General features: G+C 72.0%; 34 protein-coding genes, 1 tRNA gene and 1 rRNA gene. 22 read left to right on the plus strand and 14 right to left on the minus strand.

Going from position 1 to position 40,633, the window contains the following annotated elements; all coding sequences use genetic code 11:
* The 8 genes from ACXJMZ_RS25315 to ACXJMZ_RS25350 all read left to right on the plus strand — a co-directional run.
* Positions 1-1,732: hypothetical protein (locus ACXJMZ_RS25315; protein ID WP_457032354.1), on the plus strand; the 1,732-nt coding region annotated here is incomplete at its 5' end.
* A gap of 20 nt (positions 1,733-1,752) precedes the next feature.
* Complete coding sequence (locus ACXJMZ_RS25320) at positions 1,753-2,682, plus strand: glutamate ABC transporter substrate-binding protein (protein ID WP_457032355.1); 930 nt, start codon at positions 1,753-1,755, stop codon at positions 2,680-2,682.
* An 81-nt stretch (positions 2,683-2,763) separates the two neighbouring features.
* Complete coding sequence (locus tag ACXJMZ_RS25325; RefSeq protein WP_457032385.1) at positions 2,764-4,119, plus strand: hypothetical protein; 1,356 nt, start codon at positions 2,764-2,766, stop codon at positions 4,117-4,119.
* Positions 4,112-6,568: a tetratricopeptide repeat protein gene (locus tag ACXJMZ_RS25330; protein ID WP_457032356.1), complete on the plus strand. Its 2,457-nt coding sequence runs from the start codon at positions 4,112-4,114 to the stop codon at positions 6,566-6,568. Before ACXJMZ_RS25325 ends, ACXJMZ_RS25330 begins: the two co-directional genes overlap by 8 nt.
* A 4-nt stretch (positions 6,569-6,572) precedes the next feature.
* Positions 6,573-7,706 carry a protein phosphatase 2C domain-containing protein gene (locus tag ACXJMZ_RS25335; RefSeq protein ID WP_457032357.1) on the plus strand — a complete coding sequence of 378 codons (1,134 nt, stop codon included), beginning with the start codon at positions 6,573-6,575 and terminating at the stop codon, positions 7,704-7,706.
* A gap of 79 nt (positions 7,707-7,785) precedes the next feature.
* Positions 7,786-9,114: a vWA domain-containing protein gene (locus ACXJMZ_RS25340; RefSeq protein ID WP_457032358.1), complete on the plus strand. Its 1,329-nt coding sequence runs from the start codon at positions 7,786-7,788 to the stop codon at positions 9,112-9,114.
* Positions 9,115-9,226: 112 nt separating this feature from the next.
* Positions 9,227-10,354: an FHA domain-containing protein gene (locus ACXJMZ_RS25345; RefSeq protein WP_457032359.1), complete on the plus strand. Its 1,128-nt coding sequence runs from the start codon at positions 9,227-9,229 to the stop codon at positions 10,352-10,354.
* Positions 10,351-10,755, plus strand: a complete 405-nt coding sequence (locus tag ACXJMZ_RS25350) for a globin (RefSeq protein ID WP_457032386.1) — start codon at positions 10,351-10,353, stop codon at positions 10,753-10,755. Before ACXJMZ_RS25345 ends, ACXJMZ_RS25350 begins: the two co-directional genes overlap by 4 nt.
* 24 nt (positions 10,756-10,779) lie before the next feature.
* Here the strand turns inward: ACXJMZ_RS25350 and ACXJMZ_RS25355 are convergent, their stop codons facing one another.
* From ACXJMZ_RS25355 to ACXJMZ_RS25375, 5 genes are all read right to left on the minus strand, one after another.
* Positions 10,780-11,466, minus strand: a complete 687-nt coding sequence (locus ACXJMZ_RS25355; RefSeq protein WP_457032360.1) for a hypothetical protein — start codon at positions 11,464-11,466, stop codon at positions 10,780-10,782.
* A gap of 56 nt (positions 11,467-11,522) precedes the next feature.
* A complete protein-coding gene (locus tag ACXJMZ_RS25360) occupies positions 11,523-11,975 on the minus strand; it encodes an acyl-CoA thioesterase (protein WP_057229948.1) in 453 nt (150 codons plus the stop codon).
* 117 nt (positions 11,976-12,092) lie between these two features.
* Positions 12,093-13,757 carry an energy-dependent translational throttle protein EttA gene (gene ettA / locus ACXJMZ_RS25365; RefSeq protein ID WP_457032361.1) on the minus strand — a complete coding sequence of 555 codons (1,665 nt, stop codon included), beginning with the start codon at positions 13,755-13,757 and terminating at the stop codon, positions 12,093-12,095.
* 178 nt (positions 13,758-13,935) lie between these two features.
* Positions 13,936-15,282, minus strand: a complete 1,347-nt coding sequence (locus ACXJMZ_RS25370; RefSeq protein WP_457032362.1) for a Cys-Gln thioester bond-forming surface protein — start codon at positions 15,280-15,282, stop codon at positions 13,936-13,938.
* A gap of 327 nt (positions 15,283-15,609) precedes the next feature.
* Entirely contained in the window at positions 15,610-16,296 is a 687-nt protein-coding gene (locus ACXJMZ_RS25375; RefSeq protein WP_457032363.1) for a single-stranded DNA-binding protein, read from the minus strand.
* A 556-nt stretch (positions 16,297-16,852) separates the two neighbouring features.
* Between ACXJMZ_RS25375 and ACXJMZ_RS25380 the strand changes: the two genes are divergently transcribed.
* Positions 16,853-16,928, plus strand: a tRNA-Arg gene (locus ACXJMZ_RS25380).
* 70 nt (positions 16,929-16,998) lie between these two features.
* Here ACXJMZ_RS25380 and ACXJMZ_RS25385 read toward each other — a convergent pair.
* Positions 16,999-17,598, minus strand: coding sequence for a TetR/AcrR family transcriptional regulator (locus ACXJMZ_RS25385; protein ID WP_457032364.1), 600 nt, complete (start codon positions 17,596-17,598; stop codon positions 16,999-17,001).
* Between the two features lie 85 nt (positions 17,599-17,683).
* Here ACXJMZ_RS25385 and ACXJMZ_RS25390 point away from each other — a divergent pair, with 85 nt between their 5' ends.
* The 3 genes from ACXJMZ_RS25390 to ACXJMZ_RS25400 all read left to right on the plus strand — a co-directional run bounded on the left by ACXJMZ_RS25390 (position 17,684) and on the right by ACXJMZ_RS25400 (position 19,521).
* The gene (locus tag ACXJMZ_RS25390; RefSeq protein ID WP_457032365.1) at positions 17,684-18,232 is read left to right on the plus strand and encodes a GNAT family N-acetyltransferase; all 549 of its coding nucleotides are present in this window, start codon (positions 17,684-17,686) and stop codon (positions 18,230-18,232) included.
* A gap of 62 nt (positions 18,233-18,294) precedes the next feature.
* Entirely contained in the window at positions 18,295-18,714 is a 420-nt protein-coding gene (locus ACXJMZ_RS25395) for a RidA family protein (protein ID WP_457032366.1), read from the plus strand.
* Positions 18,715-18,738: 24 nt separating this feature from the next.
* Positions 18,739-19,521, plus strand: a complete 783-nt coding sequence (locus ACXJMZ_RS25400; RefSeq protein ID WP_457032367.1) for an enoyl-CoA hydratase/isomerase family protein — start codon at positions 18,739-18,741, stop codon at positions 19,519-19,521.
* On the opposite strand, the gene ACXJMZ_RS25405 is transcribed toward ACXJMZ_RS25400, so the two are convergent.
* Positions 19,518-20,738: an acyl-CoA dehydrogenase family protein gene (locus ACXJMZ_RS25405; protein ID WP_457032368.1), complete on the minus strand. Its 1,221-nt coding sequence runs from the start codon at positions 20,736-20,738 to the stop codon at positions 19,518-19,520. The two genes, ACXJMZ_RS25400 and ACXJMZ_RS25405, sit on opposite strands and share 4 nt — an antisense overlap.
* Positions 20,739-20,865: 127 nt before the next feature.
* On the opposite strand from ACXJMZ_RS25405, the gene ACXJMZ_RS25410 reads away from it, so the two are divergent.
* Both ACXJMZ_RS25410 and ACXJMZ_RS25415 read left to right on the plus strand, forming a co-directional pair.
* On the plus strand, positions 20,866-21,495 hold the full coding sequence (locus tag ACXJMZ_RS25410) for a TetR family transcriptional regulator (protein WP_457032369.1): 630 nt from the start codon (positions 20,866-20,868) through the stop codon (positions 21,493-21,495).
* 99 nt (positions 21,496-21,594) lie between these two features.
* On the plus strand, positions 21,595-23,100 hold the full coding sequence (locus ACXJMZ_RS25415) for a cellulase family glycosylhydrolase (protein WP_457032370.1): 1,506 nt from the start codon (positions 21,595-21,597) through the stop codon (positions 23,098-23,100).
* A gap of 49 nt (positions 23,101-23,149) precedes the next feature.
* Here the strand turns inward: ACXJMZ_RS25415 and ACXJMZ_RS25420 are convergent, their stop codons facing one another.
* Positions 23,150-25,180 (minus strand): M3 family metallopeptidase, encoded by a 2,031-nt coding sequence (locus ACXJMZ_RS25420; protein WP_457032371.1) that lies wholly within the window; start codon positions 25,178-25,180, stop codon positions 23,150-23,152.
* A gap of 305 nt (positions 25,181-25,485) precedes the next feature.
* Between ACXJMZ_RS25420 and ACXJMZ_RS25425 the strand changes: the two genes are divergently transcribed.
* Positions 25,486-27,168: a bifunctional 3'-5' exonuclease/DNA polymerase gene (locus ACXJMZ_RS25425; protein ID WP_457032372.1), complete on the plus strand. Its 1,683-nt coding sequence runs from the start codon at positions 25,486-25,488 to the stop codon at positions 27,166-27,168.
* Between the two features lie 42 nt (positions 27,169-27,210).
* Here the strand turns inward: ACXJMZ_RS25425 and dhaM are convergent, their stop codons facing one another.
* Positions 27,211-27,603, minus strand: coding sequence for a dihydroxyacetone kinase phosphoryl donor subunit DhaM (dhaM, locus tag ACXJMZ_RS25430; protein WP_457032373.1), 393 nt, complete (start codon positions 27,601-27,603; stop codon positions 27,211-27,213).
* A 135-nt stretch (positions 27,604-27,738) separates the two neighbouring features.
* Here dhaM and dhaK point away from each other — a divergent pair, with 135 nt between their 5' ends.
* The gene (gene dhaK, locus ACXJMZ_RS25435) at positions 27,739-28,734 is read left to right on the plus strand and encodes a dihydroxyacetone kinase subunit DhaK (protein WP_457032374.1); all 996 of its coding nucleotides are present in this window, start codon (positions 27,739-27,741) and stop codon (positions 28,732-28,734) included.
* A 12-nt stretch (positions 28,735-28,746) separates the two neighbouring features.
* Complete coding sequence (gene dhaL / locus ACXJMZ_RS25440) at positions 28,747-29,328, plus strand: dihydroxyacetone kinase subunit DhaL (protein ID WP_457032375.1); 582 nt, start codon at positions 28,747-28,749, stop codon at positions 29,326-29,328.
* Here the strand turns inward: dhaL and ACXJMZ_RS25445 are convergent.
* Positions 29,319-30,512 (minus strand): PP2C family protein-serine/threonine phosphatase, encoded by a 1,194-nt coding sequence (locus ACXJMZ_RS25445; protein WP_457032376.1) that lies wholly within the window; start codon positions 30,510-30,512, stop codon positions 29,319-29,321. The genes dhaL and ACXJMZ_RS25445 overlap by 10 nt on opposite strands.
* A 130-nt stretch (positions 30,513-30,642) precedes the next feature.
* Here ACXJMZ_RS25445 and ACXJMZ_RS25450 point away from each other — a divergent pair, with 130 nt between their 5' ends.
* From ACXJMZ_RS25450 to ACXJMZ_RS25460, 3 genes are all read left to right on the plus strand, one after another.
* A complete protein-coding gene (locus ACXJMZ_RS25450; RefSeq protein WP_457032377.1) occupies positions 30,643-31,593 on the plus strand; it encodes a PrsW family intramembrane metalloprotease in 951 nt (316 codons plus the stop codon).
* 240 nt (positions 31,594-31,833) lie between these two features.
* Positions 31,834-32,052, plus strand: a complete 219-nt coding sequence (locus ACXJMZ_RS25455; protein WP_457032378.1) for a heavy-metal-associated domain-containing protein — start codon at positions 31,834-31,836, stop codon at positions 32,050-32,052.
* A gap of 68 nt (positions 32,053-32,120) precedes the next feature.
* Positions 32,121-34,379, plus strand: a complete 2,259-nt coding sequence (locus tag ACXJMZ_RS25460) for a heavy metal translocating P-type ATPase (RefSeq protein ID WP_457032379.1) — start codon at positions 32,121-32,123, stop codon at positions 34,377-34,379.
* Between the two features lie 150 nt (positions 34,380-34,529).
* Here ACXJMZ_RS25460 and ACXJMZ_RS25465 read toward each other — a convergent pair whose 3' ends face one another.
* From ACXJMZ_RS25465 to recD2, 3 genes are all read right to left on the minus strand, one after another.
* Positions 34,530-35,249: an SDR family NAD(P)-dependent oxidoreductase gene (locus ACXJMZ_RS25465; protein WP_457032380.1), complete on the minus strand. Its 720-nt coding sequence runs from the start codon at positions 35,247-35,249 to the stop codon at positions 34,530-34,532.
* A gap of 438 nt (positions 35,250-35,687) precedes the next feature.
* Positions 35,688-36,977, minus strand: a complete 1,290-nt coding sequence (locus ACXJMZ_RS25470) for a citrate synthase (protein ID WP_457032381.1) — start codon at positions 36,975-36,977, stop codon at positions 35,688-35,690.
* Positions 36,978-37,202: 225 nt separating this feature from the next.
* Positions 37,203-39,440: an SF1B family DNA helicase RecD2 gene (gene recD2, locus ACXJMZ_RS25475; protein WP_457032382.1), complete on the minus strand. Its 2,238-nt coding sequence runs from the start codon at positions 39,438-39,440 to the stop codon at positions 37,203-37,205.
* Between the two features lie 91 nt (positions 39,441-39,531).
* On the opposite strand from recD2, the gene ACXJMZ_RS25480 reads away from it, so the two are divergent.
* Both ACXJMZ_RS25480 and ACXJMZ_RS25485 read left to right on the plus strand, forming a co-directional pair.
* Positions 39,532-39,987, plus strand: coding sequence for an N-acetyltransferase family protein (locus ACXJMZ_RS25480; RefSeq protein WP_457032383.1), 456 nt, complete (start codon positions 39,532-39,534; stop codon positions 39,985-39,987).
* A complete protein-coding gene (locus ACXJMZ_RS25485) occupies positions 39,984-40,484 on the plus strand; it encodes a DinB family protein (protein WP_457032384.1) in 501 nt (166 codons plus the stop codon). The genes ACXJMZ_RS25480 and ACXJMZ_RS25485 overlap by 4 nt, the downstream gene beginning before the upstream one ends.
* 56 nt (positions 40,485-40,540) lie before the next feature.
* On the opposite strand, the gene rrf is transcribed toward ACXJMZ_RS25485, so the two are convergent.
* Positions 40,541-40,633 (minus strand): 5S ribosomal RNA (gene rrf / locus ACXJMZ_RS25490); the annotation flags it as partial.

Below are 40,633 nucleotides of genomic sequence, written 5' to 3' on the forward strand. Positions count from 1 at the left end.
CCTCGACACCCCGGGGCTGCAGGCGCTCACCGGCCACAGGTACGGCGACCCGATCGAGCTCGACGTGGCCGGTGGCCCGGTGCTGGCCACCGGTGACCTGTTCGTCTCCGACCCGGCCGCCCGGGACCGGCTGGCCGAGAAGGCCGACCGCTCTGGTCCTGATCGCCGGGAACCGCATAGGGTGCGTCCCGCGTCGCCCGTGACGGAGAACACCTCCGACGGCGACCGGCCGAGCTCCTGGGAGCCGCCGGAACCTCAAGATCGGCGCAACTCGAGTGTGGCGGTCGGACCCGGCGGCCATACTGCTCGCAACGGACCGCACTCCGAACGCGGAGGGTCCACGGGGAGGGTGGGGCAGGTGGCGACACCGGTGGTGACAGGCGGGCGCACGCCGGCAGCGACAGCGACGGCGGCAACAGAGCCGGCGCCGGCAACCGCGCTGCAGCAACGGCTGCGACAGCTGACCGGCACCGCGCCGGCCCGGCTGCGCGCGGCCGGAGTGGTGCTGACCGTGCTGGTGCTGCTCTTCGGCGCCCTGACGGCCTGGCAGGTGAGCACCCGGGCCCGGGCCGCCGACCGGATGGTGACCACCAGTCAGCCGCTCAGCCAGGACGCCGCGGAGATCTACCGCTCACTGGCGGACGCCGACACCACGGCCGCCTCCGTCTTCCTGCTCGCCGGAGACGCCCCTCCGGCGCTCCGCGAGCGGTACGAACGTGACCTGGCCACCGCCGCCGAGCTGCTCGCCCGGGCCGCCGCCCGGACCGACGCCAGCTCGGAGGCCCAGCGCTGGGTCGCCGCGCTGAACCGGCAACTCCCGCAGTACGCGGGGCTGGTGGAGAGTGCCCGGGCGAACGACCGGCAGGGGCTGCCGCTCGGCGGCGCCTACCAGCGGTACGCCTCGAAGCAGATGCAGGGCACCATGCTGCCCGACGCGCAGAAGCTGGTGGAGGCGGAGAACCGGCGGCTGGACCAGGACTACTCGGTCGCCCACGACTTCCCCTGGACGGCACTCGGCTTCGGGCTGCTGGCACTCGGGGTGCTGGTGTGGTGCCAGGTGCTGCTGCTGCGCCGGACCAACCGGGTGTTCAACCCCGGCCTGCTGGCCGCCTCGGCGGCGGTGCTGGCCGGAGTGCTCTGGCTGAGCGGCGGCACGCTGTCGGCCGTCCTGGACCTCGAGGACGCCCACGGTCACGGCGCTGCCCCGCTGCGGGTGCTGAACAAGGCCCGGATCGAGGCACTGCAGTCCCGGACGGCGGAGAACCTGGACCTGGTGTCCCGGGGCGGCTCGGACTCGTACGACAAGGACTGGCAGAAGTACAGCACCGCCCTGGCCGGCGATCAGTCCGTCGACGGGAGCCGGGTGAACGGCGGCACTCTCGCGGCGGCCGGCTGGAACGCGCCCAAGGATGCACAGGCGGCACTGGAGCAGGCCACGAAGCTGTACCCGGCCTGGAGCGCCCGGCACCGGAAGGCCGAGGAGAGCGACTACTCGGCCGCCCTGCAGACCGTGGTCGGCCCGGCCGGGACGGAGACCAGCGAGGCCGCGTTCAACGCGCTGGACGAGCAGTTGGGCAAGGCGGCCGCAGCCGAGCTGGCGGTCTTCGAGGGGTCGGCGCACGGCGTCGACGGCGGGCTGACCGGGCTGGCGGTGGGCGCCGGAGTGCTGGCGCTGCTGGCGGCGGCGGGTGTGGCGGTCGGCCTCGGCCGCCGTCTGGCGGAGTACCGGTAGTGGTGAAGGGGGAGTCGACTGTGCGTACGGTTCGGACCAGGGCACTGGTCGTCGCTGCGGCACTGGCCGCCGGTCTGGTGGGGGCCGGAACCTCCCACGGCGTGCCGGGAGTTGTCGCCGCCGCTCCGGCCGCGGCTCCGCAGGTGCCGGCCGCCGAGCCGACCGGGGACTGCTCCGAGCAGACCCCGGCGCCCAGCTCGTCGCTGTCGGGGCGGAAGGTGCAGGAGATCCAGAGCAAGGGCACCCTCATCGTCGGCGTGGACCAGAACAGCTACAACTGGGGCTTCCGGAACCCGCAGAGCGGCCAGCTGGAGGGCTTCGACATCGAGCTGTCCCGGGCGATCGCCAAGGCCGTACTGGGCGACCCGGGCAAGGTCACCTTCCGGACGGTGACCACGGCCAAGCGGATCGAGGCGATCCGCAACGGGACGGTGGACATGGTGGTCCGCACCATGACCATCAACTGCGATCGCCGCAAGGAGATCGCGTTCTCCGCCCCGTACTTCTCCACCGGGCAGCGCATGGTGGTGCCGAGGTCGGACAAGTCGACCACGGTGGCCCAGGGGTTGAAGGGCAAGCGCGCCTGTGCGGCCCAGCAGTCCTCCTCCGAGACGGAGTTGAAGAAGCCCGGGTACGGCACCAGCTCGGTCACCATCGTGGAGAACCAGCTCGACTGCCTGGTGCTGATGCAGCTCGGCAAGGTCGACGCGACCCTGACCGACTCCTCCCTGGCCGCGGCCCAGTCCGCCCAGGACCCCACCGTCCGGCTGGTCGATGAGAACATCATCCCGGCGAAGCTCGGGATCGGCCTCAAGCAGGAGGACACCGACCTGACCGCGTTGGTGAACCAGATCCTGCTGGACTACCGGGCGAACGGCGGCTGGCGGGCCGCCTACGACCGCTGGCTGGCCCCGAGCATGGGCACCAACTCGGCGCCCTACCTGCCCTAGGTGACACCGTGAGACCGCGCACCGAGATACCGCGAGACTGGAAGGAATGACGTGGCGTTCGCAGGAGCTGCCGGCCCGGTGATGAGCCGGGAGGAGGTGGACCGCGCGCTGGCGCGGCTGGCGGCGGAGCGCGACGCGGTGGAGGCCGCGCTGCTGGCTCTGCAGGAGCACTCGGGCCGCCGGTTGCTGGAGGGTGCCCCGCTGAGCGGGCGGACCCTGGAGCGCTGGTCGGTGGCCGAGCCCGGCCTGACGCTGCTCTGGACCCTGTTCGACCGCTACGCGGAGGCGCTGGCCTCGGCGGTGGCCGTCCGGGCCCGCCGCAGCCGGCCCGGCGGGGCCGAGCTGGCCGAGCTGAGCGAGCTGCTCAGCGGGCCGGCCGTCACCGTCTCGGGCGGTCAACTCCCGGACAGCGGCGGCCCGGTGCCGGTCCGGCTGGTCGAGCGGCTCAGCCTGGCCGAGCTGCTGGACCGGATGAACGCCTGGTACGCGACGGTGTACGAGGTGGTGGCCGCCACCGACGCGGTCTGGTCGGCGCTGCCCGCCCGGATCGACCTGCTGCTGGCCGAGCTGGGCCGGGTCCGGATGCTCTCCGGCTCGGTCGGGGTGCGCTCGGGGGCCCACCCGCTGGCCGACGATCTGGACGGCCTGGAGCAGGAGTTGACCGAGCTGCGGGCCGAGGTGCGGACCGATCCGCTGGCGCTCTGGCGGCCCGGCCGGGTGCCCGCGCAGCGCGGCACCGGCGGCGGTGCCATCGGGCCCGGGTCGGTGGCCGGGGCGGTGGACACCGAGCGGTTCGACCGGGCCGGGCGCGCGCTGGACGGCGTCCGGATGGAGCTCGACGGGCTGCTCCGGCTGCGCGACGAGGCCCACGACCGGCTCCAGCAGGTCGGCGACCTGTTGCAACGGGCCGACGCCACGCTGGCCGAGGCCCGCCGGGCCCGCGGCGAGGTGCTCGCGAAGATCGCCGCGACCGAGGTGCCCGCCGTGCCGGGCCCGGCCTCGGCGCTGCGCGAACGGATCGGCCTCGCGGTCGAGTTGCAGCAGACCGGGCAGTGGCACCGGCTGGCCCCGCTGCTGGACACGCTGGAGGACGTGGCCGCCAAGGAACTCGGCCGGGCCCGCCAGTCGCTCACCGAGGTGGCCCAGCCGCTGGCGATCCGGGCCGAGCTGCGCGGGCGGCTGGAGGCGTACAAGGCGATGGCCGCCCGGCTCGGGGTGGCCGAGGACCCAGTGGTGATCGAACGCTTCGAGAAGGCCCGTTGGCTGCTCTGGAGCGCGCCGTGCGACCTGCGGGCGGCGGCCGAGGCGGTGGCCCGGTTCCAGCAGGCGCTGCGGCCGGCGGCTCCGGCCGCCCAGGCCGCTCCGATGGACCGGGCGGAGCGGGTCGGGCAGATGGACCAGTACCAGGACGGACAGGGGGATCAGGGCAATGGGTGAGACCTGCACCCGGCCGGAGTGCTCCGGCTCGGGGACGATCGACGGCGACGGCTACTGCGACGAGTGCGGGCTGGCTCCGCTGGCCTCGGCCTCGATCTCGGCCAAGGCTTCGGCTTCGGCTTCGAGTGCGGTTGTGGTGGCCGGGGCGACCTGCACCCGGGACTGCACCGGCACGATCGACACCGACGGCTACTGCGACGAGTGCGGGCTGGCCGCCGAGGCTGGCGCACTGCCGTTCGTCCCCTCGGCCCGGACCGAGCCGTACTCGGGCTCGGTCTCCTCCCGGACCATGTCCGGACGTTCCCGCTCGCACCGGTCCACCAGGACCGGCAGCGGCCGTTCGGTCTCGGTCCGCAGCAGCACCGGCAGCTCCGGCAGCGGCACCGGACGGCGCGGCAACCTGGGCGCCGGGCTGGTGACCGTCCCGAGCATCCCGTCGGCGGACCCGGGCGCGGCGGTGCTGACCGACCCTCAGGTGCCCGAGCGCAAGCGGTACTGCAGCAAGTGCGACGCCCCGGTCGGCCGGGAGAAGAACGGCGTCCCGGGCCGTCCGGACGGCTTCTGCACCAAGTGCGGTACGCCGTACTCGTTCACACCCAAGCTGACCAGGGGCGACCTGGTGGGCGGTCAGTACGAGGTGCTGGGCTGCCTGGCGCACGGCGGGCTCGGCTGGATCTACCTCGCGGTGGACCGCCGGGTGAACGACCGCTGGGTGGTGCTCAAGGGTCTGCTGGACACCGGGGACCAGGACGCCCTGGCGGTCGCCATCGCCGAACGCCGCTTCCTGGCCGAGGTGGACCACCCGAACATCGTCCGCATCATCAACTTCGTCGAGCACCCCGACCTGCGCTCCGGCTCCATCGACGGCTACATCGTGATGGAGTACATCGGCGGCAAGTCGCTCAAGGACATCGCCAACGAGCGCCGCACCCCGGACGGACGGCGCGAGCCGCTGCCGGTGGAGCAGGCGATCGCGTACGCGCTGGAGGCACTGCCCGCGCTCGGCTACCTGCACGCGCGGGGGCTGGTGTACTGCGACTTCAAGATCGACAACGTGATCCAGAGCGAGGACTCGCTCAAGATCATCGACCTCGGCGCGGTCTCCCGCTCCGGCGACGACGGCCCGGTCTACGGCACCGTCGGCTACCAGGCCCCGGAGATCGCCACCGACGGACCGTCGGTCGCCTCCGACATCTACACGGTGGCCCGCACGCTGGCCGTGCTGACCTTCGACTTCCAGGGCTACAACACCACCTTCAAGTTCGAGCTGCCCGGCCCCGAGCGGGTGCCGCTGTTCGCCCGGTACGAGTCGTACTACCGCCTGCTGGTCCGGGCCACCGACCCGGACCCGGCCCGCCGGTTCGGCTCCGCCGAGGAGATGGCCGACCAGCTCACCGGCGTGCTGCGGGAGCTGCTGGCGCTCCAGGACGGGCGGCCGCGCCCGGCGCAGTCCACCCTGTTCGGCCCGGAACTTCGGGTGGTGGACACCGAGCTGACGCCCGATCCGCTCGACCCGGCCGCCGCCGCCCTGGCCCTGCCGGTCCCCCGGGTCGACCCCGCCGACCCCGGGGCCGGCTTCCTGGCCACCCTGGTCGCCAGCGCGCCCGCCGAGGCGTTGGCCGCACTGGCCACCGCCCCGGCCGGCTCGGTCGAGCTCCGGCTGCGGGCACTCCGGGCCCACCTGGAGCTCGGCGCCCGGGTGGATGCCGAGACCGAGCTGCTGGCCCTGGAACAGGACCACGGCGACGACTGGCGGGTGGTCTGGTACCGCGGGCTGACCGAGCTGTCGGCCGGCCGGGCCGAGCAGGCCGCCGGGGCCTTCGACGCGGTCTACGACGCCTTCCCGGGTGAGGCCGCGCCCAAGCTGGCGCTGGCCGTCTGCGCCGAACTGCTCGGCAACGGCCAGGACGCCGCCGTGTTCTACCGCCTGGTCGGCAGCACCGACCGGGCCTACGTCAGCGCCGCCTTCGGCCTGGCCCGGGTGCTGCTCGCGGCCGGTGACCGGGCCGGTGCGGTGACGGCCCTGGAGGCGGTGCCCGAGGCGTCCACGCACTACACGGCCGCCCGGATCGCCACCCTGCGGGCCCGGCTGCGCGGGCGGGCCCCCGAGGAGCCGCTCGGGCCCGAACTGGCCCGCTGCTCGGCGCAGTTGACGGCGCTCTCGCTGGACGCCCGGCGGACCGAGGAGCTCTCGGTCGAGGTGCTGAACGCCTCGCTGGGCTGGGTACTGGCCGGTTCGGCGGGCGGCGTGGGTGGTTCGGGCAGCACGAACGACTCCGCCGGGGCCGGCGGCACGCTCGACGTGCTGGGACATCGGGCTGCTGAACGGGAACTGCGCTTCGCCCTGGAACACTCCTATCGAGTACTGGCGCGGTTGACCGACCGGGCCGAGATCAGGATCGAGATGGTGGAGCGGGCGAACCGTGCCCGCCCCCGGACGTGGGTGTGAACCGATGCCGCAGCAGCAGACCAGGTGCCCGAGCTGTGCCGAGCCGCTGGACCCCGAGGACGACTACTGCGGGGCCTGCGGCCTGAACGTGACCGGCGAGACGCCGCCGGCCGCCGTGCTGCCCGAACCGGCTGCCGCCACGGCGCCGGGCTGCGTGCACTGCGGCTCGGCGGAGCTGGCGGCGGACGGGTACTGCGAGAGCTGCGGCGGCGCCCAGCCCCGCCCGCGCGACCACCAGGAGCTGACCGCGGACGGCGTGGCCGGGGTCACCGACCGGGGCCTGCGACACCACCGCAACGAGGACGCCTTCACGGTGGCCGCCACCCACCTGCCCGGCGGCGAACCGGCCGTGCTCGCGGTGGTCTGCGACGGCGTCTCCTCCTCGGCCCGTCCTGACGAGGCGTCGGCCACCGCGGTCGAGGCGGCCTCCGCCCACCTGCTGACCGCCCTGCGGCGCGGGCGGCGTCCCGACCAGGCGATGCGGGAGGCGATCGGCGAGGCGGCCCGCGCGGTGGCCGAGCTGGCCAAGGACGGCGTCCGGACGCCGGGCGGCAGCCAGAACGCGCCCGCCTGCACCTACGTCAGCGCGATCTCCGCCGCCGGTCTGGTCACCATCGGCTGGGTCGGCGACACCAGGGCGTACTGGATCCCGGACGACCGGGAGTCCGCCGTGGCGTACCGGCTGACCGAGGACGACTCCTGGGCGGCCCGGGTGGTGGCGATCGGTCTGATGACCGAGGCCGAGGCGTACGCCGACCCGCGTGCGCACGCGATCACCGGCTGGCTGGGCGCGGACGCCGAGGAGATCGAGCCGCACACCGTGAGCTTCACCCCGCACGTGCCCGGCGTACTGCTGGTCTGCACCGACGGTCTGTGGAACTACGCCGAGGCCGCCGCCGACCTGGCCGAACGGGTCCGCCCCGACGCCCGGTCCGAACCGCTGGCCGCCGCGCGCGAACTGGTCGACTTCGCGGTGACGGCGGGCGGCCACGACAACATCACGGTGGCGGTGCTGCCGATCAGCCCGCCGGCCGAGACCACCCTGCGGACCGTTCCGCTGCAGGCCGCCGCTGCCGGGGCGGCGCCGCTCCACTCGTCCCCGACCCTGCAGCTCCACCGGCCCGGCAGCGGAAGCTGACGGCCGCTCAGCCGCCTGCCCCACACCTCGCACTTGTCCGCCCGTCCGCCGAACCACTGATTGCTCGACAGGAGCAGCGATGGCCGTTCTGTCCCGGTCCCACCCGAGTTTCAGCGTCGACATCTACCAGAACGAGTACCTGGCCGAAGGCGCCCGCGAGGTGAACGCGATCGTCACCGTCACCGCGACCGGTGGCGGCACCTCGGGCGGGCAGCCGCTGGCCCGGGACACCGGTGCGGCGGCGGCCGTGGTGATCATGGTCGACTGCTCGGGTTCGATGGACTACCCCGCGGCCAAGCTGCGCAACGCCCGGGAGGCCACCGGCGTCGCCATCGACACCATCCGCGACGGCGTCGCCTTCGCCGTGGTGGCCGGCACCCACGAGGCCAAGGACGTCTACCCGGGCGGCGGCAAGCTGGCGATCGCCGACCAGGCCACCCGGGCCCAGGCCAAGGAGGCGCTGCGCAAGCTGACCGCCAACGGCGGCACCGCGATCGGCACCTGGCTGACCAAGGCCAAGCAGCTCTTCGACAGCCGGGCCGACATAGCGATCCGGCACGGCATCCTGCTCACCGACGGCCGCAACGAGCACGAGAAGCCGGCCGACCTGGAGCGGGTGCTCGGCCAGGCCGCGGGCGCCTTCACGGTGGACTGCCGGGGCGTCGGCACCGACTGGGAGGTGACCGAGCTGCGCAAGATCGCCTCGGCGCTGCTGGGCACCGTGGACATCGTCGCCGAACCGTCCGGGCTGGCCGACGACTTCCAGCAGATGATGGTACAGGCGATGGGCAAGCAGGTCGCCGATGTGGCGCTGCGGGTCTGGACCCCGGCCAACGCGGTGATCAAGTTCGTCAAGCAGGTCACCCCGAACCTGGAGGACCTGACGGACCGTCGGGCCGATGCCGGGCCGCGGGCCGGGGACTACCCGACCGGCTCCTGGGGTGACGAGAGCCGCGACTACCACGTCTGCATCGAGGTGCCCTCCGCCGAGGTCGGCAACGAGATGCTGGCCGCCCGGATCAGCCTGCTGATCCCGCAGCCCGACGGGACGGCCGAGGTGCTCTCCCAGGGTCTGGTGCGCGCGGTCTGGACCGACGACCTGGCCTCCTCGACCCGGATCAGCCCGCAGGTCGCCCACTTCACCGGCCAGGCCGAGCTGGCCTCCTCCATCCAGGAGGGGCTGGAGGCGCACCGCGCGGGCGACGTCGACCTGGCAACGGCCAAGCTCGGCGCGGCCGTTCGGATCGCGCACCGGACCGGCAACGAGAGCACCTTCAAGCTGCTGCAGAAGGTGGTCGACGTGGTCGATCCGAAGGAGGGTACCGTTCGGTTCCGTAAGAACGTGAGCGAGGCCGACTCGATGACGCTGGACACCCGGTCGACCAAGACCGTCCGGGTGAAGAAGTGACCGGCTCGGGGGGCCGAACCGGAACGCTGGAGATGTGGGGGACCTGATGCCGATCTGCCCTAGGGGCCACGAGTCGCAGGCCGAGGACTGGTGCGACTTCTGCGGCTTTCCGATGACCCCTCCGCCGGGACTGGCGGTGCCGGGCTCGTCGCCGTTCGCCAGCGGGCACACCCAGCCGCAGGGCGTACCGACCGGCCAGCCGAACACCCCGCCCGCGCCGCAGTACACCCAGCCCGGGCAGCCGGGGCAGGGAGCCGCGCCGCAGCAGTACACCCAGCCGGGCCAGGCCGGGCAGCTGGGTCAGGCCGGGCAGCCGGGCCAGTCGGCGCCGTACGCACAGGCCGGGCAGTTCACCCAGGCCGACCTCACGGCAGGCATGCTCACCTGCCCGATCTGCCGGACCCCGCAGACCGGCCGGTACTGCGAGGAGTGCGGCTTCGACTACGAGCTCTCCTCGCCCGCGAGCCAGCAACAGCAGCGGCCGACCTCGGGGTACGGCTTCCCGCCGCCCGCCCCCGTGCCGGTGCCCACACCCAGCCCTTACCAGCCGCCGGTGCCGCCGCCCCCGCCGATGCCCAGCCCGTACCAGCCGCCGCAGCCACCGCCCGCGCCGACCCCGGAGCCCTCGCCGTTCCCGCCGGTCGGTACGCAGGCCGGCCACGGGCAGTTCGAACCGCAGGCCGATCCGTTCGGGAAGGGCCCGGCATTCCAGGGCTCGGAGGGTCTGGAGAGCTTCGACTCGGGCCCGACCTACGCGCAGCCGGGCAGCGCCCCGGGTGACGAGTTCGGCACCTCCTTCCACCTGCAGCCGCCGGGCACTCCCCCGGCCAGGTCGACCTGGATCGCGGTGGTCACGGCCGACCGCGACTACTTCACCGACATGATGGCGCGCAGTGGTCCGGAGGCGGCCGGACTGTTCTTCCCGCCGTACTGCCCCGAGCGCCGGATCCCGCTCACCGGCCGTGGCCAGCTCCGGATCGGCCGCCGCAGCCAGCACCGGGGCACCGTGCCGGAGATCGACCTCTCCGTCCCGCCGGAGGACCCGGGCGCCTCGCACCAGCACGCGCTGCTGGCCGAACAGGCCGACGGCAGCTGGGTGCTGGTCGACCAGGACTCCACCAACGGCACCACGGTGAACGGCGGCCCGGAGGCGGTGACCCCGCACACCGCGATCCCGCTGAACGACGGCGACCGGGTGCACATCGGCGCCTGGACCACGATCACCCTGCACCGCGCCTGACAGTCCGTCGGTGGGGGSKCCGGCCCCCCCCCCCCGGGGGAGGGGGGCCGGGCGGCGAGCCGACCTTCCGACGGCTGGTGCACGTCTTCTACCAGGGTGTCGCCGAGGACGAGCTGCTGCGCCCGATGTACCCGGAGGGGGACCTCGGCCCGGCCGAGGAGCGGCTGACCCTGTTCCTGATGCAGTACTGGGGCGGCCCCCGCACGTACAGCGAGGAGCGCGGCCACCCCCGGCTGCGGATGCGCCACGTCCCGTTCAAGGTCGACCAGGCCGCTCACGACGCCTGGCTGCGCCACATGCGCACGGCTGTGGACACCCTTGAGCTCCCCGCCGACGCCGAGCGCCAGCTCTGGGACTACCTCACCTACGCCGCCGCCTCGATGGTCAACACGGCGGGCTGACCCGGGGCGGGCAAGCGGTGACCGTCAGCGCAGCGGGCTGAGCCCGAGGCCGCTGCCCGGGGCGGCGGTACGCAGCGCGACCGAGCCGGCCGGGGCGCTCAGCCGCAGCCAGCTGCCGGAGCGGTGCGCGGTGAGCGTGGCGTCCGGGGTGAGGAAGCCGATCACGTACGCGGCGTGCGCGGCCCGGAGCGGGAGTTCGGGTACCGCGCCGAGCGGGCGGGACCAGATCTCGTCGGCGAGCGCGTCGAGCGCCGCGCGGGTCCGGTGGTGCTCCGGGATCTCGGCGGTGCGTTGCTTGAACTCCCGTACGGCGGACATCAGTTCCGGCATCACCGCGGGTGCGGTGGTGGCGTCGATCCGCTCCCAGCGCGAGCGCGGCGGCAGCAGCCCGGCCCAGGCCGGGCCGGTGACGGGAGTGGGCAGGCCGAGCACAGCGGCCGACTCGTCGATGCTCTCCAGCAACTGTCCGGCGGAGACGGTCAGATCGGCCTCCGCGACATCCTCGCCGAGCAGCCGGGCGCTGCGCACGGCCAGCACCCCTGAGCCACCCAGCGGCAACCGTCCGAAGACCGCCAGCACCGGCCCCTGCTCGGCCCGGACGGCCTGCAGACGTACGGCGGCGGCCCGGTCGAAGCGCAGCAGCCGCTCCAGGAACGCCGCCAGGTCGGCGGCCTCCGTGGCGTCGGCGAGCGGAAGGCGGGAGGCGGTCAACGGATCAGCTCACTCGGGTACGGGGGCGGTGACGAGTTCGGGCAGCCACAGCGGGATCAGGCGGCGGCAGCGGCCGGGGTCTGCTCGGCCCCGTCCACGAACCGGCCGAGGAACTCCCGCTCCACCGGGCTGATCCGACGCGGGCGGCCGGCCGCCAGGTCGTAGGGGACCACCACGGTGGAGGCCCGGACGTAGACCGTCTCGGTGCCGTCCTCGGCGGTGTCCTTGATCTCGTAGGAGACGGTCAGCGAGGCGCCGCCGATCTTGGTCACCCAGGTCTCGATGGTCACCGGCTCCGGCCGGTGCACCAGCGGGCGCTTGTAGTCGATCTCGTGCCGGGCCACCACCGAGCCACCCGCGAACTCCCCGGCGCCGGCGGCGGCGGCCTGGGTGAACATGAAGTCGATCCGGGCCTCCTCCAGGTAGCGCAGGAAGACCACGTTGTTCACGTGTCCGAAGGCGTCCATGTCGGACCACCGCAGGGGGCAGGCGTAGATGTGGCGTGCCACGGTCGATCTCCTCAATCCGATTGCCCGTCAGGACCGGTTACCCGCCGGTAGCTCACGGGCGGCGGCCCGGCAGGCCACCCCAGGGGCAGCCTGCCGGGCCGGTATTGCACCAACGTGTCAGTCCCGGGTCAGCTTCCGGTAGGTGGCCCGGTGCGGGCGGGCGGCGTCGGAGCCGAGCCGCTCGATCTTGTTCTTCTCGTACGACTCGAAGTTGCCCTCGAACCAGAACCACTTGCTGTCACCCTCGTACGCGAGGATGTGGGTGGTCACCCGGTCCAGGAACCACCGGTCGTGGGAGATGACCACGGCGCAGCCGGGGAACTCCAGCAGCGCGTTCTCCAGCGAGGACAGGGTCTCGACGTCGAGGTCGTTGGTGGGCTCGTCGAGGAGCAGCAGGTTGCCGCCCTGCTTGAGGGTCAGCGCCAGGTTGAGGCGGTTGCGCTCACCACCGGAGAGCACCCCGGCCGGCTTCTGCTGGTCCGGCCCCTTGAAGCCGAACGCCGAGACGTAAGCGCGGGACGGCATCTCGACGTTGCCGACGTTGATCCAGTCCAGGCCGTCGGAGACGACCTCCCAGAGCGTCTTCTTCGGGTCGATGTTGGCGCGCGACTGGTCGACGTAGCTGATCTTGACCGTCTCGCCGACCTTGACACTGCCGGAGTCCGGCTTCTCCATGTCGAGCAGCATCTTGAACAGCGTGGTCTTGCCGGCGCCGTTCGGGCCGATCACGCCGACGATGCCGTTGCGCGGCAGGGTGAAGCTCAGGTTGTCGATCAGCAGCTTCTCGCCGAAGGACTTCGAGAGGCGCTCGGTCTCGATCACGATGGCGCCCAGGCGCGGGCCCGGCGGGATCTGGATCTCCTCGAAGTCCAGCTTCCGCATCTTGTCGGCCTCGGCCGCCATCTCCTCGTAACGGGCGAGGCGGGCCTTGGACTTGACCTGACGGCCCTTGGCGTTGGAGCGGACCCACTCCAGCTCCTCCTTGAGCCGCTTGGCGCGCTTGGCGTCCTTCTGGCCCTCGACCTTGAGACGGGTCTGCTTCGTCTCCAGGTAGGTGGAGTAGTTGCCTTCGTAGGGGTAGGCGCGACCGCGGTCGAGCTCCAGGATCCACTGGGCGACGTTGTCCAGGAAGTACCGGTCGTGGGTGACCGCGACCACGGTGCCCTTGTACTTCTCGAGGTGCTGCTCCAGCCAGTTCACCGACTCGGCGTCGAGGTGGTTGGTGGGCTCGTCGAGCAGCAGCAGGTCGGGCGCCTCGAGCAGCAGCTTGCAGAGCGCGACGCGGCGGCGCTCACCACCGGAGAGCTTGGTGACCGGCCAGTCGCCGGGCGGGCAGCCCAGCGCGTCCATGGCCTGCTCCAGCTGGGCGTCCAGGTCCCACGCCTCGGCGTGGTCCAGGTCCTCCTGGAGCTTGCCCATCTCGTCGAGGAGCGCGTCGGAGTAGTCCGTCGCCATCAGCTCGGCGATCTCGTTGAAGCGGTTGAGCTTGCCCTTGATCTCCTTGACGCCGTCCTCGACGTTCTCCAGGACGCTCTTGGACTCGTCGAGCGGGGGCTCCTGAAGGAGCATGCCGACGGTGAAGCCCGGCGAGAGGAAGGCATCGCCGTTCGAGGGCTGCTGCAGGCCGGCCATCATCTTCAGCACCGTGGACTTACCAGCACCGTTCGGGCCGACGACACCGATCTTCGCCCCGGGGAGGAAGCTCAGCGTCACGTCGTCAAGGATGACCTTGTCGCCAATGGCCTTGCGCACCTTGCGCATGGTGTAGATGTATTCCGCCACGTGAGATCGCTCCGGCGTCGTCGGTGAGTATTCGGGTTACAGCCTTCCATTGTGCCGCACGCGGCGGACGCCCCCGAACGTGATCTCCGGGAACGGGACCGGCCCCGCCCCCTCGCTGCGGAGGGAACGGGGCCGGATCAGCTCCGGGCTGCGGATCCGCCGGTCAGGCCTCAGCCGGTCAGGCGCGGCTGTGGCGGCCGCGGCGGCGCAGGGTGAAGACCGCGGCGGCACCGGCGAGCACCAGGGCACCGGCGATACCGGCGAGCAGCGGAGTCTGGCCGCCACCACCGGTGTTGGCCAGCACCGGGCCGGTCGGGCTGGCCGACGGGGCCTTCGGGGTCGGCGAGCTCGCGGTGTCGGTCTTGCAGTTCAGGACGCCCTTGAACTGCTGCTTGAAGCCGTTCGGACCCGTGACGGTGATGTCGTAGGCGGTGTCCTCGGCGACCTTGACCGGGACACTCTTGGTGCCACCCGGCGGAACGGTGACGGTCTGGCCGGACAGGGTGAAGGTGAAGTCCTGGTCACCGTTGTTGGCGGCGGTCACCACCACGGCGCCCTGCGCGCAGTCGACCTTGGCGGAGACGGCCGGGATCGGGCCGGTGGGGGCCCAGTTGACCGGCGCCGAGGCGCTCGCGGGGACCGGCTTGGTGCCGGCCAGGATCAGCGTCTGGCTGTGCTTGCCGTCCTTCTCGCCGAGGAAGGCTCGACCGACCGAGACCTCGGTGGTGGCCTCTGCGATGATCTTCGCCTGCCCGGCCGGGGCACCCGCCGGGGTCTTCGCGAAGATCTGCTGACCGGACGCGGCCTCGGTGATGACCTTCCCGTCCTTGTCGGTGATGGTGACGCCCGCCTGCTTGCCGGCGTCGTCCAGCCGGAGCTTCACCTTGGCGGCGGTCGACTTCACCGTGATCGGGCCCAGCAGCGCGCCGCTCTTGCCGGCGGCGGTGCCATCGAGGCTGATCGTCCAGCTGGGCTCGGAGCCCGGGTTGATCCCCGCGACGCTGTCCATCAGGTACTTGGTGAGCTTCTTGGCCTCCTCGTCCAGCGGAGTCGCCGTGACGCCGTCGGAGAAGTGCCAGATGGCCGCCTGGGTGCCTGCTGCGGCGTCGTCGTCGGTCAGCCCCGTCAGGTCGGCGGCGGTCGGGGCCGCCTTGGCCTCGGCCTGCAGCTGCGGGACCGTCAGGTTGGGGAAGGAGTGCAGCAGGATCCACTTGATCTGCGCGGCCTCCTTCGCCTTGTTGTGCAGCGAGGTCGCAGACCAGTCGGCCTCGCGGTAGGTGGCGTCCTTCAGCGTGTCGTTCCGCAGGTCGATGCAGTACGCCAGCAGGTGCTTGTTCTCGTCCGTCTCCGTGCTCGGCAGGAGCCGGAACACACCACCCGAGATGGGCTGCTTGTCGTTGTTGACCTGGATCGGGCCGCGGAACTTCAGCCCGCCCAACAGCTTGGCCGTGGTGCCCGAGCTGGACGGCTCGGCCGACGCACCAGTGGCCAGCGCACCCCCGACCATCAGGCTCGACGCGAGCATGACACCAGCTATGCGGAACAACGCCCGCCCCTGCTTGTGGAACATCTAGTGACCCCTCCGGGCTGGGCCGTGCCGATGGCAGCCCGCCTTGCATAGCGACGCACTCTGTGACACCGCCGCACTTGTGTGAACCAGACGCATCCTATTGACCGCGGGCCGCTGGCAAACCTTCGTGCCAAACGCGGACGATTCCGTATCTATATTGTTATCAAGCAGCTCATCGCAGCGGTGTACTGACGACCCGCCAGTTTCTCACTCCCAATCAGGAGTCTTTCGGGCCAGGCACTCCGGCGGGCCCGAAGTGCCGAACAGTGAGCAGCTCCGGTCTCAGCCGACAGCTACTCGATCACTACTTGCAATTTCGTCACCTGCCGACTTCACCTCCCGCACACCATCGGCCACTTGGGCCTCAGTCGCCTCCCCCGCACCGACCGCCAGGGGCCGCGCCCCGTCGGCCGCCCGGGTCGCCGCCCCCGCCACCGCCACCTGTCGGGACTCGACCGCGGCGACGATCCACTCCGGCACCGCCTGCCCGGCCGACGCCTGGCCGGGCAGGGCGCCGGCGAGCGCGCCGGGACCGGCACCGGACGGGGCCGCGGGCAGGGCGACGGACTCCTCTCGACCCGAACGACCCAACACCAGTTCGGGTTTGGCCTGGACCGCCCAGCGGAACGCGGTCGTCCCGCGGCCGAGATCGTGACCGACCACCCGGGCGTCGATCTCCACCACGCAGCGCCGCTTCTCCGCCTCGCCCCACTCCCGGACCCGCAGCCGCCCGCTGACCACCACCGGGTCGCCCTTGCTGAGCGAGCTCACCACATTGGCCGCCAGCCAGCGCCAGGCGGTGACGGTCACCCAACTCGTCTCGCCGTCCACCCAGTCACCCTTCTCACGGTCGTAGCGGCGCTCGGTGGCGGCCATCCGGAAGTTCGCCACCGGGACTCCGGCGGCGGTTTGCGAGTAGCTCACCACCGTGGCGACATTGCCGATCATGGTCACCATGGTCTCGTTCATCGGAACACCCTCCGTCCATCGGGAATCACCGTGTGAAATCACCCGCCGAGGAGAGGATGCCGGTCCGGGGAAAACGATCCTGGCCGTTTCGAAATCCTGGGGAAAACTCCCACATGTGGATAACCGGCCTCACTCTCCGGAGTGAATCGACCCCGATTTCCAGCTGACCCGCCGTCAGCTTTTCGGGGCCATGACAAGTGCTGGCCGGGCCTGCCGCCGGGCGGTGCTCCCCGAAGGGGTGGCCGGTCGGCGCATCCGCGCACGTCATCCGACCGAAGGAAGCCAAAACCTTCCCCCACCCGTCCCTCCGGCCGACCCATTCTCCGCACCGAATCCATAACAGGTGGGGCGACAGCCCCGTAACGACTGCACAACGTCCGGCGCCAGAAGCCTCCAGGGCGCTGCATGCCAGGCCGCCACCTGCGATTATCGGACCGCTCAACCGGTGCCGACACACCACGCGGGGTGCTCGAAGACCCGGCTGAGTATCTGGGCTCCCTTATCCTGTCCCGGACCCCGCAGGCCGACCGAAGCCCACCCGGGCCGATGTCGTCACGCCCCCATAGCTCAGCGGATAGAGCACCCGCCTTCTAAGCGGTAGGTCGCAGGTTCGAATCCTGCTGGGGGCACCAGCACCGACCCGCCCCGGCACCACCACGGCCCCACGGCCCGGGTGCCGCTCGGTCGCTCGGTCGCTCGGCCTCAGAGCCCGTCCAGGTAGCGGTCCAGCAGCTCGACCTGCCGCTCCGGCGGGAACTCGTCCGGAGCGAACAGCGCCTGCACCACCAGCCCCAGCACAAAGCTCTGGGCCCCCGCCGCCACCTCCTCAACGCTCGCCTCCCCCGCCAGCTCGCCCTGCTCCCTGGCCTGCGCGACCAGCTCGGTGAGCCGCTCCCGGGCCCGGCGGTAGCGGGCGGCGTGATCGGCCGCCAGCTCCGGGTCGGTCAGCGCCGCGTCCCAAGAGCCGACCCAGATCCGGTTGCCGGCCACCCCGTCCGGCGTCAGCGGCAGGATGTCCAGCAGAACGGCCCGCAGCAGCGCCCGCCCGCCCTCGGCCGACGAGGTGCGCTCGGCCGCCGGGCGCGGCCGCTCCAGGTTGTGCCGGTCGAGCAGGTCCAGTGCGTACGCCAGCAGAGCCCGCTTGTTCGGGAAGTAGTGGGTGAGCAGCCCGGTGCTGGCGTTCAGTTCGGCCGCCACCGCGCGGAGCGTCAGGCCGCCGAAGCCGCGGTCGGCCAGCACCCGCCAGACCGCCGCCGAGACGTCGGACCGGCGGGCGTCATGGTCTCCACGGGCTGGCGTCATGGCGCTAGGGTACCTACCAAACGTTTGTTATGTACGTCCGACCATCCGCACGCACCCGTCCGACCATCCGCCCGGGGAGGGCCCCATGTACGCCGTACCGCTCACCGACGACGCCGAGCTGCGCCCCCTCCAGCCTTGGCAGGCCACCGAGTTCCTGGCCCACATGGACCGGGCCAGGGCCAACGTCGACCCGTGGATCCCGTGGGCCACCCGCACCACGGACCTCGAGTCCGCCGGCAGGACGCTGCAGGGCTACGCCGACCGGCAGGCCACCGACACCGGCGAGCTGTTCGGCATCTGGCTGGACGGGACGCTGGTGGGCGGCGTGATGTTCGTGTCCTTCGACGCCAAGGGCGGCAGGTGCGAGATCGGCGCCTGGTGCGAGCCGGCCGGTCAGGGCCGGGGTCTGATCACGGCCGCCGTCCGGCGACTGCTCGACCACGCCTTCACGGTGCGCGGCCTGCACCGGGCGGAGTGGTGGAACAGCACGGTCAACACCCGCAGCCGGGCGGTCGCTCAGAAGCTCGGCATGCACCTGGACGGGACGCTGCGTGAGCACGTCGAGTTCCAGGGCGTCCGGCAGGACTACGAGATCTGGTCGATGCTCGCCTCCGAGTGGCAGAAAACCAAGTGACAGCCGGGCCGGGCCGGTTGAGGATGAGCGACTGACGACCCACCAGCCCCAGGAGCGCGACCATGGCCGAGCACTTCACCGTCCCCGCCCTGTTCCCGCCGCCGGGCTACGCGCACACCGTCGTGGTCGAGGCCGGTGAGCGGCTCGCCTTCCTGGCCGGCGGGGTCCCGCTGGACGCCGACGGCAAGCTGGTCGGCCCGGGCGACTTCCTGGCCCAGACCCGGCAGGTGCTCGGCAATCTGGAGACCGCGCTGGCCTCGGTCGGCAGCAGCCTGGACCAGGTGGTCGCCAGCACCGTCTACGTGGTGGCCGACCGCCCCGAGCCGCTCTCCGAGGTCTGGGAGGTCGTCAAGGCCTCGGCACTGAGCGCCGGTCCGCACAGCTCGACCCTGCTCGGCGTCACCACCCTCGGCTACACCGGCCAGTTGGTGGAGATCACAGTCACCGCCGTGGTCCCGGACCGGCCCGCTGTGGAAGGGTGAACGGACAGACCCTAGGAGGCGGCCGTGCCCCAGCAGTTCGACACCGGTGTGACCGGCCTGCGGGCCTCGGTCGACGGCGCCGTCGCCACCCTCGTCCTGGACCGTCCGGAGCGCCGGAACGCGGTCACCGGCGCGATCTGGCGGGCACTGCCCGGCGTACTGGACCGGCTGGCGGCCGCCCCCGGGGTCAGGGTCCTGCTGCTGACCGGCGCGAACGGCACGTTCAGCGCCGGGGCGGACATCAGCGAGCTGACCCGGATCTACGCCGACCCGGACCCTGACGTGGCCGACGCCTACCACGCCGAGAACGTCGCGGCCGAGGAGGCGCTGGCCGCCTTCCCGCATCCGACCATCGCCGTGGTGCACGGCCACTGCGTGGGCGGCGGCTGCCAGTTGGCGGTGGCCTGCGACCTGCGGTTCGTCGCCGAGGACGCTCTGCTGGGCATCACCCCGGCCAAGCTCGGGGTGGTCTACCCGGCCGTGCCGACCGTCCGGCTGGACCGGCTGGTCGGCCCGGCCCGGGCCAAGTACCTATTGTTCTCCGGCGAGTTGGTGGACGCCCGGCGGGCCGAGCTGTTCGGCCTGGCGGACGAGGTGCTGCCGGCCGACCGACTGGACGCCCGCGCGCAGGAGTTCGCCGAACTGCTGGCGCTGCGCTCACCGCAGACCATCGGCGCCGCCAAGGCCGCGCTGGCCGCGGACGACCCGGCGGCGGCGCTGGCCCCGTGGGAGCGCAAGTCCCGCCACACACCGGACGTCCGCGAAGGGTTGGCGGCCTTCCTGGAGCGCCGCCGACCCAACTTCTAGCGGATCGGCAGCCCCGAGATGGCCCGGGCGATCACCAGCCGCTGGATCTCGCTGGTGCCCTCGAAGATGGTGTAGATCGCGCTGTCCCGGTGCATCCGCTCCACCGGGTACTCCCGGGTGAAGCCGTTGCCGCCGAGGATCTGCATCGCCTGCGCCGTCACGTACTTGGCCGTCTCACCCGCGTACAGCTTGGACATCGAGCCCTCGGCCGAGGTGAACGGCTGGTTGTTGGCCGCCATCCAGGAGGCCCGCCAGACCAGCAGCCGGGCCGCGTCGATCCTGGTCTTCATGTCGGCCAGCTGGAACGCCACGCCCTGGTTGTCGATGATCGGGCGGCCGAACTGCACCCGGGTCTTCGCGTAGTCCAGCGCCACCTCGTACGCGGCCCTGGCGATACCGATCGCCTGCGCGCCGACGGCGGGGCGGGAGGCCTCGAAGGTGGCCATCGCGGCGTTCTTGCCGCCGGCCCGCTTGGTCCCCTCGCGGGCCCTGGCCAGCCGCTCGTCCAGCTTCTGCTTTCCGCCGAGCAGGCAGCTGCCGGGGATCCGGACGCCGTCCAGCACCACCTCCGCGGTGTGCGAGGCGCGGATGCCGTGCTTCTTGAACTTCTGACCCTGGCTCAGCCCGGCCGTGCCCGGCGGCACCACGAAGGAGGCCTGCCCGCGCGCGCCGAGCGCCGGGTCGACGGTGGCCACCACCACGTGGACGGCGGCGATCCCGCCGTTGGTGGCCCAGGTCTTGGTGCCGTTCAGCACCCACTCGTCCTTCGCCTCGTCGTAGACCGCGCGGGTGCGCAGCGCCGAGACGTCCGATCCTGCGTCCGGCTCGGAGGAGCAGAACGCGGCCACCTTGACGTCGTCCGGCGTGCCGAACATCTGCGGCGCCCAGGTGCCGATCTGCTCGTCGGTACCGTTGGCCAGCACCGCGACGGCGGCCAGCGTGGTGCCGACGATGGCCAGGCCGAGGCCCGCGTCACCCCAGAACAGCTCCTCCATCGCGATCGGGATGCCGACGCCGGAGGGGTCGAAGTACTGCTGGGCGTAGAAGTCCAGCGAGTAGATGCCGATCTTGGCGGCCTCCTGGATGACCGGCCAGGGGGTCTCCTCGCGCTCGTCCCACTCGGCGGCGGCCGGGCGCATCACGTCGGCGGCGAAGCCGTGCAACCAGTCCCGGACGGCGAGCTGGTCCGGGCCTGGGTCGAGGGAGAAGGTGCTCATGCGGAAGCCTCCGGGACGGGAGTGCGGGCGGAAAAGCCCACGCCATCGGGGTGTTACCCCGGGTAACATGCCGCGAGTCTGCTACTGATTGGTAATCCGTGTCAACGGCCGAGCGAGGAGCCGCACCGTGTCCACAGAGCCCCGCCGCCAGCAGCCGCCGAACGCCGCGGAGCCGCGCCGCGAGCAGCTGCTGAACGCTGCCGACCGGGTCGTCCAGCGCGAGGGCCCCGGCGCGAGCATGAACGCGATCGCCGCCGAGGCGGGCATCACCAAGCCGATCCTGTACCGGCACTTCGGCGACCGGACGGGCCTGATCCGGGCCCTGACGGAGCGTCACACCAGCGGCCTGCTGGCCGCCGTCCGGGCCGCACTGAACGAACCGCTGGAGCGCCGCGACCGGGTCGAGCACGTGCTGGACGTCTACCTGGCGGGCATCGAGTCCCGCCCGCAGGTCTACCGGCTGCTGACCCACCCGGAGTCCGGCGACCCGGCCGGGGCGGGCCAGGCGCTGGCACCCGCACTCCGGCAGATCGCCGAGGAGATCACCAAGGCGGTCCGGGAGCAGGTCGACCTCGGTCCCGACGCGCCGCTGCTGGCCGAGACCTGGGGCCGGTCGATCACCGGCATGGTGCTGGCGGCCGGCGACTGGTGGCTGGACCAGCGGCCCTGCCCCCGGGCCCGGATGGTGCAGGCGCTGGCCGACCTGCTCTGGGGCCGGCTCGCGGCGGCGGCGCCACTGCCGGGGGCACCCACCTAGACTCTGTGCAGAACATGAGTCATGCTCACCTCTTGTGCGCGGCCCCGGGGTGCGGCAGGATCGGCGCACCCCACCCCCATGCCCCTCCGCGAGGTGCCCGTGCGTGTCCGTCGTACCGCCGCCGCCCTGTCCCTGACCACCGCCGCCGTACTGTCCGGCGCCGCGCTGCCGGCCGAGGCCGCCACGCACCAGGACTCCTACCAGCAGGGTGACCGCCACCAGCGGGCCGACTTCCCGACCGGCACGGTGACCACCGCCGACGGCCGGACCCACCTGACCGACTCCGCCGGGCGGGTGCTCCAGTTGCGCGGCTTCAATGTCGACAAGTATGCCGAGGCGACCGAGGCCGACCTGCGGTCCGCCGCCGAGCACGGCTTCACCCTGGTGCGGGTGGCGATCTCCTGGAACCGGCTGGAGCCGACCCGGGGCCAACTGGACCGGACCGAGCTGGACCGGCTGCACCGGGTACTCGACTGGGCCGAGAAGTACGGCCTGTTGGCCCTGGTCGACTTCCACCAGGACGTCTACGGGCCGAAGTTCGGCGGCGGCGACCGGGGCATCCCGGTCTGGGCCACCCGGGACGACGGCCTGCCGTTCGAGGAGGACCCCGACGACTGGTTCGCCGGGTACTTCCAGCCCGCCGTGCAGGCCGCCTTCACCCACCTCTACGACGACCCGGACCTGCGCCGCTGGCAGGCCGACTTCTACACCCGGCTGGCCCGCGAACTCCGGGACCACCGCTCGCTGTTGGGCTACGACCTGTTCAACGAGCCGTCCGGACCGATCCCCGGCGACCCGACCGACCCGGCCGTGCTGGTCGCCGCCTCGGCCGAGCTGGAGCAGGGCCGGCTGGCCGAGATGTACCGCCGCCTGATCAAGGCCGTCCGGCAGGCCGACAGCCGCTCCTGGCTGTTCGTCGAACCGACCGTGCTGGTCGGCCAGGGCGTCCCGACCCGGCTCCCGTCGTTCGGTGACCCGCGCTCCGGCGCCGACCGGCTCGGCTACGCCCCGCACTTCTACGACACCGCCGTCGAGGCGGGCCGGGACTGGGATCCGTCCGGCGGCTTCGTGGAGAACTACCTCGCCGCGATCACCGCCTACCCGCAGACCGGCCACCTGCCGGTGCTGGTCGGCGAGTGGGGCCCGCCCAACTCCCGTACGCCCGGCAACGCCGAGCTGGTGAAGCGTCAGGTCGCCGCGATGAACGGCTTCGCCTCGGGCTGGGCCATGTGGTACTGGTGCAAGGGCGGCGGCGGCTACTGCGCGCTCGGCCCGGACGGTCGCCCGGCGCCCGGCAACGAACCGGTCTTCGGCCCGTACGCCCGGGCCCTGGCGGGCACCCCCGGCACCGAGAGCTACCGGGACGGCAGCTACACCCTGACCTTCGTCACCGGCGGCCGCACCGCCGGGGGCAGCGGCGGCTGGACCGAGATCAGCCTGCCGGGCACCGCCTACCCGAACGGCGCCGAGGTCACCGTCAGCGGCGCCCGGGCCTCGGTGCTGGACGTCGACCAGCCCCGGGGCGACCGGGCCGGGTTGGCCCGGGTCCTGCTGCCGCTGGCCCGCCCCGGCACCACAGTGACGGTACGGATCAGCGCCCGCTGAACCCGGGCCCGGGGCCGGTCCGACAACTCGCGCCGGACCGGCCCTGCGGTCAGCCGTTCAGGCCGCGCCGGGCCAGCAGCGGGGTGATCTCCGGGTCCCGGCCGACCACGGCGCGGAAGCAGTCCAGCGCGTCCACGCTGCCGCCCCTGGAGAGCAGTTCGGCCCGGAAGGTCTCACCGCTGTCCCGGACGCCCCGGCCGTTGGTCTCGAACCAACGCACCGTGTCGGCGTCCAGCACCTCGGACCAGATGTACGCGTAGTACCCGGCGCTGTAGTCGTTGGAGAACACGTGGTTGAAGTAGGTGCTCCGGTAGCGCGGCGGCACCAGCGGGTCGGCCAGCCCGGCCTTGGCCAGCGCGGCCGCCTCGAACTCCTGGGCGTCCTCGATCACTTCACCCGCCGGCACGGTGTGCCAGGCCCAGTCCAGCAGCGCGGCGGCCAGGTACTCCACGGTCCGGAAGCCCTGCCCGAACCGCTCGGCCGCAGCCATCCGCTCGACCAGCTCGGCGGGCAGCGGCTCACCCGTCAGGTGGTGCCTGGCGTAGTTGGCCAGCACCTCGGGCCTGGTCATCCACATCTCGTTCACCTGGGACGGGAACTCGACGAAGTCGCGCGGCACTTCGGTGCCCGAGAAGAGCGGGTAGCGCACCGCCGAGAACAGCCCGTGCAGGGCGTGGCCGAACTCGTGGAACAGCGTCCGGACCTCGTCCCAGGTGAGCAGCGCGGGCTCCCCGGCCGCCGGATGGGCGATGTTGAGGTTGTTCACCACCACCGGCCGCTTCCCCAACAGCTCGGACTGCTGGACCAGTTCGTTCATCCAGGCGCCGCCGCTCTTCGACTCCCGGGCGTGGAAGTCGCCGACGAACAGACCCAGCGAGGAACCGTCCGCCTCGAACACCTCGAAGACCCGGGCATCCGGGTGATACCCCGTCAGGTCGGCCCGCTCGGTGAAGGTCAGCCCGTAGGCCAGACCGGCGGCGAAGAACACCCCGTCGTGCAGCACCCGCTCCAACTCGAAGTACGGGCGCAGCTCGGCCGCATCGAGGCGGTACTCGGTCTGCCGGACCCGCTCCGAGTAGTACAGCCAGTCGTGCGCGGCGAAGTCCTCGACCCCGTCGGCCTGTTCGGCCAGACCGGCGAGCCGGCCGGCCTCCCGGGCGGCGTTCGCCATGGCCGGCGGGATCAGCCGCGCGAACAGCTCCTCCACCGCCTCGACCGTCCCGGCCGTCTCGTCGGCCACCACGTACGCGGCGTGGCTCGGGAAGCCGAGCAGCTCGGCCCGCTCGGCCCGCAGCCCGGCCAGCTCTATCGCCAGCGGCCCGTTGCTCTCCACCGCCCGGTCCACCGAGGCGGCCAGCAGCCTGGCCCGCAGCTCCCGGTCGGTGAGCGCGGCCAGTTCGGACTGGTTGGTGAAGTTCTTCAGGCTCAGCACGTACGAGCCGTCCTGGCCCAGCGCCCGGCCGTTCGCGGCAGCCGCCGCCACCGCGTCGGCCGACAGGCCGTCCAGCTGCTCGGCGCGCTCCACCACCACGGCCCGGGCCCGGGTGTCGGTGAACACGTTCTGCCGGAACGCCGCCTGGGCCGAGGCCAGCCGGCCGTTGATCTCCCGCAGCCGCAACTGCCCCTCGGCCGGCAGCCGGACCCCGGCCCGGACGAAGCGGGTGTGGTGCCGCTCCAGCAGCCGCAGGCTCTCGGCGTCCAGGCCGAGGTCGGCCCGCACCTGATGCAGCGTCTCGAACCGGGCGAACAGCGCCGGGTCGAGCAGGACGGTGTCCAGGTGCGCGGCCAGCCGAGGGCTCAGCTCGGCGTCCAACGCCTGCACGCCCGGGGTGGTGTCGGAGGAGCTCTGGTTCTCGAAGACCAGGCGGACCCGGCGCAGCAGCGCACCCGAACGTTCCAGCGCCACCACGGTGTTGTCGAAGCTCGGCGGCTCCGGGTCCGCGGTGATGGCGGCGATCTCGGCGAGGTGGTCGGCCATGCCTCGGTCGAAGGCGGGCAGGTAGTGCTCTTCCCGGATGGCGGTGAAGGGCGGGAGTTCGAACACCAGGGTGCTGGGCGCGAAGAAAGGGTTGTCGCTCATAGGTCAGACCCTAGAACCGAGACTGCCTCTCCGGAAGACAGGGGCTCTGCTGTTGGCAGGTCCCAAGGTTGCACTGTCCAAGGGCTCGGGGCCCTGCTGATGGGCGGCTCCGCCGCGGGGCGACGCCGACCTCGTGCAAGGTGATCCGTGCGTAGGTGGTCAGGCACTTTCGTAGGTGACCCCGGCGCCAGATCTCCTCGCGGTTCCGAGCCCCTGGATAGTGCCTGGCTGAGCGCCTCCGAGAATGTGTCGGCGGGGCCCGGTACGGTCGGGGCGAACCTGTGTCCGATGTGTGAGGAGACCCCGTGGCGCCACGGATCGCCGTTGTGCCCGCTCCGCACGGGCCTGGCGGGCGGCTGCAACCGCTCGGCGAGGACGGGGTGCCGCTCGGGCCGCCCGAGCAGGTGGCCGACCTGGCCGCCGCGATGGTGCAGTGGGAGGCGGCCGGCCAACCCCGCTGGGTCTGGGCGGCGGCCGACAGCGCGTACGCGCCACTGCTGCCGCTGCGGGTGGCCCGCTGCCACGACCTACGGCTGGTGGAGGCGCTGCTGCTCGGGCACGAGGGGGCCTGGGGCGCACCCCGTTCGCTCGGCGCCGCGTGGGCGCGGCTGCGTGGCCTGCCGGTGCCCGCCGACCTGCCGGAGACCGGCGGCGGTGAGGACCAGGACAGCCTGTTCGCGCCGGACCGGCTGCAACTGCCGCCCGGCACCGACCAGCTCGCGGCAGTGGTGGCGGTGCACGCCGAGCAGCTGCGCCGGATCGCGCTGGTCGAGCAGCCGGGGCTGTTCCGGCTGCTGGTGGCCGCCGAGTCGGCCGGTGCGCTGCTGGCCTCCGAGATCACGTACGACGGCCTGCCGTGGCGGGCCGACCGGCACGACCGGCTGCTGACCGACCTGCTCGGCCCCCGTCCGCACATCCCCGGCACCCAGCCCAAGCTGCTCGCCGAGCTGTCCGTCGAGCTGCAACAGGCGCTCGGCGCCCGCCCGTTCAACCCCGACTCGCACGCCCAGGTGCTGAAGGCGTTCGCCGACCAGGGCATCCGGCTGAGCTCCACCCGGATCTGGGAGCTGCGCGAGATCGACCACCCGGCGGCCCGGCTGATGATCCGTTACAAGGAGATGTCCCGGATCCACGCCGCGCACGGCTGGGCCTGGCAGGACGCCTGGGCGCGCGGGGGCCGGTTCCGCCCCGAGTACGTGGTCGGCGGGGTGGTCTCAGGACGGTGGGCCAGCCGGGGCGGCGGGGCGCTGCAGATCCCGCGCATCCTGCGCGGCGCCGTGGTGGCCGACCCGGGCTGGGCCCTGGTGGTGGCGGACGCGGCGCAGCTGGAGCCCCGGGTGCTGGCCGCGCTCTCCGGCGACGCCGGGTTGGCCCGGTCGGCGGCCGAGGGCGACCTGTACGCGGCGCTGGCCGCCCAGGCGTTCCAGGGCGACCGGGACAAGGCCAAGCTCGGCCTGCTCGGCGCGATGTACGGCCAGACCAGTGGGGACATCGGCCCGCTGCTGGCCACCCTGCGCCGCCAGTACCCGACCGCGATGGGCTACGTCGAGGCGGCGGCCCGCACCGGCGAGGAGGGCGGCATCGTCCGCTCCCGGCTGGGCCGGACCTGCCCGCCGCCGTCCGCCGACTGGCTGGATCTGACGGAGGCTCCGGAGACCGCCGGGGAGGCGGGCGGGCGTTCGGCCCGGGCCCGCGGCCGGTTCACCCGCAACTTCGTGATCCAGGCCAGCGGGGCGGACTGGGCGCTCGCCCTGCTGGCCTCGCTGCGCCGCCGGCTGACGGCGCTGAGCACCGACGCGGACCGACCGCACCTGGTCTTCTTCCAGCACGACGAGGTGATGGTGCACACCCCGGTCAACCTGGCCGACCAGGTGGTCGAGGCGGTCACCGCCGCCGGCGAGGAGGCCAGGCGGCTGGTCTTCGGCGACACCCCGGTGCGGTTCCCGCTCAGCACCGCCGTGGTGGACTGCTACGCGGACGCCAAGTGAGCTGACATCAAGTGAGCCGGCACCGAGCGAGCTGACGGTGGCTCAGAACTTCCGGTAGCCCCGGGCGTCCTCCGCCGCCGCCACCACCTCGGCCAGCGCCGCCCCGGCCGAGGCGGTGACCACGGCCGCCACCGCGCCCTCCACGAACGGCGCGTCCACCAGCCTGGCCTGCTCCGCCGGGTGGTCCTCCAGCGCCGCCAGCGTGGTCAGCACCGAGCTGCCCAGATCCGCCAGCACCACCACCCCGCCCCCGGCATCCGCTGCCGCGACGGCCGACACGATCAGGTCGTAACTGGTGCCGAGCGAGCCGTCCTCGGTACCCGCCGCGAGCAGCACCGGGACGTCTCCGGAGCCGAGTTCGGCGAGGAGTTGACGGAGCCCGGCCGCCAGGCCGGGGCTGTGCGAGACCAGAACGATGCCCACGTACGCGCCCATGCCCCGACCATACCCAGCCTCATCGTCCGTGCACTCCCGACCAGTTCGATCCTGGCGTGTCGTACCGCAGGCCGGGCGGCGCCGGTTGACGTAACGTCGGCCGCAGGATCCGTCGCCGTCGGAGGAGAGCCGGTCTTGAAGAAGCTGATCAACGCCCCGGAGACGGTGCTCGCCGACGCACTGGCCGGATTCGCGGCCGCCCACCCCGAGTTGACCGTGGACCAGGAGAACCGGGTGATCACCCGGTCCGGCCGCCCGGCCACCCCGAAGGTCGCGCTGGTCTCCGGCGGCGGCTCCGGGCACGAGCCGCTGCACGGCGGCTTCGTCGGCCCCGGCATGCTCGACGCGGCCTGCCCCGGCGAGGTGTTCACCTCCCCCGTGCCCGACCAGCTGCTGGCCGCCGCCCAGGCGGTGCACAGCGGCGCGGGCGTGGTCTTCGTGGTGAAGAACTACACGGGTGACGTGATGAACTTCGAACTCGCCGCCGAGCTGGCCGCCGACGAGGGCATCGAGGTCCGCACCGTCCTGGTGAACGACGACGTCGCGGTGGAGGACTCCACCTGGACGGCCGGCCGCCGGGGCACCGGCGCCACCGTCCTGGTCGAGAAGATCGCCGGTGCACTGGCCGAACGCGGCGCCGATCTCGACCGGGTGGCCGCCCTCGGCGACCGGGTCAACGCCGCCTCCCGCTCCTTCGCCATCGCGCTCACCGCCGCCACCGTCCCGGCCGCCGGGAAACCGGGCTTCGACCTGCCGGAGGACGAGATCGAGGTGGGCGTCGGCATCCACGGCGAACCGGGCCGCCGCCGCGAGCCGCTGCGCCCGGCCGCCGAACTGGCCGCCGAGGTGGTCGACACCATCCTGGCCGACCACCACCTCACCGCCGGGGACGAGGTGATCGCCCTGCTGAACGGGCTCGGCGGCACCCCGCTGATCGAGCTGTACGTGCTGTACGGCGCGGTCGCCGACCGGCTGGCCGGGCAGCGGATCCGGATCGCCCGCAACCTGGTCGGCAACTACGTCACCAGCCTCGACATGGCCGGTTTCTCGCTGACCCTCACCAAGGCCGACCCCGAGCTGCTCGAACTCTGGGACGCCCCGGTGACCACCCCCGCCCTGCGCTGGTCCTGAGAGGAAGCCGCCATGGACACCACCCTCGCGCAGACCTGGCTGCGGGCCGTCGCGGCCGCCGTCGAACAGCGGCAGCAGGAGCTGACCGAGCTGGACGCGGCGATCGGCGACGGCGACCACGGCTCGAACCTGCACCGCGGCTTCACCGCCGTGCTGCCCGCGATCGAGGGCCTGGACTCGGCCGGGGCGGTGCTGACCAAGGCGGGCAGCACTCTGATCTCCAAGGTCGGCGGCGCCTCCGGGCCGCTCTACGGAAAAGCGTTCCGGGCGATGGGCAGCGCCCTCACCGAGGGCGGCGACTTCGGCTCGGCGCTGGCCGCCGGGCTGGCCGCGATCGAGAAGCTGGGCGGCGCCGCGCCGGGCGACAAGACCATCGTGGACGCCTGGGCCCCCGCACTGGCCGCCTTCGAACGGACCGGCTCGTACGCCGACGCGGCGGCCGCCGCCGAACAGGGCGCACTGGACACCGTCCCGCTCCAGGCCCGCAAGGGCCGGGCCTCCTACCTGGGCCCGCGCAGCATCGGCCACCAGGACCCGGGCGCCACCTCGACCGCGCTGATCCTCCGCGCGCTGGCCGACTCCGGTCAGTCCTGACCAGTCGGCCGTTCGAGGTCGGTGCGGCTGATCAGGAGTAACAGCGCGTCGTCCCCGAGCTCGCCGCCGGTGTGCTCCAGCAGGTCGGCGTACAGCCGTCCGACCGCCACCTCCAGCTCGGCCGCCGACCGGGCGGCCTCCCGGACCAGCGGACCGACCCGCTCGGCCAGCGGGTAGAACTCGCCGCTGTGGTGGTGCCTGGCCTCGATCACCCCGTCGGTGCAGAGCACCAGCACGTCCTCCGGGCCGAACGGCGCCTCCATGGTCTGCGGCTCCCCGGTCGCCAGCCGCCCGAGGCCGAGCGGCACCCAGGGGTCGCTGGCCTCCAGCACCGTCACCGTCCCGTCCCTGGCCACCATGATCGGCGGGACGTGCCCGAAGTGCAGCAGTTCCACCGTCCCGGGGCGGTACACCTCGGCGAACAGCGCGGTGGTGAACTCACCGTCCGGCACGTGCCGCTCCACGCTGGCCTCGATCCTGGCCGCCACCGAGAGCAGCCCGCTCTCGTCGTACGCCGCCTCCCGGAACGCGCCGAGCACCACGGCCGCGGTCTGCACCGCGCCGAGCCCCTTGCCCCGGACGTCGCCGACCAGCAGCCGGGTGCCGTGCGGGGTCTCCAGCACCGAGTACAGGTCGCCGCCGATCCGGGCGGCGTCGGCCGCCGAGGCGTACCGGACGGCCAGCCGGAGCGGTCCGACCGCCGGGCCCGGTGGTCGGAGCAGCGCGCGCTGGGCGGCCTCCGCCACCGAGGAGACGGCGGCGAAGGCCGCGGCTCTGCGCATCCTGATCCGGGCCACCCAGGCGCTGAAGACCGACAGCACGACATAGCTGACCACCGCTCCGAACAGGAACTGACCGTTGTTCAGGTTGGCCACCTGGTCGTAGTGGCCCAGCCCGACCAGCGCGCCGAAGCCGAGCAGGCACACCACCAGCAGCTCCAGCGGCCGCAGGGTGAGTGCCGCCAGCGAGGGCACCACCACCATCAGCGGGGCCAGGTAGCTCTCCCGCCCGGTCGCCAGGTCCACGACCACCACCACGACCAGGGCCAGCAAGGCCGGGGTGGCCCGGCGGCGCCAGGACAGGTCCTGCAGGTCGGCGGCGAGCAGCGCCCGCTCCCGCCGGGCGGGCGAGAGCCCCGCGGCCTTGGGTGCCGTGGGCGACTGAGCTCGGGTGAACCGGGACACATATCGAACATAGCGGAGGAATCGGTCTTCGCGCCCGCGCGTCATCCAGGGCAATACGGTCCCAATTACCCCTTTTGTCATACCGTACGGGGAACGTGACGCCCACTCATCGAGGGAAGGTCCCCCGCCGATGTCCGGATACGGCAGCCAGACACCATCTCCTACCCCTCCGCCCAGCCCGCAGTGGTCCGCACCGGCCGCCGTTCCACCGGCCCAGACGTCACGTCACTGGCTCAGGCTCTTCCTGATCGGCCTGGCGCTGTGGGTGGCGACCGTGATCGTCACCTTCTTCACCGACAACAGCAACCTGGTGCCGACCATCGTGCTGCTCGGCAGCTTCCTGGTCCCCGGCACCTTCGTGGTCTGGGCGTACGAGCGCTACGCGGCCGACGTGGGTGCCGAGCGGATCGCGGCCTGCTTCGGCATCGGCGGCATCATCGGCGTGCTCGGCGCCTCGGTGCTGGAGACCTACCTGCTCTCCCCCTCGATCTGGATGTACGTCGGCGTCGGCCTGATCGAGGAGGCCGTGAAGCTGGCCGCCCTGGTCATGGTCGCCCGTCGCATCCCGGCGGCCGGGCTCCGGCACGGCCTGGTGCTCGGTGCCACCGTCGGCGCGGGTTTCGCCGCCTTCGAGAGCGCCGGCTATGCCTTCAACGCGGTGCTGAGCATCCACGGCCTCTCGCTCAAGGACCTGGTGGAGACCGAAATCCTGCGCGGCGTACTGGCCCCGGTCGGCCACATCCTGTGGACCGCGATCCTGGGCGGGGTGCTGTTCCGCGAGCGGCGCGGCATGCACTTCCGGTTCAACGCCCCGGTGATCCTCACCTACCTCGGCGTCTCGCTGCTGCACGCGCTCTGGGACAGCACCAGCGGCATCGCGGTCTGGCTGGTGGCCAGGACCACCGCGAGCGACTTCCAGCGGGCCATCTTCGAGCTCGGCTACATGCCCGACCCGACCACCGAGCAGGTCCACCTGTACACCCTGTACGACGTCCTCGGGCTGATCGTGGTCTCGCTCGGCGGCCTGATCTGGCTCCGGACGCTGATCAGCCGGGACCGGGCGGCCGCGCCGGCCACCTGACCGAGCAGCGCAGCAGGACGGGCGGTTCCCGGAGTCCCGGGGCCGCCCGTCTTCGCGTTCCGGCCCACCGACGTGACACGCCCCGGCCACCGCAGCCCGACTCTGCGTCGCCGTACGGTTACTCTCTGCTGGCGATCGTGCAGATCGCCACCTCTCCCCCTGGCACAGGGAATACCCCCAGGGGGTATGGTGTTGTCAGAGTCAGCCCCAGCACGGGGCAACGAACCTCCGGAGGCCCCGATGTCGAGCACCGTCACCTACTCCGTCAGCGGTATGAGCTGCGGCCACTGCGAGAAGTCGGTCAGTGCCGAGGTGGCCGAGCTGCCCGGCGTGACCGAGGTGGCCGCCGACGCCAAGGCCGGCACCGTCACCATCTCCTCCCAGGTCCCGCTGGACGACGACCAGCTCCGCGCCGCCGTCGACGAGGCCGGCTACGAGCTGGTCGGCCGCTCAGCCTGAGCACCCCTCGTACGGGGCCGCCCCGGCGTGCGCGGCCCCGTACGCTCTCATTGAGGAGCCATCAGCCCATGAGCACCACCACCCCAGGCATAGAGCCCGGCGCCCTCCGCGACCGGGTGGAACTCGCCATCGGCGGGATGACCTGCGCCTCCTGCGCGGCGCGGATCGAGAAGAAGCTCAACCGGATGGACGGCGTCGAAGCCACCGTCAACTACGCCACCGAGAAGGCGCAGGTCGACTTCGCGCCCGAGGTCAGCGTGGCCGACCTGATCGCCACCGTGGAGCGCACCGGCTACACCGCCGAGCTGCCCGCCCCGCCCGCGACCGCCGACACCCCGGCCGAGCCGCAGCCCGACCCTCTGCGGGAACGGCTGCTGATCAGCGCCGCACTCTCGGTCCCCGTGGTGCTGCTCTCGATGATCCCGGCGCTGCAGTTCGACAACTGGCAGTGGCTCACCTTCGCGCTCACCGGCCCGGTCGTGGTCTACGGCGGCTGGCCCTTCCACCGCGCCGCCTGGACCAACCTCAGGCACGGCGCGGCCACCATGGACACCCTGGTCTCGCTCGGCACCCTGGCCGCCTTCGGCTGGTCCGTCTGGGCGCTCTTCTTCGGGCACGCCGGGATGACCGGGATGCGGCACGCCTTCACCCTCGGGGTCGGCGCCGGTGACGCCTCGTCAACCCTCTACCTGGAGACCGCCGCCGCCGTCACCACCCTGATCCTGCTCGGCCGCTGGCTGGAGGCCCGCTCCAAGCGCCGCGCGGGCGCCGCCCTGCACGCCCTGCTCGACCTCGGCGCCAAGGACGTCGCCGTCCTCCAGGGCGGCCGCGAGGTACGGCTGCCGGTCGATCGCCTCACCGTCGGCATGCGCTTCGTGGTCCGGCCCGGCGAGAAGATCGCCACCGACGGCACCGTGGTCGAGGGCGCCTCCGCCGTGGACGCCTCGATGCTCACCGGCGAGGCCGTCCCGGTCGAGGTGACCGTCGGCGACGCCGTCACCGGCGCCACCGTGAACGCCGGCGGCCGCCTGGTGGTCGAGGCCACCCGGGTCGGCGCCGACACCCAGCTCGCCCGGATGGCCAAGCTGGTCGAGGAGGCGCAGAACGGCAAGGCCGCCGCCCAACGGCTGGCCGACCGGATCTCCGCCGTCTTCGTACCCGTGGTCATCCTGATCGCGCTCGGCACCCTGGTCAGCTGGCTGCTCGTCAGCAACAGCCCCACCGAGGCGTTCACCGCCGCCGTCGCGGTCCTGATCATCGCCTGCCCCTGCGCCCTCGGCCTGGCCACACCGACCGCCCTGATGGTCGGCACCGGCCGCGGCGCCCAGCTCGGCATCCTGATCAAGGGCCCGGAGGTGCTGGAGACCACCCGCAGGGTCGACACCATCGTGCTCGACAAGACCGGCACCGTCACCACCGGACGGATGTCACTGACCGCCGTACACACCGCCGACGGGGTCTCGGAGACCGAGGTGCTCCGGCTGGCCGGCGCCCTGGAGCACGCCTCCGAGCACCCGATCGCGGCCGCCATCGCCACCGCCGCCCTCGATCGGCTCGGCCGGCTCCCGTCGGTGGAGGACTTCGCGAACGTGCCAGGCCGGGGCGTCCAGGGCGTGGTCGACGGCCATGCGGTTATCGCCGGACGCGAGCTGCTGCTCGCCGACTGGGCCCAGCACCTGCCGCCCGCCCTGGCGGCGGCCAAGGCTGAAGCCGAAGCCGCCGGCGGCACCGCCGTCTCGGTCGGCTGGGACGGCGCCGCCCGGGCCGTCCTGGTGGTCTCCGACACCGTCAAGCCCACCTCGGCCGCCGCCGTCGCCGAGCTCCGGGCGCTCGGCCTGCGGCCGGTGCTGCTCACCGGTGACAACCGCAGCGCCGCCGAGGCGGTCGCCGCCGAGGTCGGCATCGACGCCGCCGACGTGATCGCCGAGGTGCTGCCGGAGGACAAGGTCGCCACCGTCCGCCGCCTCCAGGCCGAGGGCCGCTCGGTCGCCATGGTCGGCGACGGGGTCAACGACGCCGCCGCCCTGGCCCAGGCCGACCTCGGACTCGCCATGGGCACCGGCACCGACGCCGCCATCGAGGCGAGCGACCTCACCCTGGTCCGCGGCGACCTGCGCTCCGCAGCCGACGCGATCCGGCTCTCCCGCCGCACCCTCGCCACCATCAAGGGCAACCTGTTCTGGGCCTTCGCCTACAACGTGGCCGCGATCCCGCTGGCCGCGGCCGGCCTGCTCAACCCAGTGGTCGCGGGAGCCACGATGGCCTTCTCCTCGGTCTTCGTGGTCACCAACAGCCTCCGCCTGCGCCGCTTCAACTCTGCCGCTTAGGTGGCACACGCCAGGGGCTCGGGGAACTGCGACGCCGACCTCGGAAAAGGTCACCCGTACGTAGGCGGTCAGGCACTTTCGCAGTGGCCCGAACGCCAGACCTCCTCGCAGTTCCCCGAGCCCCTGATGGCTGATGCCCGGAGCGAAAAGCTACCGGCCGAGGAGTTCGCCGCCGTTGCAGTGCAGGATCTCGCCGGTGATGAAGCCGGCCTCCGCGGAGGCCAGGAAGTAGACCGCCGCCGCCACCTCGCCCGACTCGCCGATCCGGCCGAGCAGGGTGCGGGCGGCGCGCCGCGAGACCTCTGCCTCGTCCAGCCGGGGCCCGAAGAACTCGGTGCCCGAGACGGTGCCAGGGGCCACGATGTTGGCGGTGATGCCGGAGGCCCCGAGCTGGGCGGCCAGGAAGTGGTTCCAGGCGTGCAGCGAGGCCTTGGCGGCCCCGTACGAGCCCGCTCCGCGCAGGGCGGCGATCGAACTGACCGTCACCACCCGCCCGCTGCCCTGGGTGAGCCGGTCCCGGATCGACTCGGTGAGCAGCACCACGGTCAGCACGTTGCGCTCGAAGTCCCCGCGCCAGCGGGCCAGCACGGCGTGCGGCCCGGCCCCGATCACGGTCTCCCGGCTGCCGGCGTTGTTGACCAGGACGTCGATCTCGGCGGGCAGCGCGCTCAGGGCGTCCTCGACCGCGTCGGGGTCGGCCAGGTCGCAGACCAGTGGGGTGACGTTCGGGCCGAGGTCGGTTGCGGCTCTCTCCAGGACCGCCCGACGACGGCCGACGATCACCACCCGCTCGCCCGCCTCGGCGAAGCGGCGTGCCACCTCGTACCCGATGCCGGTGCCACCACCGGTGACTACGACGTTCCTGGCCATCTGCGCACTCCCTCCCTGGCTTGCCGCCGCGACTGAGGGCGCGCGGGCGGTCCGTACCGGAATGGGACGATTACTATCACGCTGGGTTGCGGCGGCTGCGGGGAGGGTGACGTCGCCCGGCTGGGATCGTGTGGTATGTGGCCGGCACCATCCATGCACGGAGCATGGAGAGAGCCAACTCACACCCCCGGAACGTAACTTTGCGCCCCCGAATACGTCTTACCTTTGTAGTACGACGGTCCATGACCGCCGTGAACGGGGCTCCGGCGGGCCCCGGTAGGACTGCCGAGTCTCTCGGTGGTCTCGCGCACGACGCCGGGGAGCGGCAGTCGCCAGGAGCGCTTTGAGCGGCCTCTCCCGGCAACCAGGGCCGCCCCCGGGCGTCGTGCGCCGCTTCATCCGGTAACGCCGCCGGGGCCCTGCTGCGTACGGGGTGGGTCAGCGCGCGTCGAGCTCGACGTAGTCGCGGATCTCCACGCCGGTGTAGATCTGGCGCGGGCGGCCGATGCGGCTGCCCGGGTCGTTGATCATCTCGTGCCAGTGGGCGATCCAGCCCGGCAGCCGGCCGAGCGCGAACAGCACGGTGAACATGCTGGTCGGGAAGCCCATGGCGCGGTAGATCAGGCCGGTGTAGAAGTCCACGTTCGGGTAGAGCTTGCGCGAGACGAAGAAGTCGTCCTTGAGCGCGTGCTCCTCCAGCTTGAGCGCGATCTCCAGCAGCTCGTCGGACTTGCCGAGCTGGCCGAGCACCTCGTGCGCGAGGATCTTGACCTGCGCGGCGCGCGGGTCGAAGGCCTTGTAGACGCGGTGCCCGAAGCCCATGAGCTTCACGCCGTCCTCGCGGTTCTTCACCTTGCGGATGAAGGTGTCGACGTCACCGCCGGACTTCTGGATCTCCTCCAGCATCTCCAGCACGGCCTGGTTGGCGCCGCCGTGCAGCGGGCCCCAGAGCGCCGAGATACCGGCCGAGATGGAGGCGAACTGGTTGGCGTGGCTGGAGCCCACCAGACGGACCGTGGAGGTCGAGCAGTTCTGCTCGTGGTCCGCGTGCAGGATCAGCAGCTTGTCCAGCGCGTTCACGATGACCGGGTTGATCTCGTAGTCCTCGGCGGGGACGGCGAAGGTCATCCGGAGGAAGTTCTCGACGTAGCTCAGGTCGTTGCGCGGGTAGACGAACGGCTGGCCGACCGACTTCTTGTACGCGTACGCGGCGATGGTCGGGAGCTTGGCGAGCAGCCGGACGGTCGACAGGTGGCGCTGGCCGGCGTCGAACGGGTTGTGGCTGTCCTGGTAGAACGTCGACAGCGCGCCGACCACCGACGACAGCATCGCCATCGGGTGCGCGTCCCGGGGGAAGCCCTGGTAGAAGCGCTTGACGTCCTCGTGCAGCAGGGTGTGCTGAGTGATCTCGTTGCTGAACACCGCCAGCTGGTCGGCGTTCGGAAGCTCGCCGTTGATCAGCAGGTACGCGGTCTCGATGAAGCTGGCCTGCTCGGCCAGCTGCTCGATCGGGTAGCCGCGGTAGCGCAGGATGCCGTTGTCACCGTCCACGAAAGTGATCGCGGACTTGTAGGCGGCGGTGTTGCCGAAGCCGTTGTCCAGGGTGACCAGGCCGGTCTGCGGGAGCAGCTTCGAGATGTCGAAGCCGGCGTTGCCCGCAGTGCTCTCGACGACGGGGTACTCGTACTCGCCGTCCTGGTACCGCAGTACTACCGAGTTGTCGCTCACGTCTTCCTCACCGACGAAATGAATCCTCTTCCAAGGTGCCCTGACTGTCTCTACGATCCCCCACTCGCAGGACCGCCGTGCACCCGGGGTGGGCCGAGAAGACCCGTGTCCTACAAAAGCTCTCGCCGCAGCCGGTATGAACCGGACAAGATCGGCACAGACCAGGTTCCGCCGTAAATCTCTTCACGTCAAGACAACCCCATAGTAGGGCAGCCGCCTGGACGATCATCCAGTTGCCAGCCGATGATCAAGCGCCGAGTGCCTGCGACCAGCACTGACGGCCCGAACCGCCTGAGCGATCGCTCTCCGTGAGCCGACCAGCACCACCAGTTTCTTTGCCCTCGTCACGGCGGTGTAGAGCAGGTTCCGCTGCAGCATCGTCCAGGCCGAGGTGGTGACCGGAATCACCACCGCCGGGTACTCACTGCCCTGCGAACGGTGGATCGTCACGGCGTACGCATGGGCCAGCTCGTCCAGCTCGTCGAAGTCGTACGGCACCTCCTCGTCCTCGTCCGTCCGCACCGTCAGCCGCTGCTCGTCGACGCTGAGGTCGGTCACCACCCCGACCGTGCCGTTGAAGACCCCGTTCTTGCCCTTCTCGTAGTTGTTGCGGATCTGGGTGACCTTGTCACCGACCCGGAAGGTCCGGCCGCCGAAGCGGCGCTCGGGAAGGCCGTCCCTGGCCGGTGTCACTGCGGCCTGCAGCAGCGTGTTCAGCGCGCCCGCACCGGCCGGGCCCCGGTGCATCGGGGCCAGCACCTGGATGTCGCGCCGGGCGTCGAGCCCGAACCGCTGCGGGATCCGCCGGGCCACCACGTCCACCGTCAGACCGGCGGCCGCCTCCGCGTCCTCCTCGGCGAACAGGAAGAAGTCCGGCAGGCCGTCGGTGATCGGCGGCAGACCCTCGTTGATCCGGTGCGCGTTGGTCACCACACCGGACTGCTGGGCCTGCCGGAAGATCCGGGTCAGCCGGACCGAGGGGACCGGGCTGCCGGCCGACAGCATGTCCCGCAGCACCTCGCCCGCGCCCACCGAGGGCAGCTGGTCGACATCCCCCACGAAGAGCAGATGCGCCCCCGGCGCGACCGCCTTCACCAGCTTGTTCGCCAGGATCAGATCCAGCATCGAGGCCTCGTCCACCACCACCAGATCGGCATCCAACGGCCGGTCCCGGTCGTACGCCGCCTCGCCGCCCGGCCGCAGCTCCAACAGCCGGTGCACGGTGGACGCCTCAGCCCCCGTCAGCTCCGCCAGCCGCTTGGCCGCCCGCCCCGTCGGCGCCGCCAGCACCACCTTGGCCCGCTTCGCCAGCGCCAGCGTGACGATCGACTTCACCGTGAACGACTTGCCACAGCCCGGGCCCCCGGTCAGCACCGCGACCTTCTCGGTCAGCGCCAGCTTCACCGACTCCCGCTGCTCCGGCGCGAGTTCGGCCCCCGTACGGGTCGCCAGCCAGCCGAGCGCAGCCTCCCAGTCCACCCCCGCGAAGCCCGGCATCCGGTCGATGTCGGCGGTCAGCAGGCGCAGCAGCTGATTCGACAGCGAGACCTCGGCCCGGTGGAACGGCACCAGGTACACCGCCGTGATCGGCTGCCCACCCTCGCCCGGCACCTGCTCGCGCACCACTCCCTCGGCCGCCACCAGCTCGGCCAGGCAGTCGATCACCAGGCCGACATCGACCTGGAGCAGCTTCACCCCGTCGGCGATCAGCCGCTCCTCCGGGAGATAACAGTGCCCTTGGTCGCTGCTCTGCGAAAGCGCGTACTGCAGGCCCGCCTTGACCCGCTCCGGGCTGTCGTGCGGGATCCCGACGGCCTGGGCGATCCGGTCCGCCGTCAGGAAGCCGATGCCCCAGACGTCGGAGGCCAGCCGGTACGGCTCGTTCTTCACCACGCCGATCGAGGCGTCGCCGTACTTCTTGAAGATCCGCACGGCCAGCGAGGTGGAGACACCGACCGTCTGCAGGAAGACCATCACCTCCTTGATGGACTTCTGCTCCTCCCAGGCCGCCGCGATCATCTTGGTCCGCTTCGGCCCAAGGCCGGGGACCTCGATCAGCCGCTTCGGCTCGTTCTCGATCACCTCCAGGGTCTCCACCCCGAAGGCCTCGACGATCCGCTCCGCGAAGCGCGGGCCGATGCCCTTGATCAGCCCCGAGCCCAGATAGCGCTGGATGCCCTGCACCGTGGCCGGCAGCACCGTGGTGTAGTTCTCCACCATGAACTGCCGCCCGTACTGCGGGTGCGAGCCCCACCGCCCGAACAACCGCAACGACTCCCCCGGCTGCGCCCCCAGCAGCGCCCCGACCACCGTCAGCAGGTCATTCGCCCCACGCCCGGTGTCGACCCGGGCCACCGTGTAGCCCGTCTCCTCGTTGGCGTACGTGACCCGCTCCAACACGCCTTCCACCTGGGCAAGCTGACGTTGCGGCGGCTGTGTGCTCTGCGCACTCTGCGTACTCACAGGGCGCCCCCTCGGGTCGGTGACGGTGCGCTACGCACCGTACCGTCCCGCACCGACAGTGCGGGTACGGTCGTGCCTTATCGTCCTGATCATGAACGACCTGACAATCCGACCGGCGGATGCCACCGACCTCCCCGCCATCGTGGCCATGCTCGCCGACGACCCGCTCGGCGCCACCCGCGAGTCCCCCGACGACCTGACGCCCTACCAGGACGCCTTCGCCCGGATCACCGCCGACCCCCACCAGCACCTGGTGGTCGCGGTGTCGGCCGGCCGCACCGTCGGCACCCTCCAACTGACCGTCATCCCCGGCCTCTCCCGCCGCGGCGCCACCCGCACCCTGATCGAGGCCGTCCGAATCGACGCCTCCGCCCGCGGCACCGGCCTGGGCACCGTACTCATCGAATGGGCCATCAAGCAGTCCCGCACCCTCGGCGCCGGACTCGTCCAACTCACCTCCGACGCCACCCGCACCGACGCCCACCGCTTCTACGAACGCCTCGGCTTCACCGGCTCCCACCTCGGCTTCAAGCTGGACCTCCGGTGAGCGCCCGCCCGGCGGACTTCGCCATCGACACCGAACGGGAAGCGCTGGTCGGCTTCCTCGACAAGCAGCGCGCCGCACTGCTCCGCAAACTCGACGGCCTCGACGACACGGACGCCCGGCGGGTGCCCACCGCGAGCTCGCTCTCACTGCTCGGCCTGCTCAAGCACTCCGGCCTGTGGGAACGCCGCTGGTTCCAGATCATCCTGGCCGGCCACGAGTATCCCGACGAATGGCCCGCCGTGGACGAGGATGATGGCGCGGACTTCGCCCTCGGCGACGCAGACACCGTCGCGCGCTGGCGCACCTTCTACGAGGCCCAGGTCACCACCAACCGGGAGATCGTCGCCGGCACGTCCCTGGATGCTCCGTGTGTCTGGCCCAAGCTGGCACACCGAAATCTGCGCTGGGTGCTCCTCCACATGATCGAGGAGACTGCTCGGCACGCAGGCCATGCGGACATCATCCGCGAGAGCGTGGATGGGCAGACCGGAATCTGATCCGGAAATGCAGAAAGCCCCGCCGGTTACCCGGCGGGGCTTTCTGACTAAAGATTGTTCGGCGGCGTCCTACTCTCCCACAGGGTCCCCCCTGCAGTACCATCGGCGCTATGAGGCTTAGCTTCCGGGTTCGGAATGTAACCGGGCGT

The sequence above is a fragment of the Kitasatospora sp. P5_F3 genome, from assembly GCF_054049135.1.

Bases quoted from the DNA above. Each gene is read 5' to 3' on its own strand.
- ACXJMZ_RS25325 (WP_457032385.1), top strand. From the start codon at position 2,764: ATGAGCCGGGAGGAGGTGGACCGCGCGCTGGCGCGGCTGGCGGCGGAG.
- ACXJMZ_RS25330 (WP_457032356.1), top strand. From the start codon at position 4,112: ATGGGTGAGACCTGCACCCGGCCGGAGTGCTCCGGCTCGGGGACGATC.
- ACXJMZ_RS25335 (WP_457032357.1), top strand. From the start codon at position 6,573: ATGCCGCAGCAGCAGACCAGGTGCCCGAGCTGTGCCGAGCCGCTGGAC.
- ACXJMZ_RS25340 (WP_457032358.1), top strand. From the start codon at position 7,786: ATGGCCGTTCTGTCCCGGTCCCACCCGAGTTTCAGCGTCGACATCTAC.
- ACXJMZ_RS25345 (WP_457032359.1), top strand. From the start codon at position 9,227: ATGACCCCTCCGCCGGGACTGGCGGTGCCGGGCTCGTCGCCGTTCGCC.
- ACXJMZ_RS25370 (WP_457032362.1), bottom strand. From the start codon at position 15,282: ATGCTCGCGTCGAGCCTGATGGTCGGGGGTGCGCTGGCCACTGGTGCG.
- ACXJMZ_RS25375 (WP_457032363.1), bottom strand. From the start codon at position 16,296: ATGAACGAGACCATGGTGACCATGATCGGCAATGTCGCCACGGTGGTG.
- ACXJMZ_RS25385 (WP_457032364.1), bottom strand. From the start codon at position 17,598: ATGACGCCAGCCCGTGGAGACCATGACGCCCGCCGGTCCGACGTCTCG.
- ACXJMZ_RS25390 (WP_457032365.1), top strand. From the start codon at position 17,684: ATGTACGCCGTACCGCTCACCGACGACGCCGAGCTGCGCCCCCTCCAG.
- ACXJMZ_RS25395 (WP_457032366.1), top strand. From the start codon at position 18,295: ATGGCCGAGCACTTCACCGTCCCCGCCCTGTTCCCGCCGCCGGGCTAC.
- ACXJMZ_RS25405 (WP_457032368.1), bottom strand. From the start codon at position 20,738: ATGAGCACCTTCTCCCTCGACCCAGGCCCGGACCAGCTCGCCGTCCGG.
- ACXJMZ_RS25420 (WP_457032371.1), bottom strand. From the start codon at position 25,180: ATGAGCGACAACCCTTTCTTCGCGCCCAGCACCCTGGTGTTCGAACTC.
- dhaM (WP_457032373.1), bottom strand. From the start codon at position 27,603: ATGGGCGCGTACGTGGGCATCGTTCTGGTCTCGCACAGCCCCGGCCTG.
- dhaL (WP_457032375.1), top strand. From the start codon at position 28,747: ATGGACACCACCCTCGCGCAGACCTGGCTGCGGGCCGTCGCGGCCGCC.
- ACXJMZ_RS25450 (WP_457032377.1), top strand. From the start codon at position 30,643: ATGTCCGGATACGGCAGCCAGACACCATCTCCTACCCCTCCGCCCAGC.
- ACXJMZ_RS25455 (WP_457032378.1), top strand. From the start codon at position 31,834: ATGTCGAGCACCGTCACCTACTCCGTCAGCGGTATGAGCTGCGGCCAC.
- ACXJMZ_RS25460 (WP_457032379.1), top strand. From the start codon at position 32,121: ATGAGCACCACCACCCCAGGCATAGAGCCCGGCGCCCTCCGCGACCGG.
- ACXJMZ_RS25465 (WP_457032380.1), bottom strand. From the start codon at position 35,249: ATGGCCAGGAACGTCGTAGTCACCGGTGGTGGCACCGGCATCGGGTAC.
- ACXJMZ_RS25480 (WP_457032383.1), top strand. From the start codon at position 39,532: ATGAACGACCTGACAATCCGACCGGCGGATGCCACCGACCTCCCCGCC.